The following is a 54,767-nucleotide window of genomic DNA, read 5'->3' as shown; positions in this document are numbered from 1 at the left end:
ATATCCACATACCCCTCGACGGCGAGTTGCCGCAGCACATCGCGCACAGGGGTCCGGGAAATACCGTACTCCTGACTAAGTTTTACTTCATCTAGATCATCGTCAGGCGCGAGCTCTAACGTGAGGATTTGGCGTCTGAGCGTCTCGTGAAGCGCCGTCTTGCCACCATTCATATCGTAACCGTCCAAATACACGGATAATTATTTATGTGCACAAGGCAGGCTATCGGAGACGCCCCTATGGCGCAACTCCACTTCGATTTGTTCTCCACGGGGAAGCGGCGCAGCTCCACTGGGCGCTAGGAATCGTTGTGTTGTGGTGCGCCTACCGACCAACTCACCTTTGTCACCCCGCCCCTTCAGCAACCGCTCGCAAATTGTTTTCGATATTCCGTGGGGGTGATACCGAAGGTGCGGCGAAAGACCTGTGTAAAATGCGAAGCGTTCTCCAATCCGATCTCGAGCGCTATTTCGATCATTGACGCCCTTGTCTGGGTCAATAAAGCTAAAGCCTTTTCCATGCGGATGCGCAGATAGGCATGCGCCGGAGACAGATTTAGCTCCTGATGGAAAAGGCGTTCGAGTTGCCGCCTGGAGAGGCCGACGGACCTCGCTAGCGCCACAATCGTAACGCTGTCGCCGAGTGTCTGCTCCATGAGGATGAGGACAGCCTTTATCCGTGCATCGTTGCAATCCAGGGAGAGCGGCCGCCGTACCTGAACATCGCGGGCGCCACGGGCCTTTTCGATCTGCAGGACCTCCAACGCATTTCGCTCCGCGTCGCTGCCGAGATATTGTCTGACGATCTGTGCGGCAATATCCGCGGCACTGCTCCCGCCCGCGCATGAGCCGCGGCGTCGGTCGAGGTTGAACAAACGGTCGGCGCGAACGTCAAGGTCGGGGAACTGGTCGCGAAACGCCCTGTAATGCAACCAGCTGATGCAGGTTTGATGCCCGGTCATCAGGCCTGCTTCTGCGAGGATGAAAGATCCTGTACACAGTCCAATAAGCGGGACCTGCTCCGCGTCCGCCTTGCGGAGGAATTGAATCGTTTCCTCGTCGACGGCCATTTCGCCCCCGAGCAGCCCTCCAACGACGACGATGTAGTGGAAGCGGCGTGGATCGACAAAGGCAGAGGTCGGCGCCACTTGGACACCGCAGCTGGATGTGACGAAATGCCTATTACTTGCAAGCACGTGCCAGTCGGCTAGCACCCGGCCAGACCGGTCATACTTGTCACTCGCCAAACGGAGGGTGTCCACAAACAGCGCGAAGGCCGAAAGCGTGAACGAACGCGCAAGTATGAACCCCACGGTAAGCTTGTCCGGCGGAGGACGCGGGACTTCACGCTTTATGTCAGGCTTGATCACATCCCCGGTGCTGGTCAAGGAACTGTCCTCTATTTGATCTGGAATCCGTGGGCCAACGGATCGCGATCGTCGACGAAGATCGTATTGTGACCAATGATCTGCGCCCAACCGCCGACACTCGGCCGTATCCCCGCAAAGGGACCGATCATCTCCTCAGCTTCAACCCTGCCTTCGAAGACCGTGCCGATAAGGCTTTCCTGGCGAAACCAATCGCCGACCTTCAATCGACCCTTGCCGTGAAGCTGGGCCATGCGGGCAGAAGTTCCCGTGCCTCCTGGAGAGCGGTCTATAGCCTTGTCGCCGTAGAACACGGCTCCGCGGCCATCGGCTCCGGCGCTTCTCGGGCCGTCGCACCAGATTGCATGGTGCACGCCACGTATTCGGTCGTCATCCGGATGGACCGGATCGCAGACCGGCGCCAGCGCCTCGCGCAGCTGGCGGCTGAGGTCGACGATATCGCCGGCGGACATGTTGTCCAGGCCTGCCCAAGTTTCCTGTGGTTCCACGACGGCATAGTAGTTGCCACCATAGGCGATATCGACAACGAGCGGGCCAAGGCCGGGCACGTCGACGGCAATGTCCACAGTATGGAGATAGCTCGGGACGTTGAACATGCGCACCGATTCGACATGCTCGCCGGGCTTCTCGTAACGAATGTCGACCCTGCCGGCCGGCGTCTCGATCGAAAGCTGGCCGGGCACACGCGGCGTGACGAGCCCTTCCTCGATCGCTGCAGTCACGACGCCGATTGTTCCCGCGCCACACATCGGCAGACACCCGCTCACTTCGATGAAAAGTACGGCGAAGTCGCAATCCTCCCGATGGGCCGGATAGAGGATAGCACCGGACATGATGTCATGTCCGCGCGGCTCGAACATCAAAGCCTGGCGAATCCAGTCGTGATCGCGAACGAACAGGTCGCGTCGATCCGCCATTGGAAGATGCGGCAGGAGGGGACCGCCGCCGGCGACCAACCGGACCGGGTTGCCGCAGGTGTGAGCATCGATGCAGAAGAAACTGTGGCGCATGGTTTTCCTCTCGCGATCAGGTATTGATGGCCGCGGCTCGGGGACGGTGAAGGGCGTTGCGCGAGAGCCGGTCGAGAAGAATGGCGACAGCGACGATTGCCAAGCCGGCCCTTAGACCAAGCCCCATCTCCATGCGGGTCAGTCCGCGCGTCACCTCCGCCCCGAGCCCGCCGGCGCCGACGAGCCCCGCAAGCACCACCATAGCCAGAGACAGCAGGATGCATTGGTTGAGCCCCACCAGAAGGGTCGGCATGGCAGAAGGAATCTCGATCTTTAACAATATCGCGCGCGGCGGGGCCCCGATGGCGTTGCCGAGTTCGACGAGGTCTTTCGGGATCTGGTTGAAGGCAAGTGTCGTCAGCCGCAGCATCGGCGGGATGCCGTAGACGATGGTGGCGATGATCGCCGGCACGCGGCCGAGGCTGAAGATCATCACCGCCGGGATGAGATAGACCCAGGGCGGCACGGTCTGCATGATATCGAGCACGGGCCGAAGCGCTGCTTCAAGCCGCTTGTGACGCGAAGCAAGGACTCCGAGCGGGAAGGCGATCGAGACCGAGATCAACACTGCGACCGTCACCAGGGCAATCGTCTGCATGGACGCCTCCCAGAGCCCGGCAACAAAACAGAACGAAAGTGCGATTGCCGCCATGATGCCGATGCGAAGGCTGACGAAGACCACAGACAGGGCCGCGATGATGACGATCACCGCATAGGCCGGTAAAGTGAGCAGGCTCGCCTCGATGGCATTCAGGATTGTTTCGATGAACCGTGTTACGGCATTGAAGAATGGGTGGAAGTTGGCGTTGAGCCAATCCACGACCGGCGCTAGATAAGCCCCCGGCGAAAATTGAAAGAAATCCGAATTCATGCCGTCCTCCCCTTGCTGTAGGCCGCGGCACTCTGCGTCAGGCGGTCGAGCACCATGGTCAAGATCACAATTGCGATGGCGGCATTGATCGAAGTTGCGATGTCGAGTGTCCTGACAGCGCCATAGATCGTCTCGCCGAGCCCACCGGAACCGACGATTCCGGCGATCACCACCATGCCGAAGGCCATCATCAGGCTCTGATTGATGCCGGCCATGATGCTGGGCATGGCAAAAGGCAGCCGGATCTTTGTGAACATCTGCCAGGCGGTCAGGCCGCTTGCTTGGCCGAGCTCAACAAACTCTCGCGGCGTCATGCGAATGCCTAGTGCCGTCAAGCGGACTGCGGGGGGCATCGCAACGACGACTGTTGCCACTAGGGCGGTTGCCGGTCCGAAGCCCATCAGAGCAATGGCGGGAAGAAGGTAGATATAGGGTGGCAGCGTCTGGATTAGGTCAAGGACGGGCTCAAGGAAACGGTCGAGCGGCCGCAGGAAGCCGGCGGCAATTCCGAGCGGAATGCCAACCGTCAGGGCAAGCACAGTTGCGGTCACGACCAGGGCGAGTGTGCTCATCGTCTCCGTCCACAGACCCATCATGGCGCAGATCGCGAGCGCCACGCCCGCCGCAACTCCGAACCAGACGTTCAGCACACGCCAGCCGAGAAGCGCTGCGATCAGTGCGATCACATAGAACGGCACGAGCTGGAGGAGCCAAAGAGTGCCGTCATAGCTCCCCTCGAGCACACTGCGGAGAAGATCAAACAGACCCTCTGCGTTGTCGCTGATCCAGAAAAGGGCATCATCAATCGCGACATCGAAGGCATCCGGGAATGTTGACATGTCCATGGCATTTCCTCCGACGTTCAGGCAGCGACGCCGCGAAGCAGGCCGCGGGTGGTTACGACGCCGACAACGGCGTCGTTCTCGACAACCGCAATCGCATCGAGCTCCGACTGCATGGTAAGCTCGATCAAGGCGCTAATGTCCGCGTCCGGCGCCGCGCGTGGCAGCGCTCCGACGTCAGCGCCGGGCACGGCGGCGCGGTACTCCGCGACCGGCTGCATAAGGGAATGGGCCTTTACGAGATGAACCCTCGATATCCCGGCGACGAACTCCGCCACGTAGTCGTCGGCGGGTTTCGTAACGATCTCTTCGGCGTCCCCCACCTGCACGATGACGCCGTCCTTCATAATGGCAATGCGGTCGCCGATACGAATGGCTTCCTCCAAGTCGTGCGTGATGAAGACGGCTGACTTGCCGAGCGACTTGGTCAATTGCCGGAACTCGTCCTGAAGCTGACGGCGGATCAGCGGGTCGAGCGCGCTGAACGGCTCATCCATCAAAATGATCTCGGGGTCGGCGGCAATCGCGCGCGCAAGCCCGACGCGCTGCTGCATGCCCCCTGACAGTTCTGCGGGGTAGCGCTCGGTCCAATCCGTAAGGCCTACCTTTTCGAGAGCGGCACGCGCAATTCTGGTACGCTCATCCTTCAGAACACCCCGTACTTCGAGGCCAAAGGCCGCGTTTTCGAGGACAGTGCGGTAAGGAAGGAGCGCCACGCTCTGGAACACCATTCCGATGTTACGCGCGCGCATGTCGCGCAGCCGCGCCGCGTCGAGCGAGGCGATATCCTTGCCCTTGACTACGATCTTGCCAAGGCTCGGTTCTATCAGGCGGTTCAGGAGACGGATGAGCGTCGACTTTCCACTGCCCGACAAGCCCATGACGCAAAATATCTCGCCGCGGCGGACCTGCAGATTGGCGTCGGCAACGCCGACCACACAGTTGAACTCCTGCAGGACTTCTTTTTTCGAAAGACCGCGCTTCTCGACGGCCTCGATGGCGGCAGAGGCGCGGCTGCCGAAAATCTTCCAGACCGACTGGCAGTCGACCAGAACCTCATTCGCATCATTCTGCGCATTGTTCATGATGTTCCCCATGGGCCGGTTCACGATCGGCTCTCCCTTGTTTCGATGTCGGCGGACCGCCCTTCAGCAGGCGATCCGCCGCGTTGACTATTCGTCTTTGATATTTTCCCAGCGCTTGAGGAGATCGGCATGACTCGCGGTCCAGTCCGCTATGGCCTGATCCATCGTCTTGCCGTCGCTGACCGCGCCGTTGATCGCGGTGATCTCGGCTAGCGGCACATAGACGCTTGCGATCACTTCCCTTGCGTGCGGATTCTGCTCGGAAAAACCCTTCTGCCCAATCCAGTAGTAGCTCTGGGGAGGCGGAAAGACGCCTTTCGGATCCTTGAGAAACTTGACGTCGTACTTTTGCATCATCCAGGACGGTTCCCAGATCGTGACGGCGATCCACTCTTGCCGGTCGATCGCCGACTTAAGGGCGGCGGTCATCGCGGCAGTGCTGCCTTCGACGAGTTGCAGGTTGAGGCCGTATTCCTTGACCGCCGTTGCCGCATCGCGCATCAGACCTGAGCCGGGCTCGATGCCGACGATTTTGCCGCCGAACTTGTCGGCATTATCGTTGAGCTGGTCCGTGGAATCGATTGTGACGTATTTCGGAACGGCGATAGCCTGAAACAGACCGTGGGACACGGGAGAAATCTTCTCAAGCCGCCTCTTGTTCTTGTCCCAGTAATCGTGCGCGACGTAGTCGGTCTGCGAGGCGAGGATCTGGACATCGCCCTTAGCGAGCGCTGCATAGGCGATACCCCATTCAGCAAATTCAACGACCTTCACGGTGTAGCCCTTGTCTTCCAGCACCTTCTTGGTGATGCCGGTGATGGGGGTCAGATCCTCCCACGACAGTGTGCCCATCGTGATCGTCTTTTCTTGGGCCTGGGCAGGCAGCATGGTCAGTCCGACCATCGCCACTGCACAAAGCGCCTTCCACAGAGTCTTCATTGTCATTCTCCTCTTTTTTCAGTTCCCATCCGTTTCGAAGACCGGCGGACGCTCAGCCCTCACATTGCGCGGCGACGGATCATCCCTCGCGGCCAGCACGCAATTCCTGCAGACGGATCACCGTGTTGATGCCGAGCCAGGCAAAAGGCTCCGGCGGCAACCGGCATGGCTCAGGGTGATCCATATATTGTTCGAGATGTCGGGACGTGTTCCCGGTCGCCAGTTCGGCCGCCATCATGCCAGCCAATGTGCTCTTCACAGTTCCCAGGCCGTTCTCACAGCAAGCGGAGTAGAGCCCCTCTTCGATCTCGCCGAAAGCGGGTACGTGATTGAGGCTTAGGCATAGACGCCCCGCCCAACTATGTTCGAATGGAATGCCTTCGAGCGCCGGAAAGCGTACCTCAAGCGACGCGCGATGCGCCTTGGCCATTTTCGCGATACGGCGGTCTGTGAGATCCACTGTCGTGTCGTAGGTGTACTTGGTGCGGATCGCGATCCGCGACTGACCGCCGGATGTGATCTTGCGAACGGTCGCACCCATTGCATCGGCTGGAAGCAGAGCCCATCTCTCCCGCCCCGATGCCTTGCGGCCAAATTCGTCGGCCGGAAACGGGGCGGTCATCGAGGCGTAGGCAAAGATATGCATCAGCCGCCCGCGGTAATGGCCGAAGTCATCGATATGGCCGTTGACGCCAAGCAGCACTTTCGGAGCGGTGACTTTCCCGCGAGGGGACGTAGCGGTCCACTCCCCGTTTTCCCGCTCAAGGCAGGTGATGGGAGAGCGCTCGAAGATGTTCACCCTACGAGAGAGCCCCTTCGCGAAACCCCGGATATAGTCTGCGGGCTGGATCAGCACCGCCCCGGGCGTATAGATCCCGCCGAGATAGTAATCCGAACCGGTGATGTCGCGCATCTCGGCTGCATCGAGGAAGACATGCTTCTCGCCGGCGCTTCTCAGTGACTCCGCAAAGCTCCGGTTCAGCTTGAGCCCGCGGGCCGTCGCCGCGGCATTGATCTTCCCTGCCGGGTCGAAGGTCTCCCGCGACATCCCGTATTCTTCCGCCGCCTGCTTGGCAAAGGCAATCGCGCAACGGTTCTGCTGCATTTCCAGGCGAGTGGAGTCAAGCCCGCCACTCGAATACTCACTTGAAGAAAGATTGTGCGGGACATCGATCATGAAGCCGGAATTCCGACCCGAAGTTCCTTTTCCAACCTCACTTGCCTCAACGATGACAATCTTGTCGTGCGGCCGCAGCTCGAGAAGCCGGCGGGCCGCAGAAAGTCCCGCAAACCCCGCACCAATGATCAGCCAATCCGCCGTCAAGTTGGCATCCAGCCTCCGGACCGGGAACGAACGTTCACTGATCGCCTCCCAGCCCGAGACGCCATTTTCCACCGGCAGACGTTTGACCGCCGTCTTGATCATCGGATCGACTCGTCCACCGAGCGTTCCGAGATGTCGATCCAGATCGTCTTTAGTTCGCAATAGTTATCATGGGCGAAGATCGACTTGTCGCGGCCGCCGAAGCCCGATTCCTTGTAGCCGCCGAAGGGCGTCGACGCGTCGCCCTCGCCGAAGCAGTTGACGGTGACGAGGCCTGCCCGAATGTCGCGAGACAGCCGGATCGCGTTCCGCAGGCTGCCCGTGTAGATCGAGGCTGTGAGCCCGTAATTGGTGTCGTTGGCAAGCGCGACGGCTTCGGCGAGATTTTCGAAGGTTGTCACCGAAAGGATCGGGCCGAAGATCTCTTCTTGAAAGAGCCGGCTCGATGGCGTTACGCCCTCGACGACCGTCGGTTCAATGAAGGCGCCCTCGTAAGTTTTTCCGCCGTGCGCGAGCGCAAGCTTCTCGGACTTTACGTCGTCCAGAAACGACTTCACCTTCTCGAAGTGGTTCTTGCTGACGAGGGCGCCAATGCGGTTTTCCGGATCGAGCGGATCGCCAGTCTTCCATTCGCGCATGTAGGCGCCAATCCGCTCCAGCAGTTCGTCCTTAATGCTGGATTGTACAATAAGACGCGAGGTCGCCGAGCAGTTCTCGCCCATGTTCCAGAAGGCGCCGTTGACCACCTGTTCAGCGACGAGATCAAGATCCTCGGCATCCGCCAGCACGACTGCGGGGTTCTTGCCGCCGCACTCAAGAACAACCTTCTTCAGGTTGGAATCGGCCGCATAACGCAGGAAACGACGGCCGGTCGGCGTCGAGCCGGTGAAGGCCACCATATCGACGTCCATGTGCAGGCCGATAGGCTCGCCGACTTCCTTGCCGCTTCCCGGTACGACGTTGAACACGCCCGCCGGAATACCGGCTTCATGAGCAAGTTCGGCAACACGGAGGGTCGTGAGGCTCGTTTCCTGGGCCGGCTTGACAATGACTGAGCAGCCGGCTGCAAGCGCCGGGCCGATCTTCCATGCCAGCATCAAGAGTGGAAAGTTCCATGGCAGCACGCAGCCGACGACGCCGATCGGCTCGCGCACCACCATAGCCAGCGCATTTGCGCCGACATTGTTGGTGTTGTCGTAGAGCTTGTCGATCAGCTCCGCATGCCAGCGGATCGTGTGGATCGTGTCGGGCACATCAACCGTCTGACATTCGCGCACGGGCTTGCCGCTATCGAGGCTTTCCATGACAGCGAGTTCGTGCCGGTTGTCCTCAAGCAGCTTTGCTAGCTTGAGCAGCACTGCCTTGCGCTCGCCGGGGGACTGGAGCCGCCAACGCCCGTCCTCGAAGGCGTTCTTCGCCTTGGCCACGGCAAAATCCACATCGCTGGAATCGCAGGCCGCAATCTCGGTCAGCACCTCGCCGGTCGCGGGATTGGTCGTCTGGAAGGTCTTGCCCGACTTTGCTGGGCGGAAGGCGCCGTCGATGTAGGCATTGGTGGGCAGCTCAAGGCCAGCGGCGATCGCCTTGTATTCGGTGGTCGTCAATGGTTCATGCATAGTTGGCTCCCGACGTGATCTGGGCGACCGTACGCTTCAAGGTGGACACGACAGTCTGGAGGGTTCTTTTTTCTTCGGAATTGAGCGGGCGCAGTGGGGCACGGACTGGACCGGCCTTGAGACCAATGATCTCGCAGCCGTGCTTGATCGACTGGACGAACTTGCCCGTCTCAAGAAAATCCATAAGCGGCAGCATCGCCGTCATGATTGCCCGACCTTTGTCGAAGTTCTTCTCGAGGACACAGGCGTCGTAGAGCGCCACATGCTCGCGCGGCAGGAAGTTAGAGCCTGCGCAAACCCAGCTTTTGGCGCCCCAGGCGAAGAATTCTAGCGCCTGGTCGTCCCAGCCGCAGGACAACGAAATGTGCGGGAACTTTCGCGCCAGCAGGTGGAGATTGGCCATGTCGCCGGAGCTCTCCTTGATGGCAACGACGTTCTTCGACCTTCCCACTCGCGAAAAGTATTCGTCGCCCATCATGACGCCCATACGGGCCGGATAGTTGTAGAGCATGATCGGAAGGTTGGCGGCTCGGTCGACGGTAAGCGCGTGAACGGCGTTCTCGCGCTCTGTCGGAAGCGCGTACGGCGGTGAGGAGACGAGGATAGCGTCGGCGCCAATGTCCTTGGCAGCCTTGGCAAATTCGACCGAGTCTTCGGTTCGCGTCGCACCGGTTCCGATGATAAGCGGCAGTCGAGTGCCGATCACGTCCTTCGCATAGGCTCCCAGATCGAAGCGTTCCTGGGTGCTCTGGGCGTAATACTCACCGGTCGAGCCGCCGACGATGATGCCGTGCACCTTTGCCTCGATGAGCGACTCCAGCACTGCGGCGAAAGCCTTCCTGTCGATTTGCCCGTCAGGGCCGAGCGGCGTTACCGCCGGCGTGTAGATGCCTTCAATTTTCAAGCCGATCTCTCCATTGCTGCTGCGGCGGCGCCAAAACGGGCGTCCGCCTTCAACCCCTCTGGCGCGATGAACATTTCCATGTTTTCGCGCGACAACTCCCAATGCTCTAAAACGAGGCCGACGACGGCCTCCTCGTCCTTTGCTGCGATGGCCGCGATGAAGCTGTCGTGGTGCTCAACAGCCATTTGCAGGCGCCGGCGCATGTCGTCGTTGCGCGGGCGGAAGAACGTGTGTCCGATGCGGGCGTGATCAATCAGCAGTCGCCCAAGGCTCGGCCGCAGATAGAAATTGCCCGACATCTCGCCGATGATCTCGTGGAAGCGGTTGTTCTCGAGGACCATGAATTGCGCGTCGCCGGAGGCGCTTGCGGTGCGGAAACGCTCCTGTGCGTCCTTCAGCTCGGTCAGTTGCCTCGGCTTAAAATTCTGCACCGCCAGCCGCCCGATCGCCGCATAAATCATCGGCGCGCCGAGGAAGAAATGGCGAAGCGTGTGATGATTCATCGAAATGACGCGGGCGCGCCGGTTTTCCTGAATGTCAAGATACCCGTCCCCAGCCAGCCGGCGGAACACATCACGAACCGGCGTTCGTGAAAGGCCGTAACGCTCGCCGATCAGCGTCTCGTCGAGACTCTCATCGGGGTCCAGCTCCATGGTCAGGATCTGGCTCTTCAAATCCTCGTACAGATCGTGCTTCCCGCGTCTCACCGGCCCCTCCTCGGACATCGGCCCTTGATCGCGGATAACTTACATGAGCGACGCCTCAAGTCAACGAAAATGTATTATAGTGTTATACATTCATAATTCAGGTGAGATACATTTTCATGCCAGACGTGGGAAGAAGATGTGAATTGAGGCGTTTTTACAAGAAGATAGCGGAGAGGAAGAGCGAGGACCTGGCGATGAAGAAGAAGTCGGAATCTCACCGCCAGCATAGTAGGCGACCTTGGCTGAACTGCATGGCCAGCCCCGCCGTCCTGCCTTCATAAAAGGCATACGGCGCCTGCCGGGGCGCGACCCCGTCGTCAATTTCGACGAATTCTATGTTCCGGTCGGCCAGTTCGACGGCGAGCCAATTGGCGGCCGTTTCGTCGCCGCGATGACCAGGCCGTCAGCCGCGACCCTTTCCGACTCTCCCGCCAGATGGGAATCAACACGGCTCCATCGCCCTGCCAGCCATCGATGCTGGTCTCTGTAAAAAACACTACGCCCAGTTTCTTCCGCAAGGGCACGTCGGCCGAGGTGCGCTGCAGTTCCTTCGCGACAAGCGCATCCGGCGTGACGAACAGGACCTGATGGCCCTGCTCGGCAAGTTTCCATGCCGTGCCGCAACCTTTCCATCCACCGGTTTCGTCAAGCAGCAGTACTCGCTTGCCAAGTCTTGCTCCACGCGCCATTACGCTTGCGGCCGAAAAGACATTGCCGTTTTCCAGTCCAGGCAAATGGGGCGTTCCGGCAGCGCTTTCTGAAACTCCGTTTCCATGGGCAGCGATCCCGCCTTTAGGATGACCGCGTCTGCGCCGATAGCCGAGGCACTTGCGATACGTGACCGCCGCGATAGTGAGCCTATGGGCGCGGACGCAAACTTGGCGCCGCTCTGCCTAACAACAATTGACGTAATCGAAAGTCAGACTTGGCCTTTGGTCGGATGACCGCAGCGGGAAAATTCTCCGGCCATCGGCTGTCGGCCCACATCGAAGACCAAATTTATGCGAGCGTGGCGACTTGAGGAGGTTCTGGCGGACGGTGCTCCCGTCCTCAGTTGCGCATCACCTGTCGCTCTTCTCGATGCGTCGGTTGCGTACCTCTTCCCAAAAATGTTCGCCGAGCTTCGAAAGCTTCCGCCGCGGCCTCAGGAGGATGACGGTGACCGGTATTCGCCACTCTTCGCCACCGGCTATACCCAGATCGCCGGAGAGCGCCAGATCGTCCGATATTATGCTTTCAGGTGACCAGGCGATCCCCATGCCCTCGGACGCTAGTTTCCTGAGCACGACCGCTAGGTGCGAGGTGAAGACGGTCGTCGCGCGCAGCTTTCCGAAGTTTGGCAGTGCCGCCGAAATAATCCGGCCCATGCCCGAGCGGTCGTCGAAACGCAGCAGCGGGACGGGATCGTCGCTGTCCAGCGAAAGCCGGAACATCGCCTGCCCATCGGCGCCGCGCTTGGCGATCGGAACGAGCACATCGGTTCCGACAGGCTCGAATGAAAACTCGTCCGCATCGAGCCGAATCTCTGTCTCCGGGTGGTAGTGGCAAAGCAGGAACTGCGCGCGCCCGTCGCGCATCATCCGCTCGCACCCCACCATGTTGTCAGCGAGCAGGTGGATCGGGATCTGGATTGCTTCGGACCCGAGCGAGCGGATCCAGTCGGGAAAGAAAGTGAACGACAGCGCGTGGGTCGATGCGATCGTCAGCGTGTTTGTTTCCGACAGGAGGTCGTCGACTTCCCGTCTGGCGCGATCGAGACGGTGTGTCACATCCTTGGCTGCGGACAACATGATCTCGCCGGCGGGCGTCAACCGTATCCGATGGGTCTTGCGGTCGAAGAGTTCGGTGCCGCACCAATCTTCGAGCGCCCGGATTCGCCGACCAAATGCCGGCTGTGTGACGTTGCGCTGAGCCGCGGCGCGGGAGAAGTTTAGCTCCTCCGCAAGGGCTTGCAAATCCTCCAGCCATCTCAGATCCATGCTCCCTCCAGCACTGATCGGTGCAATATCGGCATTAGACAGGTCCAGTCTAGCGTGAAAAAACCAGTGCGGTAAGTCAATTTCGGCATTACTTGAAATTCGTGACTTTGGGAGGAGTTCCGATGAAGTTTCTCGCTACACTCGCAGCATCCATCGCGCTCTGCGCAACGACCGCTTTTGCGCAGGAAGACTATCCGTCGAGAACGATCACCTTGCTGGTGCCGTTCGCGGCCGGCGGGCCGACGGACACGATCGCCCGTCTGACGGCGGACGCGATGTCGAAGTCTCTCGGCCAACAGATCGTGGTCGAAAACGCCGTCGGCGCTGGTGGCACGATCGCCACTCGGCGGGCTTCTGACGCCGAGCCCGACGGCTACACCCTGCTTATTCACCATGTCGGGATTTCGACCGCACCGACGCTTTACCGGAAGCTGCCCTTCGATACGCTCAAGGACCTGCAGACTATCGGCCTGGTCAGCGATGCGGCCATGACGGTGATCGCCCGTACCGATTTCCCGGCGCAAAATTTTCCGGATCTCGTCAAATACGTGAAGGAAAAACAAGCGGACGTCACCTTCGCGAATGCCGGTCTCGGCGCGGCATCTCATCTCTGCGGCACGCTGTTCATGAGCTCGATCGGTGCGCAACTGACGACGGTTTCTTACAAGGGCAACGGGCCGATCATGACCGATCTCATCGGCAAGCAGATCGATATGACCTGTGATCAGGTGACGAACACGCTCGGGCCGATCAAGCAGAACCAGGTCAAGGCTTATGTCATCACCAGCCCGGAGCGTTCGAAGGACCTGCCCGACCTTGTGACGGCGAAGGAAACCGGTTTCCCGCAGTTCGAGCTCAGCGTCTGGCATGGTCTTTATGCACCTACCGGTACTCCGGAAGAAACCGTGACAAAATTGTCCGGTGCGCTGCAAGCGGCAATGGAGGATGCGACGCTGAAGGAACGCTTCGCGCAGCTTGCCACGGCTCCGGCGAGCAAGGACCAAGCGACCCCGGCGGCCCTTCGCACCAAGCTGGAGTCCGAGATCAATCGCTGGGGGCCGATTCTCAAGGCCGCGGGCCAGTTCGCCGACTGAGCGGCTCTCTGCCCTAGGCGCAACCGGCGCCTGGGGCATCCAGGATAGGCAATCGTCATGGACATCAAGAATATAGCCGCATCCGGCGTGCTGCTGGCCGTCGGTTTCGCTTTCGGCGCCTCCGCGCTGACCTCTTTGGAAATCGGAACCGCTTTCAGGATGGGTCCCGGCTACTTTCCACTAATCCTGTCCGGCATCATCGTGGCGCTCGGCCTGCTGATCGGTGTCAGGGCGCTGGCCACAGACGCGCCCTTTCATAAGGATATCGCACCAAGCCGCGCGCTGGCTTTCATCCTCCTCGCCCCGATCCTGTTTGGACTCACGGTCCGCGGCCTCGGCTTCATACCGGCGGTGGCATTGACCGCCCTCACCGCTGCGGCGGCGACCGATTTGCGGCATCCGGTAAGAATGATCGCGATTGCAGTGAGCATCACGCTCTTCTGCACCATTGTCTTCCATTATGGATTGGGTCTGCCGGTGCGTCTGCTCGGGCCCTGGATAGGGGCATAGAAGATGGATCTCCTGAACAATCTTGCGCTTGGTCTAGGCGCGGCGCTCACGCCCTATAACATCCTCTTCTGTTTCACCGGCACGTTGCTCGGCACTCTGGTCGGCGTGCTTCCAGGGATAGGGCCGACGGCGACGATCGCGATGCTGCTCCCGATCACGCTGTCGCTGTCGCCGGAAACATCGCTGATCATGCTGGCGGGCATCTATTACGGTGCGCAGTATGGCGGGTCGACCACCGCGATCCTCATCAACCTTCCAGGCGAGTCATCCTCCGCGGTGACGGCCATCGACGGCTATCAGATGGCGCGCCAGGGACGTGCGGGTGCGGCACTCGCGACCGCCGCGATCAGTTCCTTCATTGCCGGCACGATCGCGACCGTATTTGTTGCCGCTCTGGCGCCACCTTTGACTGCGGTAGCGCTCAAGTTCGGTCCGGCCGAGTATTTCTCGCTGATGGTGCTCGGTCTGATGGCCGCGGTCGTTTTGGCGCATGGATCGGTCCTGAAGACGATCGCGATGATAACCATGGGGCTCGTCTTCGGCCTGGTTGGCACTGACATCAATTCGGGCTCGATGCGCTTCACCATGGACATTCCCGAGCTGGCGGACGGGTTGAACTTCGTCGCCGTGGCCGTTGGCCTTTTCGGCATCGCTGAGATCCTGCGCAATCTCGAGGGCACGACCGAGCGCAGTACCGTCGTCAGGAAAGTCCACGGCCTGATGCCGAACAAAGAGGATCTGAAGGCTTTGCTGGCCCCGGCACTGCGGGGTACTGCCCTCGGATCGGCGCTTGGCATCCTTCCCGGCGGCGGCGCGATCCTGGCATCCTTCGCCTCTTATGCAGTTGAAAAAAAAATCTCCAAGTCCCCGGAGCGGTTCGGCAAAGGCGCGATCGAAGGCGTCGCCGGGCCGGAGGCGGCCAACAATGCCGGTGCGCAGACCTCCTTCATTCCAATGCTGACGCTCGGGGTTCCTGCCAATCCTGTGATGGCCTTGATGATCGGGGCGATGATCATCCAGGGCATTGTTCCTGGCCCCCAGGTCGCGACGTCGGAGCCGGCGCTGTTTTGGGGCGTGATCGTCTCGATGTGGGTCGGAAACCTGCTGCTGGTCATCCTGAACCTGCCGTTGATCGGCGTATGGGTTCGGCTACTCACGGTGCCCTACTCCGTGCTATTTCCGGCGATCCTCGCCTTCGCATCGATCGGCGTCTACAGCGTCAATTCGAACACCTTCGATCTCTATGTGATGGCGGCCTTCGGCCTGTTCGGCTACGCGCTCAGCAAGCTCGATTTCGAGCCCGCGCCTATGCTGCTCGGCTTCGTGCTAGGCCCGCTGCTCGAAGAACATCTTCGCCGCGCGATGGTGATCTCGCATGGCGATCCATCCGTCTTCGTAACCCGCCCGATCAGCGCCACGTTGCTGATCCTGGCAGTCCTTGTAACTGCAATCGCTTTCGTTCCCTCAATCGCCAAGAAGCGCGAAGAGGTCTTTGTAGAGGATGACTGATAAAATGAATGGAGACGCAATGTCCGGACGCAACACCAACCGGGTCCACCGTATTGCAGTCATCGCCGGCGACGGGATCGGCAAGGAAGTCGTGCCGGAAGGCCTGAGGGTGCTCGAGGCCGCATCGAAGAAGTTCGGCTTCGAACTGCAGCTCGACGAATTCGACTTCGCCTCATGCGATTATTACGTCAAGCACAAACGTATGATGCCCGAGGACTGGAAGGACCAGATCGGCGGCCATGACGCGATCTTCTTCGGTGCGGTCGGCTGGCCGGAGATCGTTCCCGACCACATCTCGCTGTGGGGCTCGCTCATCCAATTCCGGCGCGAATTCGACCAGTATGTCAGCCTGCGCCCGGTACGCCTAATGCCGGGCGTCGAAGCGCCTCTCGTCGGACGCAAGCCGGGCGACATCGACTTCTATGTGGTGCGTGAAAATACCGAAGGCGAGTATTCGTCGATCGGCGGCCGGATTTTCCCAGGAACTGAGCGCGAGACGGTTCTGCAGGAAACGGTGATGACACGTACCGGTGTCGACCGCATACTGAAGTTCGCCTTCGACCTGGCACAATCGCGGCCGCGCAAGCGCCTGACCTCGGCAACCAAATCGAATGGAATCTCGATCTCGATGCCCTATTGGGACGAGCGCGTGGTGGAGATGGCGACCCGCTATCCCGATATTACCTGGGACAAGTACCACATTGATATTCTCTGCGCCCATTTCGTACTGAACCCGGACCGTTTCGATGTGGTCGTGGCCTCAAACCTGTTCGGCGATATCCTGTCTGATCTCGGCCCTGCCTGCACAGGCACGATCGGCATTGCGCCTTCAGGCAATATCAATCCGGAGCGCAAGTTTCCGTCGCTATTCGAGCCTGTGCATGGTTCGGCGCCGGATATTGCCGGCCAGGGCGTTGCCAATCCGGTCGGCCAGATCTGGTCGGCGGCGATGATGCTGGAACACCTCGGAGAGACGGAGGCGAGCTTGAGCGTAATGCAGGCGATCGAGCATGCTTTGGCCGATCCGGCTATAAGAACAAGGGATCTCGGCGGACGTGCAAACACGATCGAGGCAGGACGCGCGATCGCCGAGGCGTTGGCGTGACATGGGGCGGAGCGACGTCTACTGGTCAGCCCTCCATGGCCATATCCTCCTCCTCGACTGAGAAAGAGATCAGATCGCTGCTCGCCGGCATGTTTCGAGCGGCGGTGGCAAGCGCCAACCCTGCGAAGGTTGTCGACTTCCTCTCCGACAAACCGAAGGGGCGGTGCATTGTCATTGGGGCCGGGAAGGCATCGGCCGCCATGGCGGCAGCGGTCGATGCCGCCTGGCCCGATGTCGATCTGTCGGGCGTGGTCGTGACGCGATACGGCCATGCCGTGCCGGCCGGACGCATCGACATCGTCGAAGCGTCCCATCCCGTCCCGGACGCAATGAGTGTGGAGGCTGGAGGCCGCGTCCTGTCGGCCGTTCAAAACCTCGAACCGGACGATCTCGTCGTCGCTTTGATATCAGGCGGTGGCTCGTCGCTGCTCGTGGCGCCGGCCTCAAACCTCACACTTGAGGGCAAGCGGGAGATAAACCAGCGCCTGCTGGCCAGTGGCGCCTCCATCTCCGAGATGAATACCGTGCGCAAGCACCTTTCGATGGTCAAGGGCGGCAAGCTTGCCCGTGCCGCTCATCCGGCCAGAGTGGTGACATTTGTCGTCTCGGATGTTCCAGGAGATGATCCTGCCGTCATCGCCTCCGGCCCTACAATCTCCGACCACACCACCCGTGCCGATGCACGAAAGATCCTCGCACGGTATTCCATCGACCTTGATCCGCGGGTCCGCGCCATCCTGAGCGGCGACGACATATTGACCGAAAACGGGGCTGTCTCAAGCGAGGTGCATATTATCGCGACTCCGGCGATGGCATTAGATGCCGCTGCGGAAATCGCTCGGCGGGCGGGCTTGGCCCCGCTTCTTCTTGGCGACGCGATCGAGGGGGAAGCGCGAGAGATGGGAAAGATAATGTCTGGAATTGCAGCGTCCGTTCGAGGCAAAGGCGTTCCCGTCCAACCGCCTGCCGTTCTTCTGTCTGGCGGCGAGGGCACCGTGACCTTGCACGCGAAATCTGATGGAAGGGGTGGGCGAAACACCGAATTCTCGTTGGCACTGGCAGCCGCTCTGAAAGGTATGCCGAATATCTATGCGATCGCGGCGGACACCGACGGCATTGATGGTGTGGAAGATGCTGCGGGCGCGGTCGTCACACCTTCCACGCTCTCCCGGGGTACGGGCGCTGGGCTTGATGCTCATGACGCGCTCGCAAGACACGACAGTTATACCTATTTCAAGACCATTGGAGACCTGGTCATCACCGGGCCGACATTGACCAACGTGAACGACTTCCGGGCGATCGTCATCGTTTGAGAGCAGACGCTGATCAAATTGGTTGCTGCGCCGCGTCGCTCCAGGCGGTGTTAGTCGGAATGTCCCATTAGCTCCCAGCAGTGGGCGAGCTTTTTCGCCCTGAATGGATCAGAACCGCTGATCCGGATTATCCGCCATGTAGATGCTCAACAACTCATCAACAATCCTCGCTAGCGGACGATCGATGCAGACGGTGATCGCGTTCTCGTCGGAGGCCGGCAATTCCAGCGCAGCGAACTGGCTGTCGATGAGGCTCGCCGGCATGAAGTGCCCTGCGCGCGCGTCCATGCGCGCGGCGATCAGATCCTTCGTGCCGGAGAGATGGACGAAGGTGACGGAGTCGGCAGCCTCGGCGCGGATATGGTCGCGGTAACGGCGTTTGAGGGCCGAGCAGCCGACAATAAGGACCCGGTCCGCAGCGGCGAGCTTTTGGGCGACAAGCGCGAGCCAGGGCCAGCGGTCCTCGTCCGTCAGCGGCTCGCCGCGGCTCATCTTGGCGATGTTTGCCGGCGGGTGCAGGTCGTCGCCGTCGATATAGGACGCACCGATACCGGCGGCGAGCGCATCGCCGACCGCGGATTTGCCGCAACCGGCGACGCCCATCAGGACGATGCGACGCGGCGGAGGGGGAGAGGCCGCATTAGAGCGAGGCTGTGATGCCGCCATCGACATAGAGCACGTGTCCGTTCACGAAGGAGGAAGCGTCAGAGGAGAGGAAGATGCAGGCGCCGACCAACTCTTCTACCTTGCCCCAGCGGCCGGCGGGCGTGCGTTTTTTGAGCCAGTCGGAAAAGCTCGGGTCGGCGACGAGCGCGGCATTCAGTGGCGTATCGAAATAACCGGGTGCAATTGCGTTGCATTGCAGGCCGTGCCTCGCCCAATCGGTTGCCATGCCCTTGGTGAGATTGCCGACGGCGCCCTTGGTGGCGGTGTAAGGGGCGATGCCGGGTCGGGCGAGCGCGGTCTGGACGCTGGCGATGTTGATGATCTTGCCGGCGCCACGCCGGATCATGTGGCGGGCGACCGCCTGACCGACATTGAAGACGGTGGAGATGTTGGTCTTCAGGATCCGCTCGAAAGCGTCGGCGGGAAAATCCTCGAGCGGCGTGCGGTGCTGCATGCCGGCATTGTTGACGAGAATGTCGATCGCGCCGACCTCCGCCTCGAAGATATCGACGGCCTTGCGCACCGCTTCATGGTCCGTGGCGTCGAAGGCGAGCGTGTGCTTCGTCCCAAGACTTGCCGCCGCAGCCTTCAGCTTCGCCTCATCGCGACCGTTGAGAATGATCTTCGCGCCGGCCGCGGCGAGCCCCCTGGCCAGCGCGTAGCCGATGCCCTGCGAGGAGCCGGTGACGAGGGCGCGCTTACCGGTCAGGTCGAAGAGTTGGGTGCTCATGGCTTCTCCTCAGGAAAATGCGATCTGCGTCTTCATGGACTGGCCCTTGTCCGAGGCGATCTCGAAAGCTTCCAGGGCATCGGCGAGTGGCAGCGTATGGGTGATCAGCGGCTTAACATCGATGAGGCCGCTCTGCATCAGCTTCACCGCGATCGCGAATTCCTCGTGGAAGCGGAAGGAGCCGCGCAGGTCGAGCTCCTTAGCGGTAATCGCCATCATCGGCAGGCTCATCTCGCCGCCGAGGCCGAGTTGGACAATGATGCCGCGCGGGCGCAGCGCTTGGATCCCCGAAACGAGGGCGGGCTGTGCGCCTGAGCATTCGTACAGGACGTCGAAATACCCTCTATTAGCGCTGAAGGGAGCAAGGCCATCGCGGTCTTCCGAAAGGTTGATCGCGCGGTCAGCGCCAACCTTGCGGGCGAAACCGAGCGCTCGCTCGGAAAGGTCAGCCGCAACGATTTCGGCCGCACCCGCCCGGCGAGCGGCAAGGATAGACAGAGTGCCGATCGGCCCGCAGCCTGTCACGAGGACGCGCTTGCCGAGCATCTCGCCGGCGCGGCGCGTGGCGTGCAGCGTCACCGAGAGCGGTTCGGCCATCGCCGCTTCGCCTGCCGAAAGACCGTCCGCCTTCACGCACTGGCCGGCTGTCGCGATCAGACGCTCGCGGAACGCGCCCTGGATGTGTGGGAACGGCATGGCCGAGCCATAGAAGCGCATGTTAAAGCAATGATTGGCCAAGCCCTTCAGGCAGTATTCGCACGACTCGCAGGGGCGCGAGGGCGAGACGGCGACCAGGTCGCCGATGGCGAGGTCGGAAACGCCCTCGCCTAACGCTGCGACGTGACCGGCGACCTCATGACCGAGGATCATCGGCTCCTTCAGGCGCACCGTGCCGAAGCCGCCGTGGTTGTAGTAATGCAAGTCCGAGCCGCAGATGCCGCCGGCGGCAAGGCGGATCTCCACCTGGCCGGGTCCGGGCTTCTCATGCTCCCGTTCTTCGATGCGCAGGTCTTTAGCCGCGTGGATGACGATGGCTTTCATCTGAACCTCACAGAACCGGCGTCGGCAGCGGCCGGCCTTCAAAATGGGCCGACAGGTTATCGAAAACCAACTGGCCCATGGCCTTACGGGTCTCGACCGTGCCGGAAGCCATGTGCGGCTGGAGAAGCACATTGTCGAGCGCGAGGAAGCGCGGATTGAGGTTCGGCTCGCCCTCGAAGACGTCGAGCGCGGCGGAGCCGAGTATCCTCGTCTCCAGAGCGTCGAGAAGGGCATCCTCATCGATGTTGGAGGCGCGGGAAATGTTGATCAGCATGCCGTCCGGTCCGAGCGCCTCGATGACCTTTCTGCCGACGATGTGGCGGGTCTCGGCGGAGGCGGCGAGCGTGACGAAGAGGAAGTCGGATCGGGCGGCAAGCTCGACCGGATCGGCGACGTGAAGCCAGTCCTTGGCGTAATCCTTCCGACCGGTGTCGCTGTAGGCGATCTCCATGTCGAAGCCCGCGAGGCGCTTGGCGACTTCATAACCGATGCGGCCGAGCCCCAGGATGCCAGCGCGCTTGCCATGTACACGGGTCTTCAGCGGATAAAGCCCCTTCCTCGCCCAGTCGCCTCTCTTCACCCAGCTCTCGCCGCCGACAACGCCGCGCGCCTGCGCCAGCATCATGGCGAGCCCGAGATCGGCAACGTCCTTCGTTAACACGTCCGGCGTGTTTGTGACGCGGATGCCGCGCTCGCGGGCGGCAGCTAAGTCCACCGCGTCGAAGCCGACGCCATAGACGGAGATGATTTCCAGCTTCGGCAGCATCTCGATCATCGCCCGGTTCGCACCAAGCTCGCCGCGCGTGGCGATACCACGGATGTTTGCGCCGTGCTCGGCCAGGAACACCGGCTTATCCTCCGCCTCGAAATAGCGATGCATCGTGAAAGACGCGTTCAGCCGTTCCTCATCCCACGTGGGGTATGGACCAACCTGCAAAAGTTCTACCTTGCTCATGATATCCCCTCAGGTCACGCCTCGACAATGAGACCCTTTGCTCTCAGCACGGATTCGAGCTGGCTGACTTCGATTACCGATTTGCCGGCCTTGTAAGCCGCGATGTATCCAGCTTCAGCCTGTTCGCGCGCCTGTGACAGACGCGCGACCTCCGCGGCCTCGTCTCGGCGGATGACGACCAGGCCGTCGGCATCGCCGACGATGATGTCGCCGGGATGGATGAGCTCACCCCCGACGACCACCGGGTCATTGGTCGCGGTCAGGGTCTCCTTCACCGTGCCCTTGATGCAGACGCTGAGCGAGAAGACCGGAAACCCGAGTTGGCGCAGTTGCAGAGTGTCACGCACGCCGCTGTCGGTCACAAGCCCGCCGATACCCTTGGCAAGGCAGGCATTGGCAAGTACGTCGCCAAAGGAACCGGCCTCCTCGTACTCACCGGCCGAGACGACGATGATGTCGCCGGGCTCTGCATAGTTGATGGCGAGCTGCAGCATAATATTGTCACGCGGCGCGCAGCGCACGGTGAAAGCTGGACCGCACAGTTTCATTCGGTAGTCTACCGGTTTGATGCGAGAGGAGAGCGCTCCGCGGCGGCCCTGTGCCTCATGAATGGTCGCGGGTGAAAATTCAGCAAGCGCCCCGATCTCGGCAGCACTCGGACGAATAGGCATTCTCTTGATATGCGTCATGATCTTTCCCACGGATGATCGTCGCGGCGGACGCCACGCCCGCCGCTCGCTGTTCAATTCACTTGAATGTGGACTGAGAGCCCCACCTCAGGGGATAGGGTCGAACTTCAATTCCGAGAGCGGCGCGACCTTGTCTGTGCGGGTCATTTTGTACTCGGTGCCCGGGCCCAGCCACTTGTCCCAGATTCGGTTGAGCTCGCCGCTGTCGTCGAGCTTGCGCAGCACCTCGTTGATCTTGGCCGTGAGCGCCGGCTGATCCTTCGCCATGCCAATACCGATCGGCTGGAAGAGCATGGGCTCGGGGATCATCCGCATTTCCTTGCCGCGCGTCTTAGACTCGTTGACCAACTTGGTGGTCGTCATAGTGTTGGCAACCATGCCACGCGCTTTACCCTGCTGAGCAGCGAGGTAGGCGGAAGCCGTATCCTGGAAGGTCAGAGGCTCGGATTTATTTAGCTTGATCGACATTTCCGAGGTCGAGCCCTTGGTGGAGGCAATGCGCTGACCGACATAATCCGACTTCGACTTGCCGGGGTCGTCTGCCGGTACGATCAGCATTTCCTTCGCAAGGTAGTAAGGATCGCTGAACTGGATCTGCTCGGCGCGGCTTTGAGTATACGCCAGGTTGGCCACCGTGATATCGACGCGCCCGAGCTTTACCTCCGGCACGCGCGCTTCTACCGAAACAGGTTTGATCTCGGCCTTTACGCCCAGCTCCTTTGCGATCGCGCCGCACAGATCGACATCGAAACCGACCATTTCGCGTGTCTGCGGGTCAGGAGAAGCAAACGGCGGCACGTCGGCAAAGGTGGCACAACGCAGCGTTTTGTTGGCGATGATATCGTCAAGCTGGTCGGCCTTGACGGGACCGACAAGGGCAGCCGCCGCGACGGTCGCTGCTAGAATAAGGTGCTGGTACTTCATTGGCTGTTCTCCTTCGTGATTGGTATTAATGGCGCAGGTCGGCGAGGAACCTCTGTGCGCGGGGATGTTTCGGCTTGTTGAAGAATTCTTCCGGCGTCGCCGTCTCGATGATCTGGCCTTGATCGATGAACCAAATGCGATCCGCAACGTCGCGGGCAAAGCCCATTTCATGCGTCACGCACATCATGGTCATGCCTTCGGCCGCAAGGGACTTCATCACGCTCAACACCTCACCGACCATTTCCGGATCAAGCGCACTGGTCGGCTCATCGAAGAGCATGACGGGCGGCTCCATGGCGAGCGCACGGGCGATGGCCACGCGCTGCTGCTGGCCACCGGAGAGCTGCGCCGGATAGGCGTTGGCCTTTTCGCGCAAGCCCACTCGATCAAGCAGCTTCAGCGCCTTCTCTGCCGCTTCGGTCGCCGGTACGCCCTTCACACGAATGGGGGACATGGCGACATTGTTGACCGCCGAGAGATGCGGGAAGAGGTTGAAACTCTGAAAGACGAAGCCTATGCGGCTGCGCAGCCGGTTGAGATCGCGGCCACTCATCGCCGCGTGGATGTCCTGCCCCTCGAAGAAGATTGAACCGCTGTTGATCTCCTCCAGCCGGTTGACGGTACGGATAAGCGTCGATTTGCCGGAGCCGGAGGGGCCGCAGATTACGACCACCTCGCCCCGCGAGACTGTGGCATCGATGCCCTTCAGCACGTCGAATTCGCCATAGCTCTTGCGGACATCGGCAAGCCGGATCGCCTGATCCTTCGCGGGTGCGTATACTGAAGCGGTCATGGCTGCTCCGTGGCGTTTGGGGTCAGGGAAACCGGAAGCTGACGCTTCCGGGCGCCGAGGCCGGCGCGTCGGCGTGTGATGCGTCGCTCGACGACATTTGTGACCGCGGTGAGCGACCAGCAGATAACGTAGTAGGTGAGCGCCAGAATCAGGAAGACCTGGAAGGGCTGCGTGAGCAGCTGATTGTTGACTTGGCTTGCCGCAAAGGTGAGGTCCGGCACGTTGATCACGTAGCCGAGAGTCGTGTCCTTGATCGTCGCCACGAAGGTCGACAGCATGCTCGGGATCATGTTGTAGAGTGCTTGCGGCAGGATGACGTAACGCATTGCTCCGAACCAGCTGTGGCCGAGGGCGCGCGCCGCATCCATCTGCCCTTGCCCCAGCGCGACGATGCCGGCGCGGATGATCTCGCTAAGGAACGCGCCTTGGTAAACGACCAGCGTCGTCAGCATCGTCAGGAAACTCGGGACGTCCGCGCCCGTCAAAAGCGGCACGAGGAAGTAGCTCCAAAGTACCAGCATGAGCAGCGGCACGCCTCGCGTCACGTAGACCAGAAGCGTCACCGGCCAACGCAGCACCCGATATTTCGACAGGCGCGCGAAGGCGAGCAGAATCGCGAACGGGAAGGCGATGACAATGCTGAGCGCGGAGAGGATCAGCGTGTTGGCAAGGCCGCCGAGAGGGCCGTTTGGATATTGACCGATGAGGAGCAGCAGCCAGTACTGGTCGATGATGGCGATCAGGTCATGGATCATCGGCTGACCCCATTCACCGGATCGGCACGCCAGGTGAGATAGGCGCCTGCGGCCATAATGATCAGAGAGAAAAAGAGGTAGAGGACCGTGCCGATCAAATAGATCTCGAAGGTGCGGAAGCTGAGATTCTCGATTTCCTTGACAGCATGGCTGAGTTCCGGGGCGCCGATCACTATGGCAAGGCTCGAATTCTTGAAGAGGGAGACGCTATGGTTGACGAGGGCCGGGAGCGCATTGCGCACGCCCTGGGGGATCAGCACGAAGCGCATAGCTGAAATATAGCCGTGGCCAAGGGCACGCGCCGCCTCCATCTGGCCCGGATTAATCGAGCGGAGGCCCGAGCGCAGGTCCTCGCTGAAATATGCCGCCTGACAAAGCCCGAGGCCGATGACGGCGAAGATCATTTCCGCCGAGTGAGCTGAAAGCCAATCCGAGACGCCCAAGGGCAGTAATGTGTAGATGCCGAAATACCAAAGCATGAGCTGCACCAGGGTCGGCACGTTGCGGTGATAGGACACGTAGGCCGCCGCCACCGAATTGCCGATGCGGCCGGGAGCGAACCGAATGGCGAGCAGCAGCACCGCAAGACTCATTGCCAAGAGCCACGAGCAAATGGCGATGATGAACGTCATCTCGATGCCATGCGCCAGCATGGCCATGTATTCAGGATTGCCAAGGATGGCGGCGAGGTCGAAGCCCTTCACCGCTGCGGTTCCTTCGCCTGCGGCCTCGCCGTCTGAAGGCCGCCCATGACTTGCAGCGTCGGAGTGATCTCCATATGACCGATGTTTACGGCGACGGGTGCGGCGATCGCAAAGGCGATGGCGTCGGCGATGTCGGACGCCTGCGGCAGCTCGAAGCCGTCGATGAAGCGCTCACGGACGGAGGGGTCGTCGCCGTGCACATGATTAAAGATGTCGGTGGCGACCCGTCCCGGGCAAATTTCCGTTACCCGTACGCGCTTGCCGAACGTGTCAATACGCAGCTGATTGGAGAGCATGCTGACGCCGGCCTTGGTAGCGTGGTAGGTGGAGTTGCCGCCGAAATTGTAGTTGCCAGCGATCGAGGAAATATTGATGACATGACCGCGGTCGCGCGCCGCCATGCCTGGCACAACAAGCCGGCAGAGGTGGAGGACGGCGCGCAGGTTGACATCGACGAGGAGGTCGATGTCGCCTTCCTCCGCCTCCAGGAATTTCTTCGGACGATCGGCGCCGGCATTGTTGATCAGAATATCGAATTCGACCTCCCCGGCGAGCTTCGCAAGCGCGGCGCGGTCCGTCACGTCAATGGTATGGGGAATGCAGCCTGTGCGCACGGCCAATTCCTTGAGCGCACCCGCGCTGCGGGCGACTGCATGCACTTCGAGGTCCTCGCGCCGAAGCCGTTCGACGAGGGCAGCGCCGATTCCCGAGGAGGCACCAGTCACGAGCGCGGTTCTATAATCGGAAAATGCCATTGGAGCTCCCCTGCTATGAATAGAGAGAGTAGCGAAGCATTCCGGCCCTGACTAAGACCGTTTGCATCTGGATGGATAAGGAAGGCTTATGGGCTTGCCGCCGCCCCGTCGGGCTGTAACATGCGAAGCGGAACAGGGCAGACTCGTATATGGACATCAGGCGTCTCAGATCATTCATCGTCATTGTAGACACCGGCAGCATCACTCGCGCAGCGGACGTGCTGCATATCGCTCAGCCCGCGCTTAGCCAGCAGCTCGCAGCGTTGGAGGATCATTTCCGGCAAAAGCTCCTGATCCGCAGTCAGCAGGGCGTCTCCATGACGGAAGCGGGCAAGGCGGTCTACCGTCATGCTCAGATCATTTTGCGCCAGATGGACCAGGCACAGGCCGACGTGAAGGCGGCCGGCTCTACGCTCGTCGGGCGCGTCTCCGTTGGCCTCGTGCCTTTTTCCAGTGCGGCGACGCTTTCCGTCGACCTGCTCACTGAAACGCGCAAGCGCCATCCGGGCATTCTGTTGCACCTCACCGAAAGCGTCGGCCAAACCTATAGCCAGATGATCATGAATGGCCGGCTGGAAATGGCACTGATCCACGGCACGGGTCCTATCAAAGGCGTGCGCTTCGAACCCGTCTTCGTGGAGGAATTCCATCTGGTTGCCCATCGCGATTTCGGCATCGAGCCGGGCGAGACACCCCTGCCGGTGAGCGCCCTCAACGACGTTCCCCTGCTCTTGCCGCCACCTTACAATTTCGTCCGACGCGCCATCGATCTCGCCTTCACCCGCGCCCGCCTCTCGCTGAACGTCGTGGCGGAATTGGAGATCGTCCGGACGCTCGGCCGGACCGTGAGCCGTGGTGTCGGCGCGACCATCATGCCGCGTGCCATCGCCGAGCGGATTGTCGCTGAATCCTCGGAACCGCTCATCGCGCGGGTAGTCGCTCCGAGGATTGAGGAGACACTCTCGCTTTGCCTATCCGATCAGAGCGAACTATCCGAGCCAGCGTTGGCGGTGCGGTCGATCCTCATGGAACTGACAGCCCGCCTCAAGGGGCCAGGCTAGCGAAGCCCGGCGCAGAACTCAGCGATGCGTCCGAAGGCCTCGTCAAGCTGCTCCATGCCTGTCGCATAGGAGATGCGAAAGAAGGGGCTCATGCCATAGGCGGCTCCCTGTACGGTCGTCACGTGATGCTCATCGAGCAGCGCTAGCACGAAATCCGTATCGGTCTCGATCCTGCGCCCGCCCTTACTCGTACGCCCGACGAGTTCGGCGATATTGGGGAAAACGTAGAAGGCCCCCTCGGGCTTATGGCAACGGATGCCCTCGATCTCGCCAAGCCGAGCAACCACGAAATCGCGCCGCTCCCGGTAGATTGCCGCCCGTTCTTTCAGAAGGTCCTGCGGCCCGTCGAGCACGGCGACGACGGCAGCTTGGGTGATAGTGGAGGTGCCGCCGCTATTCTGGCCGTTGACATTGCTGATCGCCTTAATGAGATCCTTCGGCCCTCCGCAGAAGCCGAGGCGCCAGCCGGTCATCGCATAGGCCTTGGACGCACCGTTGACCGTCAGCACGCGATCTTTCAGCCGCGGCTCGACCTCAGCGATGGTGCAGAATTCGAAGCCGTCATAGATAAGATGCTCGTACATGTCGTCGGTCATGATCCAGACATTCGGGTGCTTCAGCATTACCTCGGCAATCGCTCTCATCTCCGCGCGCGAGCAGGCCGCGCCCGTCGGATTGTTCGGGAAATTCAGGAACAGCCACTTGGTGCGCGGGGTGATGGCAGCATCGAGGTCTTCAGCACGCAGCTTGAAGCCGTTCTGCTGCGGGCAGTCGACCGCTACCGGCACGCCGCCGGCGAATTTCACGATATCCGCATAGCTGATCCAGGACGGCGACGGGATGACCACCTCGTCGCCCGGATTGCAGGTGGCCATAACGGCGTTGAAGATGATCTGCTTGCCACCGCCGGCGACGACGATCTCGGAGGGATCGTAGTCAAGATTGTTGTCGCGCTTGAACTTGCGGGAAATAGCCTGGCGCAGGGCCGGGGTGCCGTCCAGCGGCGGATATTTGGTGTCGCCGGCGACGGCCGCCGCATGAGCTGCCTCGATGGCATTGGCAGGCGTTGCGAAGTCGGGCTCGCCCGAAGATAGGCTAATTACCTTGACGCCTCTAGCAGCGAGGTCGCGGGCGCGCTGAGTCATGGCGGCGGAGGCGGAGACGGAAACGTTCTTCAGGCGGTCGGCAATAGAGGGCATGATCATGGCTTTCGATAAAGCGGATGGGACGGCGACGAGACGAAGTTCATCGCAGCAGCTTGGAGACGGGCGTGACGGCACCACCGGCGGCTTCGATTTCGCTGCGGACGGTACGGGCGAGAGCGAGCGAACCAGGCGTATCGCTGTGCACGAGGATGGAGCGCGCCCGCATGGGGATGATGGCCCCGTCAATTGCCGTCACGGTTCCATCGAGAAGAAACTGCCGCACGCGAGCCCGCACCGATATGTCGTCCTTGATGAGAGCTCCCGGTTGACCGCGCGGCACGAGGGCGCCCTGGGCATCGTAGGCTCGGTCGGCGAGGAAGAGCGTCAGCGTCTTAAGGCCGCCATTGAGCGCAGCGTGCTCGATATTGCTGTCAGCCGTGCCGAAGACAATCAGGCCGGAATCGACAGTGCGAATCGCGTCCATCATCGCGCTCGCCAGCGCGGGGTCGCGATTGACCATGTTGCCCATCGCCGCATGGAAGCTGACATGGGAGACGGTGACGCCCTCTGCCCTGGCAATCGCCATCAGCGCGCCGAGTTGGTACAGCATTTGCTGGCGCAGTTCGTCGGGACCGAAGGGCAGCTCACGGCGGCCGAAACCCTGCCGGTCCGGCAGTCCCGGATGGGCGCCGACATCGACACCCCTCGCCCGCGCAAGGCGGACCATGCGCGCCATAATATCGGGATCACCGGCATGGAAGCCGCACGCAATATTGGCGGAGGTGACGACATCCATCATCGCCTCATCGTCGCAGAGACTGTAGGGCCCGAAGCCCTCGCCCATATCGGAATTCAGGTCCACCTGCATGAAATCCTCCTATGCCATGGCGGCAAGAGCCGCGGCGACCAGCCGTGCGGTCTGCCGGATGTCGTAGAGATAGGTGGCGAGCGCCTTCTCTAGTGCCTTCGCCTCCCCATGCGTTGCCGGCGTGAAGCGCAGCATCGAGCCGATGGGCGCCTGGCCCAGCCGCCAGAGATCGGCCTCGATAACGCCGCCGATCTTCGGATAGCCGCCCGCAGTGTTGGCGTCGCTCATCTGGACGATGGGCTCTCCAGCCGGTGGCACCTGGATGACGCCCGGCACAACGCCGTGCGAGCGCATCTCGACAGTTTCCGTTGGATGGATCGGATCGCCGGTGAGCCGGTAGCCGGTGCGGTCGCTACGTGCGGAAATTTTCCACGGCTGGTTCCAAAAGCGCTCCGCATCGGCCCCGAAGAGATCGTGTTCGCCGGCAGGCAAGGCGCGGATGACGAGCGCGCCGCCCTCGGCGACGGGAAAGACGTCCTTCAGCCCCACCGCGGGCGGCACTACGCTGAAGCCGCCCTTCGGTAAGAGCGGCGCAGCCGTGCCCGTCGCTATCCGGTCACCCGCTGCTAGCACCCGACCTTCGAGACCACCAAAGCTGCCGCGTAGCGACGTGCTGCGCGAGCCCATGACCGGGGCGACGTCGACGCCGCCAGCCAGGCTGACATAGGCCCGCGCCTCCTTAAGCGGTGGACGGAGTTCCAGCACCTGCCCCGGCTCGGCCTCGGCCACCGACCAGGGCGGCAGTTCGAGGCCATCGAGCTTCGCCCGGCAATCTGCACCGGTAACGGCGAAAACTGCGCGGAAGGCAAAGCGCAGGCGAAACGGAAAGGTCTGCACCTCGATCCCGGCCGCCTCGGCAGGATTGCAGGCCAAGATATTGCCGATCTGAAGCGCAAGCGGGTCCATCGCCCCGCACCCCGTCACCCCGACATGTCGGTAACCCGGACGGCCGAGATCCTGGATTGTATTCAGTGGTCCGGTTTCTACGATTTCAATCACAGTTCGATCCTTTCGGGTCGGAAGCGGACTGTATCGCCGGGGGCCATTATCGCCGGGGTGGCGGCCATGGGATCGAACATCTGCAGCTCGGCAAAACCTATGGAGTTCCACCCATTCGGTCCGGTCAGCACCGCAACGCCGGTTTGCATGCCACCGATGGTTACGCAACCGCGCGCCATGTGGAGCGAGGGCACGGGTTTGCGCGGCATGTGGATGCGCGGATCAAGCCCGTGAAGATAGCCGAAGCCAGGCGCACTGCCGAGCGCAAAGACGCGGTATGTGCCTTCGTAATGGATGCGCACCACCTCGCGGTCGCTGAGACCGGAACGGTCGCACAGCGCCGGCAAATCGATCGCGTGTTCGCCGCCATAGGTGACGGCGATCTCGATATCTCGGCCGGCAAGATCGACGCCCCGCGCCTGCCTCCATTCCTCCTGGAGTGCCTGGACGAGGGCGTCCGGCGTGTCCGGCGTTTCCTTCAGGATCACCAAGAGGTTCGTCATTCCCGGCACGATCTCGGCGACATCCTTCCGTGCCTTTAGAGCAAGCGAGAGCGCCCAGATGCGCCGCTGGTTGGGCAGGTCAAAGGCGCCGGGCGCCTCGATGAGGAAGGCGCGCGTACCGATAAAGGAAATCTTCGCCAGCCCCTCCGTATCGGGAACGATGGCGGAAGGTGCAGGAAAGGGTTCCGCCTGCAGACGATTCATCGAGCAGCCTCCGTCGTCAAAATGGTATCGCCGTAGCCGACGAGATCCCCGGCTCGAACATGGATTTCGGCGACGATTGCTGTCTCGCTCGCGCGCACGGGAAGGAGCACGGGCCCGATCTCAACAAAGCCGACGAGTGCGCCCGCCTCCAGTCTCCCTCCCTTCCCAGAGAGCGGCACTGCATCGGCGGATGGGTGCCTGTCTCGGAAGCGGCCGGGGAGCGGCGCCTTCACGGCATGGCGCTCGGCCGGCGGCACGCCTGGCGCGACAGGCTTCTCGCCCGACACGGCGGGACTCGGGGCCGCATCCAGCACAATTTTCAGCGCCCGCCCGTCCGCGGTAGCGATTTCCAGCTCGCGCGCGCCGGAGGCTTCCAGCCACTCGGAGAGCATCGAGATGAGTGCGGGATCGGAGAAATCGTCGATAACGCCTGCGCCCCTCGCACGGTCACGCTTCAACACGAGGTTCCTCCCTCAGTCGCTTTTCGAGGTGATGGATATCGACGCAGCCGCGAACGAAATCGGGATCGGCGAAGATCCGCGCATGTAGCGGAAGGTTGGTAGAGATTCCCTCGATCCGCGTTTGCGACAGTGCGATCTGCATCCGACGGATCGCCTCATGGCGGTTCGGCGCGTGGACGATCAGCTTGGCGATCAAGGAATCGTAGAAGGGCGAGACGTGATACCCGGCCGAGATGTGGCTATCGACGCGAATACCCGGGCCGTTCGGGAAATGCACTGCCGTGATACGCCCCGGTGCAGCGACGAAGGTCGTGGGATCTTCCGCATTTATACGGCATTCAAAAGCATGGCCGCGCGCTTCGCCGCTGAAGCGCCCTATCTCGAGCACCGCCCCTTGCGCCGCACGCAACTGCTCGTGCACCAGATCGACACCGGTCGTCAGTTCAGTGACGGGATGCTCGACCTGCAGCCGGGTGTTCATCTCGATGAAATAGAATTCACCGTTTTCGTAGAGGAATTCGAACGTGCCGACGCCGCGGTAGCCGATCTGCCGGCAAGCCTCCACGCAGCGCATACCGATGCGCTCGGCTAGTTCCGGTGCGATATTCGGCGCAGGCGCCTCCTCCACTACCTTCTGGTGCCGCCGCTGGACTGAGCAATCTCGATGGCCGACCCAGACGGTATTGCCGTGATTGTCGCAAAGCACCTGAAACTCCACATGACGGGGGTGTTCCAGGAATTTCTCCAGGTAAAGCGCGGGATTGCCGAAGGCACGACGCGCTTCCTCGCGCGTGATGGCCACCGCATCGGCAATTTCGGCGCTCTCGCGCACGATGCGCATACCGCGGCCGCCCCCACCCCCGGCCGCCTTGACGATCACCGGATAGCCGATCCCATCCGCAAGCGTCCGCACCGTCTCTAGTTCATCGGGCAGCGGCTCGCCCGGCCCCGGCACGCAGGGTACGCCCGCCGCAATCATTGCGCGCTTGGCGGCGATTTTGTCGCCCATGGTACGCATCGCCGATGCCGGCGGGCCCACGAAAACCAACCCGGCCTGTTCCGCCGCCTCTGCGAAATCCGCGTTTTCCGACAGGAAGCCGTAGCCCGGATGTACAGCCTCGGCTCCCGTCACGCGCGCGGCGAGCAGAATAGCCGCCTGATTGAGGTAGCTGCGCCCAGGCGCCGACGGCCCGACGACGAGCGGACCGCCCGCCTCCGGTCCTGGCTGTCCATCCCTGTCGGCCTCGGAGGCAATGCGGACCGGTCTCAGCCCGAGTTCCAGGCAGGCGCGCTCGATGCGCACGGCTATCTCGCCGCGATTGGCTATGAGGACGGAGGTGAAGGGCCTAGTCATCAGCAGATTTCTACGAGCGGATCGCCAAAACCGACCTCCTGCCCGTCCTCAAAGAAGATGCGCTTTACGGTTCCCCCGATAGGGGCATTAATCGTCGTGAAGACCTTCATGGCCTCGATGATGCAGAGCGCCTGACCGGGTTCGACCCGGTCGCCGAGGGCAATGAGCGGCGCGGCACCGGGGCTTTGGGCTTGGTGAAGGACACCCATAGTAGCGGCACGTACGATCCGCACATCCGGCTCCTGAACCTCGTCGTTCAACTCGGGCGGAGCGAAGACCTGCGATTCTTCCGCGTGAGGCTCACTCCCGGCAACCGCCACTGGAGAGGACTTGCGAATGACGACCGTGGTGCCCGCGTCGCTGACCGTCAGTTCCGAAACACGCGAACGTCCTACGAAGTCAAGAAGCGTTTTGATCTTTTGCAGATCCATGGATTTCCCCGAGCCAGGAGAGAACCGGTACTTGGCTTTAGTGGCCGTGCTAGCGGTCGATTGGGGAACCTTACACAGCATCGCGTTTGATGGGGGCAGACAAACTTTGAATATCCGATCTTCAGCAAACTCAAACTGGATCCGTCGTCGCGCATAGATGCGCCGCGAGCTAGCGCTCTCCGGCAGGACGGTGCGTGAGCAAGCGGGCCAGGGTCATGCTTTGTGCCCGATCATGCGATCTCGTTAGCGCAAAAGCTGACTTCCCACGGTACCCTGCAGCGAGAGCTTATTTAGCTGAAAGCTGTTCTCGTCACATTGCCGTCCTTGGGCGAAGCCCTCGCCGCGATAAACAGCTACGTGTCGGTAGCCGTATGGACGAGGATGTCTGAAATGGACCTCCGTCCTCCGGCGACCTCGAAGCGCATTCCCTCAGCTCTAATCCTCGCTCCGGCCGAATTTCGCGACGGCAAAGTCGAGGAAAGACCGCAGCTTTGGTGTGGCCCGCCGATCCGGGGCATTGAGGATTTGGAGCGGCCGGCTAGGGATCGCGTAGGCAGGCAGCAGTGGCACCAGGTTCCCGGCCCTCAACACATCTTCGACGAGCGCCCGCGGCTGCATCAGGATGCCGAGCCCCGCGCAGCTGAGTGTCAGGAGCGCCTGGCCGCTGTTGGCAACCAGACGAAACTTGACTTCGACTTGCTCTTCACCGTCCGGGCCGCAGAACCGCCAACGGTCTCTCGTGGCACCGTAGGCGAAGCCAAGACAATCGAGATCATGAAGATCTTCCGACCGCTGTGGCGCCCCTCGCTGTGCGAGATATGGCGGGGCGGCGCAAAGGCGAACTCCATAGGTCGGAGGTGGCGCGCGATCAGGCTGTCCCCCAGCGGCCGGGTACGGAACACCGCGTCGTATCCCTCGTCGACGAGATCGACCAGGCGGTCGGCGAAAGTCAGCAGGATCTCCACGTTGGGAACAAGGGCGAGATAGTCCGGCAGGACGCGGGCGAGCTCATGAGCGCCGAGCGTCACCGGAGCGCTTATGCGCAAGCGGCCTCGTGCCACTGCTCGGCTTTCTTCCGCCAGGGATTCTGTGGCGTCGATCTCGGTTGGGATGGGGCAGTAGGCTGGTTTGAAGGGATGGAAGGAGTCTTCCTGCGGCTTGGCGGTGTTACCAGTGAGGTACTGCTGTGTGATGCGCAGCCGCTGGTTGAGTACCGCGTCGCAGTTACGCGGGAGGTGCGCTTCAATGTGCGGCTCTGCGCCTTCGCTCGTATTTGGGGCTTTTTTGCCGCGCGCTTGCTCACCCCACCGAGCGCGGGCGAAAGGGAAGGACCAGCGTCGGGTTGGCTGCGTCAAGCCCAACACCTCGCGGGCCGTCAACTCGAGAACTGGCCGCAGTTCGAGGCACACCTGGACCGATGGACGCGCGAGATTGCCGACAAGAGGGAGCATGGAACGACCGGTGTGCCGCCGGCGGGAACCTATTGCCGCTAAGGCCGGTTGCGGCAAAGCCATGACTGTGGTGCAATCTGTTTCCGAACCTCACCGATGTGTAGTCGGAAACCGTGTGGTTCATCGAAGTCTTGTATTTCGCAAAGGCTGGCGAAGCACACTACCGAGTCTCTCTTCCACGGGCAGTTCGTTCTGGCTTTCGAAAATGGAGGCCACTTCTGTGAGCTTGTCAGCGCTTGCTGGACATCCTTTGGAATGGGCAACATGTAATGCCAGGTGCTCCGCTGTCGCGAGCAGCTTCCCGGCAACTTCAAACAGGCGGTGAAACAGGTGTAGGCGCTTGTCATCGTAGCCGAGGATCTCCGTCTCGGTCCGAAGTGAGGCACCGAGATGTGTCTCGGCCAAATGCCTCAGATGTGTCTCCAACGTGTAATATGATCCGGCGGCACAATCGACGTCAATGCCAAGCTGTGCGTATAGAGCATCGGAACTGTCGCTGAAGATGTGGAGGTATCTGTGCTCCGTCATGTGTCCATTGTAGTCGAGCCACTCGGGCAGGACGGAACCCTCCCATAGTCTCAGGGGCGCTTGGGTCATGAGCTCTCACTTCCATTGGATGTGCGCGAGGGTGTGAAGCCGGCTTGATCTTACGACTGACGCTCGGGAACTTCGACTTTCAGACCGTCAATTGCCTCCGACAGCTTGATTTGGCACGACAACCGCGAATTCTCTCGCACGTCGTATGCGAAATCGAGCATGTCCTTTTCGATGTCGTTGGGAGGCCCCACACGCCCCTTCCATTCCTCGTCCACGTAGACATGGCAGGTCGCGCATGCACACGCGCCACCACATTCCGCCTCGATGCCCGGGACAGAATTCCGTACGGCATTCTCCATCAGTGTCGTTCCTGGGGCCGCATCTATTTCAAAAGGCCTTCCGTCTGACGCGGAGATAGTCAACTTCACCATTGTAAACTCTTCTATAACAACGACTTGAGATCGACGGTCGTATCGGCAACCACGGCCGACGGCGGCGACTTGCCCGCCTCGATCATCCGCTTTGCGGCCATGTAGACTCGCGGGTCGTTCATGGCGTCGACAGCCAGAAGTTCGTCACCACGGTAATACCAATAGGAGATCGCGTTGCCCGCTCCATGCCGCGTCGCCACGTTGTCGTATCCCGTGGAGAGCCCCGCGATCTGCAGTTTGACATCAAACTGGTCTGACCAGAACCATGGCTTCGCCACGTATCCGGAGGACTCCCCGAGCATTGCCTTCGCTGCTGCCTCCCCCTGGTCGATGGCGTTGCCAACGCTCTCCAGACGGATGCGGCCTTCCTTCCATGGAAACGAAGCACAGTCGCCCGCCGCGAAAATGTGCGGGTCCGAGGTTCGGCAATCCGCATCAACGACAATGCCATTGTCGACATCCACGCCTGCCTCTCGGGCAAGCTCAACGTTGGGGTGCACGCCGATTCCGACAATGACGAAATCGACCGGACGCACCGAGCCGTCGGAGAGTTCGGCGGCATGGACATGGCTGCCTTCGCCGGCAAGGCGTCTGATCCCCACTCCCTCGAGCATAGTGACACCGTGGAACGCATGCAACTCTCTAAAGAACTGCGAGGTCTCAGGGCTGGCAACGCGTTGCAGGATTCGGTCGGAAGCCTCGATGAGAGTGACCTCGAGCCCAAGTTTGGACGAGACGGCAGCCGCTTCTAAGCCGATGTAGCCGCCGCCGATGATGAGCACACGCTGCGCCTGTCGGAAACAGTGTGTCATCGAGGTAATGTCAGCGAGGTTCCGGACGTAGAAAACGCCCCGCAGTTCTCCACCGATCTCAGGGGGCAAAAGCCTGGGACGGGCACCTGTCGCCAGGAGCAGGCGATCGTACGTGACTTCCGATCCGTCCGCGATCATTACCTTGTGCGCCGACCGGTCTATGGCCTCGACGGTCGACGACAGTCTCAACTCGATGCCCTTTTCGTCATAGAAGCTCGGGGGCCTGAAGTAGAGCCTCTCCTCGGTCGTCTCGCCGAGGAGGAAGCCTTTCGAGAGCGGTGGCCTTTGGTAGGGCGGATGGTTTTCGTCGCCGATCAAGGTGATCGACCCCATATGCCCGAGCGCGCGGAGTTTGGCGCATGCGGAGAATCCCGCCTGACCTGCCCCGATCACCACAATCCGGGAGGTCTGATCAACCCGACCGTCTTCCATGTTGCCGTCCTTGCGATGTTCAGTTGGCCCGCAGCGGAGCCATTGCTTTCTGGATGCTGGCGATAAGAGCGTCGCGCTGCGCTGAGAGATCGGCTGGCGATTGCCCGTTGGCTTCCTGCTTGACGCCGGAGACGAGGGTTTCCGCCAACGTGGGGTCTAAGTGCAGCACGCCAAGGTCATCCCACCAGCGATTAAAGCTGTCGGTATAGCGTTCGCAGAAGGCGGCCAGGCCTCCCTCGCCGGCACCGAGGTGGAATAGCATCGTCGGCCCCATGGCAGCCCAGCGCAGACCTGGACCGGCCCACATAGCCTTGTCGACGTCCTCGACGGAGGCCACGCCGGTTTTTACGAGATGTATGGCCTCGCGCCAGACGGCAGCCTGCAGGCGATTGGCGACGTGGCCCGGGACCTCGCGGTTGACGCGGATCGTCACCTTGCCGACCGCGGCGTAGAAACGCTCCGCGGCTTCTACAACGCCATCGGCGGTCTGTTCATTGCCCATGACTTCGACAAGCGGAATCAGGTGCGGCGGATTGAAAGGATGGCCGAGGACGAAGCGCGAAGGATCACGCCAACCGCCCTGCATTTCCGAAAGCGTCAAGCCCGAGGCCGACGTCGCGAGGACTGCGTCGGCGGCGAGATGTTTTTCGATTTCGCCGTAAAGAGCATGCTTGATAGCGAGCCGTTCCGGAACGTTTTCCTGCACGAAGGTCGCGCCTTCGACGGCTTCGACGGCGGATTCGCAGAACCGAACTCGATCATGACTGCCGCCCTTGACCAGGCCGATCTGTTCAAGCGTCGGCCAAGCACGGTCGATATATTCGCGCACGCTCTTTTCCGTGTTCGGAGAGATGTCGTGTACGGCGACGTCCCGGCCCGAGGCGAGGAACAAGGCCGTCCAGCTGGCACCGATGACCCCAGCGCCGAGCACAGCAGTATTCTTGAATTCAGTCATCAGAGTAACCCAGGTTGGAGTGGAGAGGCGGCTGTCAGCCCACCGTCGATGGTCAACAATTGGCCGGTTACGAAGGAAGCCTGATCGGAGACAAGCCAAGCGACGGCGTTTGCGATGTCGGAGGGCGTTCCGAACCTGCGAGCGGGATGGCGGGCGATAGCGGCCGATTTCGCTTTCTCGGGGTTTTCCGCCAAAGCGAAGCCGCTTTCGGCCATGGCAGTCATGATCCAACCCGGACAAACAGCATTGCAGCGGACAGCCGGGCCGTGATCGACGGCGATCGAGCGCGTGAGACTGTGAACGAACCCCTTCGAGGCGTTGTAGATCGCCATGGATGGATCGGCCACGTGTCCGGAAATCGAGCCGAGGTTGACGATAGACCCGCCGGATTTCTCCATGATCGGCAACACGGCGCGGGACATATTGAAGACGCCCCGGCAGTTGATGTCCATAACGTTCGACCAGTCTTCGTCGGTTGTGTCGAGCACAGTCTTTTCGACCTGCACCCCGGCATTGTTTACCAGGATGGATACGAGCCCGTACTTGCTGGCAGTTTCGACGACCCGGTTTGCGTCGGCGCTCCACGAGACATCGGCCCGCACCCAAACGACGTCATCGTCCAAGCCTTCCGGTCTCGCGCTGCGACCACACGCCACCACCGAGATACCGTCCTCCCGCAGTCGACGGACGATGGCCGCGCCAATTCCGCGCCCGCCGCCAGTAACAATCGCAACCTTCTGCAAATTGTTATCCATGGGACACCATCACGTGACGGATCGAGGTATAGGCGTCGAGCGCGTGGATCGACATGTCCGATCCCGTTCCCGATCCTTTCATGGCTGCCCAAGGCATCTCGGGGGTCGCCACGCCGTGGGTATTGACCCAGGTGAAGCCGTATCGAAGACGGCTGGACACATCCATCGCCCGGCCCACGTCCCGGGTCCAAACAGACGACGCAAGTCCATATCGTCCGGCGTTGGCGACGGTAACCGCCTCCTCCGCGTCTGAGAAACGGGAGATCGTCACCACCGGCCCGAATATTTCGGAGCAGGCAACCTCGGCATTGTGATCAACGTTTGCGATTACGGTCGGCTGATAGAAGAAGCCCTTCCCCTCGCCTCGTTTGCCGCCTGTCACGATCTCGCAACTGGCGCGGGCCCGCTCGACGAAGCCTTCGACCCGTTCCAACTGCGTGGCAGAGACGACCGGCCCCATCTGCGTGCCTTCGGCCTTCTGGGCTCCAATCTTGATCTCGGAGACTTCCGTCGCGGCCGCTGCCACCAGCTTGTCGTAAATGCCGTCCTGGACGAAGAACCTGCATGGCTGGGCGCAGTCCTGGCCCGCGTTGAAGAAGCTGCCATATCGGATGACTTGGACAACGGCATCGATGTCAGCGTCGTCAAAGACGATTACGGGTGCTTTGCCTCCGAGTTCGAGATGCACATGCCTGATCTGCTGCGAGGCTGCCTTCATCGCCGCCATGCCGGTGGCAGGCGAACCTGTAACGGCGATCGCTTCGACCTGCGGCGCATTGATCAGTCTGTCGCCGTTTGTCGCCCCACGGCCGTGGACGATGTTCAAAACGCCCTTTGGAAGGACGTCGGCGAGGAGCTCGCCCAGCTTGAGCGTCGAGAGAGGCGTGATCTCCGAGGGCTTCAGGACGGTGGTGCACCCGGCGGCGACCGCGGCGGCGAGTTTCCACGACAGCATCATCAACGGGTAGTTCCAGGGCGTGATAGCCGCCACCGGACCGACGGCTTCGCGGCGGATTATGCTCGTGTGCCCGGCGACGTACTCGCCCGCTACGGGCCCCGACATCGTGCGGGTAGCCCCTGCGAAGAAGCGGAAGGTGTCGATCGTCAGCGGCATCTCATCGTCGTGTGCCGACGGCCAGGGCTTGCCGACGTCAAGACTTTCGAGTTCAGCCAACTCGGTGCTGTTCGACTCGATGACGTCTGCGATCTTCAGCAGAAGGTCTGTGCGTTCCTTAGGCGTGGTCCGCGAAAACTTGTCGAAGGCCTTGGCTGCGGCGTCGACAGCCGCGTCGACCTGCTCGGGGCTGGCCTCGTTGATGCTCGCGATTTCTCCGGCCGTGGCCGGATCGAGGATCAATAGTGCTTCACCACTGCCTCGAACGAGTTCGCCATTGATGAGGAGTTCGGTTTGCATGGTCAGAACGCCACCTGATCGCCGCCTTTGAGACCCAGCCGTTGACGCGCCTCATCGGGCGTCGCAACCGTTCTTCCGAGGTTCTCCACGATGGACCTGATCTTGCGGACCTGTTCGGCGCTTGATTTCGCCTTCTGACCAGGACCGATGTAGAGACTGTCCTCCATGCCGACCCGCAGGTTTCCCCCAAGGAGGGCAGCCTGCGTCGTGAACGGAATCTGATGCCTGCCGGCTGCTAGTACCGACCACTCGTAGTCGTCGCCGAAGAGCTTGCTGGCGATCGTGTGCATGTGAACGAGGTTGTCGAGATCGGCTCCGACACCGCCGAGAATGCCGAAGACCATCTGGACAAAGAACGGAGGCTTGAGCCAACCCTGATCGATGATCCAGGCGAGATTGTAGAGGTGGCCGAGATCGTAGCATTCGAACTCGAACCTGGTGCCGTGGCCCTCGCCCAGTTCCTTGATCGTGTATTCGATGTCGGCGAACGTGTTCCGGAAGATGAAGTCCCTGGTGGATTCCAGGAAGGTGGGCTCCCACGAATGCTTCCAGTCCTTGTACTTCTGCATCATTGGGAAGATGCCGAAGTTCATCGAACCGACGTTCAGCGACGCCATTTCAGGGCTCGTCCGCGTTGCGGCCCGCAGACGTTCTTCGCGAGTCATGCCCAAGCCGCCGCCGGTAGAAACGTTGAGCACCGCGTTGGTGGCCTGCTTGATACGCGGTAGGAACTCCATGAAAAGGTCTGGACTGGGATCGGGCTTTCCGTTTTCGGGGTTGCGCGCGTGGAGGTGGATGATGGCCGCGCCCGCTTCCGCGGCCTCGATGCTCGCCTGGGCGATCTCCGATGGGGTTATTGGAAGATAGTCGGACATGGTAGGCGTGTGGATACCGCCCGTCGGCGCGCAGGTGATGATTACTGACTTGGACATGTTTAAAGCCTCATTTGCTGAACTTGCGCCGACAGACCACCGTCAAGCACCCACAGTTGTCCGCTGGCGTACCTGGCTTCGTCGCTCGCCAGCCAGTTCACCAGGTTTGCGATATCTTCCGGCGTGCCGTAGTTCCGGATCGGATGAACGTTGCGAACCGCATCCTTGAGGGTGTCGATCGTGCCACCCCTCCCCCCCGAGCCGGCCCCAGCGAAAAAGCTCTGGAGCATTGGCGTGTCGATGTAACCGGGGCAAATCGCATTGACGCGAATCCCCTCGGGACCGTGATCGCACGCCATTGCCCGTGTCAGCGCATGAACCGCGCCTTTCGTCGCGCAATAGGCGGCTAGACCCGGGTCCGCGATGAAACCGTCATAGCTGCCAAAGTTGATAATGGACGCGGTAACGCCGTCCTTGGTGGCCTTCCTGAGAAGAGGCAGCGCGTGTTTCGAAGCCAGGAATGTCCCAGTCACGTTGACAGCGAAGCTCCGGTTCCACTCCTCCAACGTCGTATGCTCGATCGTCTTTTCAATCTCGATACCAGCGGCATTGACGAGTACGTCGAGCTTGCCAACTCCTTCCATGACGGTGGCCATGACCGAGACCGCGTTCTCTTCCGAGGTGACGTCGAGCTTTATGTATTTAGCGCCGTCATCAGCGACCGAAGTCATGCTGCCGGCGTCCGAAAGGTCGGCCGCATAAACGACTGCCCCTTCCTTGATGAATCTGTCGCAGATCGCGCGGCCGATGCCGCCGCGCCCCCCAGTGACGAGCGCCACCTTTCCTTCTAGTTTTCCTGTCATCGACGGCTTCTTTTCTGTTGGCGTAGAGGACACGGTGGGTAGCGAGTATTTCAGGTCACCCTCCCACCAATAGGTTTCCGGACCTTCCCGAATGGCCGAACTCTCTGCCGGCCATCCGGGAAGGGAAGCCCCTGCGCTTACGGAGCGCTCTTTGCGTACGCTTCGAGAACGAGCCCATGGAAGTGGTGGACGGCATGCTCAGACTGGCCGGAGCCGTCGGGGTCGTTGACGATGCGACCCTGAGTGAATGCCGGGGTGTTCATCCCCTTTTGGACACTTTCCACGATCTTGATGTCTTCGACCTGCAGAACCTCGTCGAGGTATTTGATAGTCTGAAGCTCCATCTCGTTCGGGTTGGTGTCCTCAAGGAAGAAATCGTAGGTCTCCAACGTGCGATCCGGTCCGGCCGGAATGATGTTCAAAATGATCATCGAAGAACGGCCCGGATACCGCATGATGCAGGTGTTCGGCCAAAGCCACCAAACCGCGTGTGTGGTCACGGTAGCGTTCGAGACGTCGTATGCGCTGTTGGCGTTCTTGCCAGCATCGGCCATATGGCTGGAGTAGATGCCGTGCGTGGTCACCTTGTAGGTGTCCATATCGACTAGGGTGCAGAAGTCCTTGTGCGCCGTCGGGCAGTGATAGCACTCAAGGAAGTTATCGACGACGTTCTTCCAGTTCGACTTGATATCATAGGTCAGACGCTTGGCGAACGTCAGCTTTTCGATGTCGGGAGCCCAGTGCCTGATCTCCGTCTCGAGGTCGCCCGTCTGCGCGCGCAGCGATGCAGCGCTGGGGTCGAGATTGACGTAGATGAAGCCGCAAAACTCCTCCACCTGAACCTGGTCGAGACAGATTTCTTTGGTATTGAACTCTTCGAGCGTCTCAGTATGCGGCGCACGCACGAGTTGCCCATCCAGCTTGTAGGTCCAGGCGTGGTAGGGACACATGATCCGGGTCGTGTTCCCCTCGCCGGTGAGCAACTCATGAGCACGGTGTTTGCAGACATTGTAGAATGCGCGCAGGACGCCCTCGCGGTCGCGGACTACGGCGATCGGCTGGCCGGCGATATCAACGGTGACGTAAGACCCGGGCGTGCGGACCTTTTCGACGTGACAGACCCACTGCCACGTCTTCGCGATGATTTCCTTAAGATCGATGGCGTGCCAGCGCGGATCAACGTAGGCGTCCTTGTGCAGCGACAGGGAGCGGGACGCGTTCGGCGAGTAGCCCTTCTGGATGGCTGCGAATTCTTCCTTTGATGGCAGAACGGTCATGGCTGCTCCTCTCAGTTCCCGGCCGCTTGGTGCGGAACGTCTGTTTTGATGCCCAAGCTTCGCCCCGAGGTCCTTCACCGTCTGTGCGCGAAACGCCATGAATTTGATATTTTTCGCCGTTAGTAATCGGCGGAACACAGTCTCGCTTTTGCTTGCGAGGGAGTAAGAACACAGAGAAGCCAACGAGATCTCGTCTCCAATACCTGTCTGGGTCGCAGACATGTGGACCGCCCGTTGATCAGCCAAAAAATGATTGGGGAATCTATACTGCAGCCGGTTGTTTTCTGTGCATCGGCCACGCGCGGAACTCAAACGGTATCCGGCCGTCGATTCGGTCCGTACGCGGAGATAACCCGAATCTCTCCCGATACGCCCTGCTGAAATGCACTTGGCTGGCGAATCCCGAAGCGATGGCAATTTCCGACATGGGCATGTCCGTCTGGGTCACGAGCCCACGAGCGCGGTCCAATCGGATGTCCCGGTAATAGATTGCGGGCGATTTGCTTACGTATTTCAGGAAAAGACGGTTGAGCTGCCGATGGGAAATGCGGACTCGATGAGCGATGTCAGGTATGGCGAGCGCGTCTTCGAGGTGCTGCTCCATAACCACAATTGCTTGCCTGATCGAGGCTGGAACGTGGCTTCCCAGGGGCTCGACGTTGGCAGGGTTTTGTGGGGTTCCCGCTGGCCTCAACAGGGGATGGAAAATGTATCGAGCTGCGGCGTTGGCCAGCGCGTCACCGGAGATAGCCTGGATGACGTGAAGCGCGATGTCAGCCGACGCGATCCCGCCCGAACATGTGAACTGTTTTTCGTCGCGGACAAAGATGTCTTCCGAAACATCGATGTCCTCATGCAGCTCCTTGAGGGCGTCGATGTGCTCGTAATGCACGGTCGCGCGCTTGCCGCTGAGAAGGCCGGCATCGGCGAGAATGAAGGCCCCTGTGTCGAGGCCGCCCATGATGCTCCCTGCCCGTGCCCACTTTCGTAATGTGGCCAGCAGTTGCGGTGTGGCAGCTGCTTCCGGTGTCCAACTCGCAGACATGACGACGATGTCGAACTGATCATTCTGAATGTCGCTCAAACGCTGGGTTTCGACGGCGAAGCCGCTACTTGCCATGCAAGGACCGCCCTTCACGGACACCAGGTGCCATCGAAAGCGGGTATCCCCCTCAAGATAATTCGCCGCGCGAAACGGATCGATGAAGGCTGCCGTGGCCGCAACATTAAAGTTCGGCGTGACGAGAACGAGTATCTGAACGGTAGAGTTGTATTTCTCTGACATGGCCGAAAATGTAAAACCAGTGTCGTGAAATGTTAAAACACGCCCGGGCTTTATGCAACAATTTTGAAAGGGAACAAATACAAATTGGGAGATCGATAATGAACAAGGTTTCAAAACTTGTCTCGACGTGCGCTGTCCTGACGCTGCTTTCCGGGGGCGCATATTCCGCCGAACTGGGCGCTGTCGACCAACCGATCAAGCTCGCCATCAACGAATGGACAGGCCAGCAGATTACGACCCGCATCGCCGGCCAAATGCTGCAAGCTGCCGGATACAAGGTCGAATACGTGACCGCCGGCTATCAAAACATGTGGCAGGCTGTTTCCGAAGGTCAGATCGACGCCGCTCTCGAAGTGTGGGGCTCGAATGTGACGGAGCAGTACAAGCAGCTTAACAACGAAGGTAAGGTCGAGGACCTCGGTGAGCTGGGGCTGGTGGCGCGTGAAGGCTTCGCCTACCCGGCTCATGTTGCAGAGCTGTGTCCTGGCCTCCCCAAGTGGGAAGCTCTGAAGGATTGCGCTAGCGTCTTTGCTACTGCCGAGACGCTTCCTGAGGGTCGCCTTGTCGACTACCCGGGTGAATGGGGCACCCCCGGAGCAGACCGTATTAAGGCCCTCGGCCTGTCTTTTAAGGCAATCCCCGCAGGTTCCGAAGGAGCGCTCGCCGCCGAGTTCAAGGCTTCTGTCGAGCGCAAGACGCCGCTGGTTGCTGTATTCTGGCAGCCGCACTGGGCGATCGCGGCATACGACCTCAGGTTTGTGGAGCTTCCCGAAGGCAAACAAGAATGTTTTGATGATCCCGCTTATGGCCCGAACAAGGGCTCGACTGGTGACTGCGACTTTATTCCGACGCGTGTATTCAAGGCCGCATGGCCGGGTCTCAAGGACAAATGGCCTGCCGCATATGAAATCCTCAAGGGTCTGAAGCTGTCGACAGAGGAGCAGCAACCTCTAATGGGTGCCGTTGACGTTGACGGAAAATCGGCCGAAGACGTCACGAAAACCTGGATCGAAGCGAATTCGGCGGCTTGGAAGCCCGTCGTCGAGGTGGCGACCAAGTGAGGTCAGGCTCGATGTTGCAACAACTCCCGCCTCCAGCGATTTCATGCAAAGGTGTTTGGCAGGTCTACGGTGCAAACGCAGAGCAAGGACTTAAACAAGCTCTGTCGGATGCCGGCGGAAACGCCGACGAGGCGGCTCAACTGCTTCGCCATCGCGGGCTGGTTCCAGCGATGCAGAACGTATCTTTCGAGGTCCTCGAAGGCGAAGTCTTCGTGATCATGGGACTTTCGGGTTCGGGGAAATCCACCCTCATCAGGACTATCTCCCGCCTCGTACAAGGCACGGCTGGATCGATTCTGATCAGCGGAGAGGACATCCTCACTGCGAGCAAGCAGCGGCTGATCGAGCTGCGCCGGAACAAGCTGGGCATGGTTTTCCAGCATTTTGGACTTTTTCCCCACATGACCGTCTGCGAGAACGTCGGTTTTCCGCTGAAGATGCAGGGTTCACACAAGACATCGCGTCGGAAACGTGCCCTCGAAGTGCTGGACCTCGTAGGGCTTTCCGGCCGAGAGGACGCCTATCCCCGTGAGTTGTCCGGCGGACAACGGCAGCGCGTCGGAATCGCCCGCGCGTTGGCGGTCAATCCTGACCTCTGGTTCCTCGACGAGCCTTATTCCGCCCTCGATCCGCTGATCCGTCGCCAACTCCAGGATGAATTCTTGAGGATCCAGACGGGCCTGAAGAAGACCTCCGTATTCATCACGCATGATATCACGGAGGCCCTTAAACTAGCCGACCGGATCGCGATCCTGCGCGACGGCAAGATCGTCCAGATCGGAACCCCGGACGAGATCATCCTCAATCCAGTCGATGACTATGTGCGCGAGTTCAGTCGGGATGTCCCCAAAGGCAGGTATTCACATGTCAGCTCGATGATGAGCCTGCCAGATCGCCTCCCCAATATGCCGGACGATCCCAAGATCGGCGCGGATATGACGGTCGATGATGCCTTAACCTCGTGTATGGCTCTCTATCAGCCTGTCCCCGTCTGGGGAGCCGACGGGAAGATGGCCGGGATAGTTCACCCGAGCCAATTAGCGAGTGCGCTCCAATCCGAGCGACCCTCGTGAAACCGACTGCAATTTGACCGGTCCGCGCCAGCGGGACCGTCCTGAACCATAAATCGGGAATCGGAGAAATCTCCATGATACGCCCCACCCCAGCGGTTTGGGCTGCGCTGACTGCCATCCTTGTCGGAGCTGCCTGCATCATGTTGTCGCCCTATCTGCAATGGGTCAGTTCCTGGCCGGCAGCGGCGACACTTCCCGTGACGTCATGGATCGGAACTGCCCTGACGGCCGCCTTCGAATTGCTCAAGCCTCTGGCACGCGTGATTTCGGCACTGCTCTCGTATCCGATGATGTTTGCAAACGTGGTGCTCGTGAACTCGCCGTACTCCCTCAGTATCGGCATTCTTACGGCACTTGCTTGGTACCTCGGCGGCACCCGTCTGACCCTTCTGGTCGTTGCCGGTCTGGGCTTCGTCCTCTTCAGCGGCTACTGGATCGCCAGCATGAACACGTTGGCGCTCGTGTTCGTCTCGGTGCCCTTCGCCCTCCTCGTCGGATTCGCCTTTGGCTTGCTAGCGAACGAATTCAAATCGATAAGCCGCGTCGTCGAAACCACGCTCGACGTCATGCAAACGGTTCCGACGTTCGCATATCTCACACCGCTCCTGCTCCTCTTTGGTTTCGGTCCGGTCGTCGGCCTCATAGCCTCGATTATCTACGCCGCCCCGCCGATGGCCCGAAACGTTATGCTTGGTCTTCAACGGGTCGAGCCGGAGATCAAGGAAGCGGCGATCATGAACGGGGCGACCCGGGTCCAGCAGCTCTTTCTCATCGAAATCCCGTCTGCCGCCAGGCAGATTATGGTCGGCGTCAACCAGACCATCATGGCCGCTCTGTCCATGGTCATCATCGCAGCCGTGATCGGCGGGTTCAATGACATCGGTTGGGAGGTCCTACTGACCATGCGCAAGGCGGCTTTCGGGCAGAGCTTGGTGGCAGGTCTCGTTATCGTCATTTTCGCGATTCTGGCGGATCGTATGAGCGGCGCGTTGGCGCAATCGGAAGTGCGGCACTCGTGGAGAATAGCGCTTGCGGTGGTCCTGGCTTCGGTTGCCCTGGCGGCGGTGGAGCGCAGTCTCCTGCCGGGGCCCGGCTCCTATGCGGCCTTCAGAGGCCTTGCCGTCGCGGCCGACAGCTATCTCAACGCTTTCACGGCCGCCAACGGAATCGTGTTGGATTCGTTCAAGAACGGCGCGATGTTTTTTGTCCTGCTGCCTTTGAAGATCGGCCTCGACCAGGCAGTGCTCCCGTTCACCTGGGGCTTCATGTGGACGAAATGGATGAGTGCCGCCGTCTATGCAGTCTTCGGCGTTATCGCAGTTGTAATGGCACTTCGTGGCCGGGCGGGTCTCGGCCTGTCACTTCTGATCGCATCAGGCATCATAATTGTCGGAATCGCGAACCTACCATGGCCGTTCATGCTGGTTTCTCTCGGCGCGCTGGGCTGGGTTGCCGGCGGGCCAAAACTCGCTGCGTTCGCCGTGAGCATGATATTGGCGATCCTGTTGATGGGATTGTGGGAGCCCGCGCTCCTGTCATTGTACCTGTGCACGGCGGCGGTATCGGTGTGCGTCGTGCTTGGCGGTCTGATCGGGCTTGTGTCATCCGTCAGTCCGGCGACCTGGAGCGTTGTTCGGCCGGTCTGCGACTTCTTCCAGACCATTCCACTCTTTGTCTTCCTTATTCCCGTCTTGATGTTCTTCCAGATCGGTGAGTTCTCCGCGTTCCTGGCGATATGCGCCTACGCGATCGTGCCCATGGTTCGCTACACCTATCACGGCCTGACATCGACCCCGGAAGAACTCCTAGAGGCGGCAGTCGCATCCGGCGCGAGCGACTGGCAGGTGATGCGGGAGGTACGTATTCCCTATTCGCTGCCCAGCATTCTCCTCGGGCTGAACCAAACGGTCTTGTATGCATTTTCGATGCTTGTGATCGCTGCATTGATCGGGACGACCGACCTCGGCCAGCAGATTTATCTCGCCCTAGGCCAGGGCGATGTCGGCCTCGGCGTGGCGGCGGGAGCGGCGATGGCAATTCTGGCTCTAGTTGCTGACCGTTTGGTTCAAGCCTTTGCCGTGAAGCAACGACAGGCGCTTGGGCTATAGAGATTGATTTGAAACCAGGTATCTTCGACTTGGAGGCACCGATGAGGACGGCATCGGACACGAAGAAGCTGTTCCTCTTCTACCTAGCGCCGGAATTCACCCTGCTCGCCTTTACCTCTGCTCTCGAAACCTTGAGGTTGGCGAACCAGGTGAGCGGAGATGAGGTTTACGAGTGGCGGATCGTTACGAGCGACGGCAAGGCTGTCCGGGCGAGCTGCGGCCTCTTGATAACACCTGACCTGTCTCTGGCCGAAGCGCGAAATCTGAAGGCTGGTGGCGTGAAGCTCGCCATGGCAATCGTCTGCGCAGGCCGGAATGTCCAGAAACACCTCGACAAGTCCCTCGACAAATGGCTCCGCGAATGCCGCTCGCAACGAATTCCATTGGGAGCCATCTGCACCGGACCCCATTTACTCGCGAATGCCGGGCTTCTTGTAGATAAGCGCTGCACGATCCATTGGGAGAACTACCCGTCTTTCGCGGAGGAGTTCTCCGATGCCCAGGCACTACCGCAGTTGTACGAGGTCGACGATGGCATCTACACGTGCGCCGGCGGCACATCTTCCCTCGACATGATGCTGCACATCGTCTCCGAGCACCATGGCCCTGATGTCGCGCGGAGAATCTGCCAACAGGCAATCGTCGGGGTTGTCAGGCATAGGTCGGAGCGCCAACGTTTACCATTTTCACTCTCACAAGACGTCAAGCATCGGGCGCTCCGAGCTGCGATTGAGCTGATGTCGGAGAATATGACGCAGACACTTCCGCTGCCGGTCTTGGCAAAAAAGGTGGGAATTTCACGGCGGCAGATGGAACGTCAATTCCAATCCAATACCGGCTGTAGCCCAAAACGATTTTACGTGAAGTTGCGTGTCGAAAGAGCCAAGGCGCTGTTGGAGCAAACTGCTATGCCTGTCGTCGAAGTCGCCATTGCTTGCGGTTTTACATCGAGCTCGCATTTCTCCAAGGTTTACCGCACCAGCGAGGGCGAGACGCCCATACAAACCAGAAAGCCCAAGCGCGCAAAGGACCTCATGGCCTCCAGCCGGGCGATGTCGGCGTAGACAAGGCAGCCCAGTACAATGGTCGTCCGACGAAAACTCGACGACAATCAATGGACCAGATGGAAGACCACCCGCGTTGGCGACCCGATAGCCGGCGACTTCTGGCAGGCTTTCTGGACTATTACGAGGTCAAAGGATGGCCTGGCCCGAGAAGTTTACGGCACTGGCGCGAAGCTTGGCGGGTTACCCGACCAACGAAGATATCGCTAGGTTGGAAGTCTCTACGGATGCACGAGATACAAAGCTAAAATGAGTATGATTATTGCTCGACAGATGCGCTTGGACCCGTAGCGATGTAACCAGTAAGCGTACGGAGTAGGCAGAACCCAAGAAGCCTTTCCTTCTGAAGCACGACGGCCGCCCCTTACGGGTAGTGAGAATTTGCCAATTGTGCGCGGCCCGCTACGATCAAATCGGCGCACCCCGCCACTACCGGCTTGTCGGATCCTCCATGCGGTTTCAACCGGGAGAGCACATTTTTGCCGGAGCTTACTTGCGAGTGGAACAAGCATGCCGCGGCCCCTTCACGTTCGGGTCGCGAAACCGATGCCGACATTGAGAAGGTCGAAACCGCTTGCTCGCAGCTGTTGGATGAGATCGATCGCCTCTTAGAAGGTTGGATTGTGGCGGCCGTCAAACTCGAGCACACCGAAGTGCGCCGCCAATGGAAAGCATTTAGGCCACACCTGACGTACGGCTTCGACGGTTTTGGTGATGGCGGCCGTGTGGTGGGCGATCATGCCGCAGACAAAGGCGACGTCCGGGTCCTTCGCCATCATGCCCTGCATCATGGCTGGTGCCGTTTCCCGCATGTCTTCCATCATCGCCTTCTGCTAATCGGCCATCTCGCCTGTCGGCATGCCGCTGCCGGCCGTTTGCATGTCTCCACTCGCCGAGGCCTCGGATTTGCATGCGTCCGGCATTGCCATCTGAGCCGAGGCAGATTCCATGGTCGCGACAACAATGGTCGGGACGGCCGCCGCTGCGACCGCAAGCTTGAGCACGGTGTTCATTGAGTTCTCCTATTTGGTTGGAAGGCTGTTTGGTTCAGGAGAGCGGGAGCTTTGGCGGCGAATAGATCGCCCGCACGAGCAAGAACGGTTTGGCTTCTCCCAGAACCGGTGTCGGGGAACCGAGGGGGCGACTTAGCCGCGAGCGTCCACCAGGACTGGACAGCACTGCACCGTCGTGCAGGAGCTCGCGGAACGGGCGCCATCGGGAGAAACCTGGCCCGGCTCCGAAACAGACGGACAATGGCGATCGGTATGCAAGGCGGCAGCCGCCGCAGCGCTATGCAGGTTCACGACCACGAAGCATAGCACCGCAATTCCAATCACCCGGGAGACTGCCCTGAAAGCACGCATGGGGCGCAATTCCTTCCGCCCTCAGACCAGCCTTCCAGATGAAAGTTCCCGCTCCCACTACGCGCCGGACACGGATTCCCGGCGCAAGTAGATCGATAGGCACGAGGCCCCAGACTCTAGAGGCGGCGCGTGCCCGCGCCGACGTGCGACTGCCCAAGGCTGGGTTCGGTTGCAGAGGCACAACCCCAGTACCGCTTTTGATGAAACGAACGACCGGGCCGCCGGTTGCTTCGGCACTTCCCAAGTTCATACGCTGCAACTTTCTACGAAGCGGAACGTCGTCATGAAAGAGCAAGACAAGCACTCAAGGCAACACCCGGACACAACAACTCCCCATTACCTCATGTTCGCCGTCAACATGGCGCTCAGCCTGGTCGTCATGTACTTCGTGATGTTTTCGATGATCGACGGCTGGTCCGAATTTCGGAACAACCTCAACATGTTCTACATGGCACTGACGATGGTTGCTCCGATGGGAATCATCATGCTGGCGACGATGGGTGGGATGTATAGGAACAGGCGACTGAACATGGCCATTCATCTCGGCCTGGCCGTCCTCTTTGTTCTGGCGTTTGCGGGAATGCGCACGCAGGCGCTGATCGACGACGACCAGTTCATCGCCTCGATGATCCCGCACCATTCAGGAGCAATTCTGATGTGCCGCGAAGCGAACCGGACGAGGAACTCACCCACCTGTGCAATCAAATCTCTGAAGGGCAGCGTCAGGAAATCGAGCTGATGAAGGCGATCAGAGCGAGACTGAACAGCTCCGGCTAAATGCATGCTGTTCCCTGTCGCCATCCCGCTAAACCTCTTCCTCGACAGCGTTCCGAAGGGTCCCTGCGGCGAGACAAATAGCGACCGGAGGACGCCTCCTTCCGAGTTCGGTCACTTTCTCGCTTGACCTTCCCATCGTTAGAACCATTACACCTTTAACCAGCATCGGATCGACGGTAGGGCCGGTGCCATATAATGGACGCGAATCGCGTGTTCATACGGGCTGACAATTGACAACTTCGGAACCGATGGTAGTCCTCGGGCATGGGTATGTTTCGAATCACATTGCAAAAGATGCTGGTTCTGCTCCGCTTGGCGATTGTCATATCGCTGACGGTGTCCTCATTGCCGACCGCCTCCGCCGCCATGCACGGCGCTTGGTCCGGTCCTGAAATTGCCCAGTCCGACGACCATCATCACGATGTGGTGGGCGGCGGACATACGTACGCCGATCAGAAATCCTCCCAGGACGACTCTCAGAAGCTTGTGAAGACCGACTGCTGCAAGGGATTCTGCGTCAGCATGGCGATTATCGCTGAAACTAATCCCGTCGGCGGACTTCGCGTCGCCTCCATCCGCGAGTTCGTTGACGACGCCCGGACCACGGGCGAGCTGCCGCTGCTGCACCGACCCCCGAACATCTGAATAGGACCGCACCCGTTCTTCTCACGGGTCTAACGAGCGTTCGCGAGCCGGTTTGCCCTCGTGCGCCGCTGCAACTTCCTATTCGGATAATACCATGAAACAATTGTTCCTCGTGGCCGCCCTGCTGCTTTTCGCGAGCGGATGCGCCTCCACATTGCCTCCCGATGTCATTGCGACGGGCGACCTCGCCGCCTCCCAGGCTCAGGTCCGCCCCGTCAGATATACGAGCCCGGTTTCGGGATACGCCCACCGCGTCCCGGTCGATCCCCAGCCGTGGCGCAACCAGAACGACGCTCAGACTCCGGAAGAAGACGCGTCATGATGAGGGCAATTGTAAAACTGGCTGCGGCCCTCGCCCTACCGCTTGTGCTCGGCGGCTGCGTGTCCGCGAGCGAATACGCAGCGAAGAACGCTGGCTTTTCCTCGGTCGAGGCCAAGACGGCCGAGGCTGTGGGAAAGCAGACGGTCTGGATACAGAACCAGCAGCACGCACGTGTCGTTTCCGACCGGGTGAAGACGCTGATGGCGAAGAAAGCGATCGATGTCGAGACGGCGGTTCAGGTGGCGCTTCTGAACAACAAGGGGCTGCAGGCCGCCTATGCTGACTTGGGGGATTCTGCCGCCGATGCCTGGCAATCGACGATGCTCGTCAATCCGACGGTCTCGGTCGGGCTTACGGGCATCGGCACGCCGGGGCTCGAAGCATTCAAGTCGGTCGAAGGCATGATCGCCAATAACATTCTCGCGCTTGCCACCCGAGACCGGAACATTGCCATCGCCGATACCGGATTCCGAAGGGCGCAGTTGAATGCGGCCCTTCGCACGCTGCAGCTTGCCTCGGACACACGGCGCGCCTGGATCAATGCGGTGGCTGCCTGGGAAACGGTGGCTCAACTCAACCAGGCGCAGGCGGCGGCAGACGCCGCCTCCGAACTTGCCCAGGAGCTTGGCAAGAGCGGCGCGCTCACGAAAGAAGGTCAGGCCCGCGAGCATGTTTTCTATGCCGAACTGGCGGGACAGACAGCAAAGGCGCGGCTCGAGGCGAGGCTCGCCAAGGAAGAACTGACCCGGCTGATGGGCCTCTGGGGTTCGGGCATCGACTATCAGGTTCCGAACCGTCTGCCGCAGTTGCCGAGGGGAATAATGAAGCGTGACCTGATCGAGGCGGAGGCATTGCATCGCCGCGTCGATCTGCAGATGGCGAAGCTCGACCTCGAAGCGACCGCGAAATCCTACAAGCTGACGGAAGCCACCCGCTACGTCACGGACCTCGAACTCCTTACGGGCTTCGAGGCGGAGCGGGAACTCGAGGACGGCGACATCAAGAGCGAAACGACCGGACAGGCGGAACTCGAATTCGTCATTCCGATCTTCGACAGCGGTAGAGCCCGCATGCGCAAGGCGGAACTTGCCTATATGCGGGCGGCGAACCTCCTCGCGGAAAAGGCGGTCAACGTCCGCTCGGAAGCGCGCTCGGCCTATCAGGCGTACCGCGCCACCTACGATATTGCCCGGCACTACCGCAACAGCGTCGTGCCCCTGCGCACCAAGATCGAGGAGGAATCCCTCCTCACCTACAACGCGATGATCACCAACACCTTTGAACTGCTGGCCGACAGCCGCGAGAAGGTCAATTCGATCCTGCTTGCCGTCAACGCCAAGCGCGACTTCTGGCTGGCCGAGGCCAACCTCGCCCCCGCCGTCTATGGCGGCGGCGCGGGTGCGGCCGCCGGCGGAACGGAAGTCGCGGCTGCCGCCGAGAGCGGCGGTGGCGGCCACTGAGAAAGGAACAGACCATGTTCAACAGAAGACAGCTACTCGGCGCGAGCGCCGCACTGGTATCCACCGCCGCCTGGGCGAAAACGTCGAATATGGGCCTTCCCGAAGCCGCCGTGATGGAGACGGCGGAGACGCAGCCGCCACTAAAGCCCACCTCGGGTCCCGACTACAATCCCGTGGTTACGCTCAACGGCTGGACCGCACCATATCGCTTGAACAACGGCGTCAAGGAGTTCCATTTGGTCGCCGAGTCGGTCGAGCGCGAGATGGCGGATGGCATGACCGCCTATCTCTGGGGCTATAACGGCCAGTCGCCGGGTCCGACGATCGAGGCGGTCGAAGGCGATCGGGTGCGCATCTTCGTCACCAACAAGCTGCCGGAGCACACGACCATCCATTGGCACGGCATGATCCTGCCATCCGGCATGGACGGCGTCGGCGGGCTGTCGCAACCGCACATCCCGCCCGGCAAGACTTTCGTCTACGAGTTCGATCTCGTGAAGTCGGGCACCTTCATGTACCACCCGCATTCCGACGAGATGGTGCAGATGGCGATGGGGATGATGGGCTTCTTCGTGA

Annotated in this window: 57 protein-coding genes and 3 pseudogenes (1 of these 60 running past the window's edge); 16 read left to right on the top strand and 44 right to left on the bottom strand. The window is 60.7% G+C overall.

Features of this window, described 5'->3' with window-relative positions:
* The 13 genes from BHD07_RS09430 to BHD07_RS09370 all read right to left on the bottom strand — a co-directional run.
* On the bottom strand, positions 1 to 173 hold the start of the coding sequence (locus BHD07_RS09430; RefSeq protein WP_338279458.1) for a GntR family transcriptional regulator. The gene continues 568 nt to the left of window position 1, outside the view; the window shows 173 of its 741 coding nt (coding positions 1-173); the start codon lies at positions 171 to 173; its stop codon lies beyond the left edge, outside the window.
* Positions 174 to 358: 185 nt separating this feature from the next.
* Entirely contained in the window at positions 359 to 1,366 is a 1,008-nt protein-coding gene (locus BHD07_RS09425) for a GlxA family transcriptional regulator (protein ID WP_445190489.1), read from the bottom strand.
* Between the two features lie 32 nt (positions 1,367 to 1,398).
* Positions 1,399 to 2,397, bottom strand: a complete 999-nt coding sequence (locus tag BHD07_RS09420) for a 4-hydroxyproline epimerase (RefSeq protein WP_338279456.1) — start codon at positions 2,395 to 2,397, stop codon at positions 1,399 to 1,401.
* Positions 2,398 to 2,413: 16 nt separating this feature from the next.
* Complete coding sequence (locus BHD07_RS09415) at positions 2,414 to 3,268, bottom strand: ABC transporter permease (RefSeq protein WP_338279454.1); 855 nt, start codon at positions 3,266 to 3,268, stop codon at positions 2,414 to 2,416.
* On the bottom strand, positions 3,265 to 4,113 hold the full coding sequence (locus tag BHD07_RS09410) for an ABC transporter permease (RefSeq protein ID WP_338279451.1): 849 nt from the start codon (positions 4,111 to 4,113) through the stop codon (positions 3,265 to 3,267). Before BHD07_RS09410 ends, BHD07_RS09415 begins: the two co-directional genes overlap by 4 nt.
* A 17-nt stretch (positions 4,114 to 4,130) precedes the next feature.
* On the bottom strand, positions 4,131 to 5,195 hold the full coding sequence (locus BHD07_RS09405) for a quaternary amine ABC transporter ATP-binding protein (protein WP_338279449.1): 1,065 nt from the start codon (positions 5,193 to 5,195) through the stop codon (positions 4,131 to 4,133).
* An 87-nt stretch (positions 5,196 to 5,282) separates the two neighbouring features.
* Complete coding sequence (locus BHD07_RS09400; protein WP_338279447.1) at positions 5,283 to 6,134, bottom strand: glycine betaine ABC transporter substrate-binding protein; 852 nt, start codon at positions 6,132 to 6,134, stop codon at positions 5,283 to 5,285.
* A 79-nt stretch (positions 6,135 to 6,213) separates the two neighbouring features.
* On the bottom strand, positions 6,214 to 7,560 hold the full coding sequence (locus BHD07_RS09395; RefSeq protein ID WP_338279445.1) for an NAD(P)/FAD-dependent oxidoreductase: 1,347 nt from the start codon (positions 7,558 to 7,560) through the stop codon (positions 6,214 to 6,216).
* A complete protein-coding gene (locus BHD07_RS09390) occupies positions 7,557 to 9,074 on the bottom strand; it encodes an aldehyde dehydrogenase (RefSeq protein WP_338279443.1) in 1,518 nt (505 codons plus the stop codon). The genes BHD07_RS09395 and BHD07_RS09390 overlap by 4 nt, the downstream gene beginning before the upstream one ends.
* Complete coding sequence (locus BHD07_RS09385; protein ID WP_338279441.1) at positions 9,067 to 9,978, bottom strand: dihydrodipicolinate synthase family protein; 912 nt, start codon at positions 9,976 to 9,978, stop codon at positions 9,067 to 9,069. The genes BHD07_RS09390 and BHD07_RS09385 overlap by 8 nt, the downstream gene beginning before the upstream one ends.
* On the bottom strand, positions 9,975 to 10,703 hold the full coding sequence (locus BHD07_RS09380) for a GntR family transcriptional regulator (protein ID WP_338279439.1): 729 nt from the start codon (positions 10,701 to 10,703) through the stop codon (positions 9,975 to 9,977). Before BHD07_RS09380 ends, BHD07_RS09385 begins: the two co-directional genes overlap by 4 nt.
* A gap of 299 nt (positions 10,704 to 11,002) precedes the next feature.
* A complete protein-coding gene (locus tag BHD07_RS09375; RefSeq protein WP_338279437.1) occupies positions 11,003 to 11,419 on the bottom strand; it encodes a hypothetical protein in 417 nt (138 codons plus the stop codon).
* Between the two features lie 327 nt (positions 11,420 to 11,746).
* Entirely contained in the window at positions 11,747 to 12,664 is a 918-nt protein-coding gene (locus tag BHD07_RS09370; protein ID WP_338279434.1) for a LysR family transcriptional regulator, read from the bottom strand.
* A 122-nt stretch (positions 12,665 to 12,786) separates the two neighbouring features.
* Here BHD07_RS09370 and BHD07_RS09365 point away from each other — a divergent pair, with 122 nt between their 5' ends.
* The 5 genes from BHD07_RS09365 to BHD07_RS09345 are packed head-to-tail and all read left to right on the top strand — an operon-like array spanning position 12,787 to position 18,195.
* Positions 12,787 to 13,758: a tripartite tricarboxylate transporter substrate-binding protein gene (locus BHD07_RS09365; RefSeq protein WP_338279432.1), complete on the top strand. Its 972-nt coding sequence runs from the start codon at positions 12,787 to 12,789 to the stop codon at positions 13,756 to 13,758.
* 57 nt (positions 13,759 to 13,815) lie between these two features.
* A complete protein-coding gene (locus BHD07_RS09360; protein WP_338279431.1) occupies positions 13,816 to 14,268 on the top strand; it encodes a tripartite tricarboxylate transporter TctB family protein in 453 nt (150 codons plus the stop codon).
* A gap of 3 nt (positions 14,269 to 14,271) precedes the next feature.
* Positions 14,272 to 15,777, top strand: coding sequence for a tripartite tricarboxylate transporter permease (locus BHD07_RS09355; protein ID WP_338279429.1), 1,506 nt, complete (start codon positions 14,272 to 14,274; stop codon positions 15,775 to 15,777).
* Between the two features lie 19 nt (positions 15,778 to 15,796).
* A complete protein-coding gene (locus BHD07_RS09350; protein ID WP_338279427.1) occupies positions 15,797 to 16,882 on the top strand; it encodes a tartrate dehydrogenase in 1,086 nt (361 codons plus the stop codon).
* Positions 16,883 to 16,917: 35 nt separating this feature from the next.
* Positions 16,918 to 18,195 carry a glycerate kinase type-2 family protein gene (locus BHD07_RS09345; RefSeq protein ID WP_338279425.1) on the top strand — a complete coding sequence of 426 codons (1,278 nt, stop codon included), beginning with the start codon at positions 16,918 to 16,920 and terminating at the stop codon, positions 18,193 to 18,195.
* A 108-nt stretch (positions 18,196 to 18,303) separates the two neighbouring features.
* Here the strand turns inward: BHD07_RS09345 and BHD07_RS09340 are convergent, their stop codons facing one another.
* The 10 genes from BHD07_RS09340 to BHD07_RS09295 form a co-directional block, all read right to left on the bottom strand.
* The gene (locus tag BHD07_RS09340; protein WP_338279423.1) at positions 18,304 to 18,798 is read right to left on the bottom strand and encodes a gluconokinase; all 495 of its coding nucleotides are present in this window, start codon (positions 18,796 to 18,798) and stop codon (positions 18,304 to 18,306) included.
* 37 nt (positions 18,799 to 18,835) lie between these two features.
* On the bottom strand, positions 18,836 to 19,591 hold the full coding sequence (locus BHD07_RS09335) for an SDR family oxidoreductase (protein WP_338279422.1): 756 nt from the start codon (positions 19,589 to 19,591) through the stop codon (positions 18,836 to 18,838).
* A gap of 9 nt (positions 19,592 to 19,600) precedes the next feature.
* On the bottom strand, positions 19,601 to 20,632 hold the full coding sequence (locus tag BHD07_RS09330; RefSeq protein ID WP_338279419.1) for an L-idonate 5-dehydrogenase: 1,032 nt from the start codon (positions 20,630 to 20,632) through the stop codon (positions 19,601 to 19,603).
* Positions 20,633 to 20,639: 7 nt separating this feature from the next.
* Complete coding sequence (locus BHD07_RS09325; RefSeq protein ID WP_338279417.1) at positions 20,640 to 21,587, bottom strand: 2-hydroxyacid dehydrogenase; 948 nt, start codon at positions 21,585 to 21,587, stop codon at positions 20,640 to 20,642.
* Positions 21,588 to 21,601: 14 nt separating this feature from the next.
* The gene (locus tag BHD07_RS09320) at positions 21,602 to 22,276 is read right to left on the bottom strand and encodes a 4-carboxy-4-hydroxy-2-oxoadipate aldolase/oxaloacetate decarboxylase (protein WP_338279415.1); all 675 of its coding nucleotides are present in this window, start codon (positions 22,274 to 22,276) and stop codon (positions 21,602 to 21,604) included.
* Between the two features lie 87 nt (positions 22,277 to 22,363).
* Positions 22,364 to 23,200 (bottom strand): ABC transporter substrate-binding protein, encoded by an 837-nt coding sequence (locus BHD07_RS09315; protein ID WP_338279413.1) that lies wholly within the window; start codon positions 23,198 to 23,200, stop codon positions 22,364 to 22,366.
* A 25-nt stretch (positions 23,201 to 23,225) separates the two neighbouring features.
* Positions 23,226 to 23,993 (bottom strand): amino acid ABC transporter ATP-binding protein, encoded by a 768-nt coding sequence (locus BHD07_RS09310; RefSeq protein ID WP_338279411.1) that lies wholly within the window; start codon positions 23,991 to 23,993, stop codon positions 23,226 to 23,228.
* Entirely contained in the window at positions 23,990 to 24,748 is a 759-nt protein-coding gene (locus BHD07_RS09305) for an amino acid ABC transporter permease (RefSeq protein WP_338279409.1), read from the bottom strand. Before BHD07_RS09305 ends, BHD07_RS09310 begins: the two co-directional genes overlap by 4 nt.
* A complete protein-coding gene (locus BHD07_RS09300) occupies positions 24,745 to 25,452 on the bottom strand; it encodes an amino acid ABC transporter permease (RefSeq protein WP_338279407.1) in 708 nt (235 codons plus the stop codon). Before BHD07_RS09300 ends, BHD07_RS09305 begins: the two co-directional genes overlap by 4 nt.
* A complete protein-coding gene (locus BHD07_RS09295) occupies positions 25,449 to 26,207 on the bottom strand; it encodes an SDR family oxidoreductase (protein ID WP_338279405.1) in 759 nt (252 codons plus the stop codon). Before BHD07_RS09295 ends, BHD07_RS09300 begins: the two co-directional genes overlap by 4 nt.
* Before the next feature lie 149 nt (positions 26,208 to 26,356).
* Between BHD07_RS09295 and nac the strand changes: the two genes are divergently transcribed.
* On the top strand, positions 26,357 to 27,268 hold the full coding sequence (gene nac / locus BHD07_RS09290; protein WP_338279403.1) for a nitrogen assimilation transcriptional regulator NAC: 912 nt from the start codon (positions 26,357 to 26,359) through the stop codon (positions 27,266 to 27,268).
* Here nac and BHD07_RS09285 read toward each other — a convergent pair.
* The 9 genes and pseudogenes from BHD07_RS09285 to BHD07_RS31845 form a co-directional block, all read right to left on the bottom strand.
* The gene (locus tag BHD07_RS09285; protein ID WP_338280896.1) at positions 27,265 to 28,467 is read right to left on the bottom strand and encodes a pyridoxal phosphate-dependent aminotransferase; all 1,203 of its coding nucleotides are present in this window, start codon (positions 28,465 to 28,467) and stop codon (positions 27,265 to 27,267) included. The two genes, nac and BHD07_RS09285, sit on opposite strands and share 4 nt — an antisense overlap.
* A 46-nt stretch (positions 28,468 to 28,513) precedes the next feature.
* The gene (locus tag BHD07_RS09280) at positions 28,514 to 29,281 is read right to left on the bottom strand and encodes a LamB/YcsF family protein (protein ID WP_338279401.1); all 768 of its coding nucleotides are present in this window, start codon (positions 29,279 to 29,281) and stop codon (positions 28,514 to 28,516) included.
* 9 nt (positions 29,282 to 29,290) lie between these two features.
* A complete protein-coding gene (locus BHD07_RS09275; RefSeq protein WP_338279399.1) occupies positions 29,291 to 30,280 on the bottom strand; it encodes a 5-oxoprolinase subunit C family protein in 990 nt (329 codons plus the stop codon).
* A complete protein-coding gene (gene pxpB, locus BHD07_RS09270; protein WP_338279397.1) occupies positions 30,277 to 30,987 on the bottom strand; it encodes a 5-oxoprolinase subunit PxpB in 711 nt (236 codons plus the stop codon). The genes BHD07_RS09275 and pxpB overlap by 4 nt, the downstream gene beginning before the upstream one ends.
* Positions 30,984 to 31,448 (bottom strand): acetyl-CoA carboxylase biotin carboxyl carrier protein, encoded by a 465-nt coding sequence (locus tag BHD07_RS09265; protein WP_338279395.1) that lies wholly within the window; start codon positions 31,446 to 31,448, stop codon positions 30,984 to 30,986. Before BHD07_RS09265 ends, pxpB begins: the two co-directional genes overlap by 4 nt.
* Positions 31,435 to 32,802: an acetyl-CoA carboxylase biotin carboxylase subunit gene (locus BHD07_RS09260; protein WP_338279393.1), complete on the bottom strand. Its 1,368-nt coding sequence runs from the start codon at positions 32,800 to 32,802 to the stop codon at positions 31,435 to 31,437. Before BHD07_RS09260 ends, BHD07_RS09265 begins: the two co-directional genes overlap by 14 nt.
* Positions 32,802 to 33,233, bottom strand: coding sequence for an acetyl-CoA carboxylase biotin carboxyl carrier protein (locus BHD07_RS09255; RefSeq protein ID WP_338279391.1), 432 nt, complete (start codon positions 33,231 to 33,233; stop codon positions 32,802 to 32,804). Before BHD07_RS09255 ends, BHD07_RS09260 begins: the two co-directional genes overlap by 1 nt.
* A 435-nt stretch (positions 33,234 to 33,668) precedes the next feature.
* The gene (locus BHD07_RS31850) at positions 33,669 to 34,145 is read right to left on the bottom strand and encodes a LysR substrate-binding domain-containing protein (RefSeq protein ID WP_445190488.1); all 477 of its coding nucleotides are present in this window, start codon (positions 34,143 to 34,145) and stop codon (positions 33,669 to 33,671) included.
* Positions 34,088 to 34,294, bottom strand: a pseudogene (locus BHD07_RS31845) (LysR substrate-binding domain-containing protein); the annotation flags it as partial. The pseudogene BHD07_RS31845 and the gene BHD07_RS31850, both read right to left, overlap by 58 nt.
* Positions 34,295 to 34,357: 63 nt before the next feature.
* On the opposite strand from BHD07_RS31845, the pseudogene BHD07_RS09245 reads away from it, so the two are divergent.
* A pseudogene (locus BHD07_RS09245) lies at positions 34,358 to 34,708 on the top strand (IS21 family transposase); the annotation flags it as partial.
* Between the two features lie 96 nt (positions 34,709 to 34,804).
* Here the strand turns inward: BHD07_RS09245 and BHD07_RS09240 are convergent.
* The 10 genes from BHD07_RS09240 to BHD07_RS09195 form a co-directional block, all read right to left on the bottom strand.
* On the bottom strand, positions 34,805 to 35,281 hold the full coding sequence (locus BHD07_RS09240; RefSeq protein WP_338279387.1) for a thioesterase family protein: 477 nt from the start codon (positions 35,279 to 35,281) through the stop codon (positions 34,805 to 34,807).
* Between the two features lie 50 nt (positions 35,282 to 35,331).
* The gene (locus tag BHD07_RS09235; RefSeq protein ID WP_338279385.1) at positions 35,332 to 35,652 is read right to left on the bottom strand and encodes a 2Fe-2S iron-sulfur cluster-binding protein; all 321 of its coding nucleotides are present in this window, start codon (positions 35,650 to 35,652) and stop codon (positions 35,332 to 35,334) included.
* An 11-nt stretch (positions 35,653 to 35,663) separates the two neighbouring features.
* Complete coding sequence (locus BHD07_RS09230) at positions 35,664 to 36,896, bottom strand: NAD(P)/FAD-dependent oxidoreductase (protein WP_338279383.1); 1,233 nt, start codon at positions 36,894 to 36,896, stop codon at positions 35,664 to 35,666.
* Between the two features lie 19 nt (positions 36,897 to 36,915).
* Positions 36,916 to 37,851: a 3-hydroxyacyl-CoA dehydrogenase NAD-binding domain-containing protein gene (locus BHD07_RS09225; protein ID WP_338279381.1), complete on the bottom strand. Its 936-nt coding sequence runs from the start codon at positions 37,849 to 37,851 to the stop codon at positions 36,916 to 36,918.
* Complete coding sequence (locus BHD07_RS09220; RefSeq protein WP_338279379.1) at positions 37,851 to 38,606, bottom strand: SDR family NAD(P)-dependent oxidoreductase; 756 nt, start codon at positions 38,604 to 38,606, stop codon at positions 37,851 to 37,853. Before BHD07_RS09220 ends, BHD07_RS09225 begins: the two co-directional genes overlap by 1 nt.
* Positions 38,599 to 40,020, bottom strand: coding sequence for an aminobutyraldehyde dehydrogenase (locus tag BHD07_RS09215; RefSeq protein WP_338279377.1), 1,422 nt, complete (start codon positions 40,018 to 40,020; stop codon positions 38,599 to 38,601). Before BHD07_RS09215 ends, BHD07_RS09220 begins: the two co-directional genes overlap by 8 nt.
* Positions 40,021 to 40,022: 2 nt before the next feature.
* Positions 40,023 to 40,952: a 3-keto-5-aminohexanoate cleavage protein gene (locus tag BHD07_RS09210; RefSeq protein ID WP_338279375.1), complete on the bottom strand. Its 930-nt coding sequence runs from the start codon at positions 40,950 to 40,952 to the stop codon at positions 40,023 to 40,025.
* A gap of 2 nt (positions 40,953 to 40,954) precedes the next feature.
* The gene (locus BHD07_RS09205; RefSeq protein WP_338279373.1) at positions 40,955 to 41,755 is read right to left on the bottom strand and encodes an SDR family NAD(P)-dependent oxidoreductase; all 801 of its coding nucleotides are present in this window, start codon (positions 41,753 to 41,755) and stop codon (positions 40,955 to 40,957) included.
* A gap of 137 nt (positions 41,756 to 41,892) precedes the next feature.
* Positions 41,893 to 43,254 (bottom strand): aromatic ring-hydroxylating oxygenase subunit alpha, encoded by a 1,362-nt coding sequence (locus tag BHD07_RS09200; protein WP_338279371.1) that lies wholly within the window; start codon positions 43,252 to 43,254, stop codon positions 41,893 to 41,895.
* A gap of 40 nt (positions 43,255 to 43,294) precedes the next feature.
* The gene (locus BHD07_RS09195) at positions 43,295 to 44,317 is read right to left on the bottom strand and encodes a GlxA family transcriptional regulator (RefSeq protein ID WP_338279369.1); all 1,023 of its coding nucleotides are present in this window, start codon (positions 44,315 to 44,317) and stop codon (positions 43,295 to 43,297) included.
* Between the two features lie 98 nt (positions 44,318 to 44,415).
* On the opposite strand from BHD07_RS09195, the gene BHD07_RS09190 reads away from it, so the two are divergent.
* The 4 genes from BHD07_RS09190 (at position 44,416) to BHD07_RS09175 (ending at position 49,623) form a co-directional block, all read left to right on the top strand.
* Positions 44,416 to 45,378 carry an ABC transporter substrate-binding protein gene (locus BHD07_RS09190; protein WP_338279367.1) on the top strand — a complete coding sequence of 321 codons (963 nt, stop codon included), beginning with the start codon at positions 44,416 to 44,418 and terminating at the stop codon, positions 45,376 to 45,378.
* Between the two features lie 11 nt (positions 45,379 to 45,389).
* Positions 45,390 to 46,451 carry a quaternary amine ABC transporter ATP-binding protein gene (locus BHD07_RS09185; RefSeq protein WP_338279365.1) on the top strand — a complete coding sequence of 354 codons (1,062 nt, stop codon included), beginning with the start codon at positions 45,390 to 45,392 and terminating at the stop codon, positions 46,449 to 46,451.
* 74 nt (positions 46,452 to 46,525) lie between these two features.
* A complete protein-coding gene (locus BHD07_RS09180) occupies positions 46,526 to 48,559 on the top strand; it encodes an ABC transporter permease (protein ID WP_338279363.1) in 2,034 nt (677 codons plus the stop codon).
* 41 nt (positions 48,560 to 48,600) lie between these two features.
* Positions 48,601 to 49,623, top strand: a complete 1,023-nt coding sequence (locus BHD07_RS09175) for a GlxA family transcriptional regulator (RefSeq protein ID WP_338279361.1) — start codon at positions 48,601 to 48,603, stop codon at positions 49,621 to 49,623.
* Between the two features lie 608 nt (positions 49,624 to 50,231).
* Here BHD07_RS09175 and BHD07_RS09170 read toward each other — a convergent pair.
* Positions 50,232 to 50,447: a hypothetical protein gene (locus BHD07_RS09170; protein WP_338279358.1), complete on the bottom strand. Its 216-nt coding sequence runs from the start codon at positions 50,445 to 50,447 to the stop codon at positions 50,232 to 50,234.
* 9 nt (positions 50,448 to 50,456) lie between these two features.
* On the bottom strand, positions 50,457 to 50,636 hold the full coding sequence (locus BHD07_RS09165) for a hypothetical protein (protein ID WP_338279356.1): 180 nt from the start codon (positions 50,634 to 50,636) through the stop codon (positions 50,457 to 50,459).
* Positions 50,637 to 51,270: 634 nt separating this feature from the next.
* Between BHD07_RS09165 and BHD07_RS09160 the strand changes: the two are divergent.
* The 5 genes and pseudogenes from BHD07_RS09160 to BHD07_RS09140 all read left to right on the top strand — a co-directional run.
* Positions 51,271 to 51,764 (top strand): annotated as a pseudogene (locus BHD07_RS09160) (DUF305 domain-containing protein).
* A 264-nt stretch (positions 51,765 to 52,028) separates the two neighbouring features.
* Entirely contained in the window at positions 52,029 to 52,409 is a 381-nt protein-coding gene (locus BHD07_RS09155; RefSeq protein WP_338279355.1) for a hypothetical protein, read from the top strand.
* Positions 52,410 to 52,503: 94 nt separating this feature from the next.
* A complete protein-coding gene (locus tag BHD07_RS09150; RefSeq protein WP_338279353.1) occupies positions 52,504 to 52,731 on the top strand; it encodes a hypothetical protein in 228 nt (75 codons plus the stop codon).
* Complete coding sequence (locus BHD07_RS09145) at positions 52,728 to 54,191, top strand: TolC family protein (RefSeq protein WP_338279351.1); 1,464 nt, start codon at positions 52,728 to 52,730, stop codon at positions 54,189 to 54,191. Before BHD07_RS09150 ends, BHD07_RS09145 begins: the two co-directional genes overlap by 4 nt.
* Before the next feature lie 14 nt (positions 54,192 to 54,205).
* On the top strand, positions 54,206 to 54,767 hold a 562-nt coding region (locus tag BHD07_RS09140; protein ID WP_338279349.1), incomplete at its 3' end, for a multicopper oxidase domain-containing protein.

Source organism: Sinorhizobium sp. KGO-5, from assembly GCF_036245905.1.
GTDB lineage: Bacteria > Pseudomonadota > Alphaproteobacteria > Rhizobiales > Rhizobiaceae > Sinorhizobium > Sinorhizobium meliloti_A.
This window is presented reverse-complemented; position numbering and strand designations above follow the sequence as displayed.

What these genes read in the sequence shown, in the direction of transcription:
- BHD07_RS09420 (WP_338279456.1), bottom strand. Translation starts at nt 2,397, where the DNA reads ATGCGCCACAGTTTCTTCTGCATCGATGCTCACACCTGCGGCAACCCG.
- BHD07_RS09415 (WP_338279454.1), bottom strand. Translation starts at nt 3,268, where the DNA reads ATGAATTCGGATTTCTTTCAATTTTCGCCGGGGGCTTATCTAGCGCCG.
- BHD07_RS09410 (WP_338279451.1), bottom strand. Translation starts at nt 4,113, where the DNA reads ATGGACATGTCAACATTCCCGGATGCCTTCGATGTCGCGATTGATGAT.
- BHD07_RS09405 (WP_338279449.1), bottom strand. Translation starts at nt 5,195, where the DNA reads ATGAACAATGCGCAGAATGATGCGAATGAGGTTCTGGTCGACTGCCAG.
- BHD07_RS09400 (WP_338279447.1), bottom strand. Translation starts at nt 6,134, where the DNA reads ATGAAGACTCTGTGGAAGGCGCTTTGTGCAGTGGCGATGGTCGGACTG.
- BHD07_RS09395 (WP_338279445.1), bottom strand. Translation starts at nt 7,560, where the DNA reads ATGATCAAGACGGCGGTCAAACGTCTGCCGGTGGAAAATGGCGTCTCG.
- BHD07_RS09390 (WP_338279443.1), bottom strand. Translation starts at nt 9,074, where the DNA reads ATGCATGAACCATTGACGACCACCGAATACAAGGCGATCGCCGCTGGC.
- BHD07_RS09380 (WP_338279439.1), bottom strand. Translation starts at nt 10,703, where the DNA reads ATGTCCGAGGAGGGGCCGGTGAGACGCGGGAAGCACGATCTGTACGAG.
- BHD07_RS09370 (WP_338279434.1), bottom strand. Translation starts at nt 12,664, where the DNA reads ATGGATCTGAGATGGCTGGAGGATTTGCAAGCCCTTGCGGAGGAGCTA.
- BHD07_RS09365 (WP_338279432.1), top strand. Translation starts at nt 12,787, where the DNA reads ATGAAGTTTCTCGCTACACTCGCAGCATCCATCGCGCTCTGCGCAACG.
- BHD07_RS09360 (WP_338279431.1), top strand. Translation starts at nt 13,816, where the DNA reads ATGGACATCAAGAATATAGCCGCATCCGGCGTGCTGCTGGCCGTCGGT.
- BHD07_RS09355 (WP_338279429.1), top strand. Translation starts at nt 14,272, where the DNA reads ATGGATCTCCTGAACAATCTTGCGCTTGGTCTAGGCGCGGCGCTCACG.
- BHD07_RS09350 (WP_338279427.1), top strand. Translation starts at nt 15,797, where the DNA reads ATGTCCGGACGCAACACCAACCGGGTCCACCGTATTGCAGTCATCGCC.
- BHD07_RS09345 (WP_338279425.1), top strand. Translation starts at nt 16,918, where the DNA reads ATGGCCATATCCTCCTCCTCGACTGAGAAAGAGATCAGATCGCTGCTC.
- BHD07_RS09340 (WP_338279423.1), bottom strand. Translation starts at nt 18,798, where the DNA reads ATGGGCGTCGCCGGTTGCGGCAAATCCGCGGTCGGCGATGCGCTCGCC.
- BHD07_RS09335 (WP_338279422.1), bottom strand. Translation starts at nt 19,591, where the DNA reads ATGAGCACCCAACTCTTCGACCTGACCGGTAAGCGCGCCCTCGTCACC.
- BHD07_RS09330 (WP_338279419.1), bottom strand. Translation starts at nt 20,632, where the DNA reads ATGAAAGCCATCGTCATCCACGCGGCTAAAGACCTGCGCATCGAAGAA.
- BHD07_RS09325 (WP_338279417.1), bottom strand. Translation starts at nt 21,587, where the DNA reads ATGAGCAAGGTAGAACTTTTGCAGGTTGGTCCATACCCCACGTGGGAT.
- BHD07_RS09320 (WP_338279415.1), bottom strand. Translation starts at nt 22,276, where the DNA reads ATGACGCATATCAAGAGAATGCCTATTCGTCCGAGTGCTGCCGAGATC.
- BHD07_RS09315 (WP_338279413.1), bottom strand. Translation starts at nt 23,200, where the DNA reads ATGAAGTACCAGCACCTTATTCTAGCAGCGACCGTCGCGGCGGCTGCC.
- BHD07_RS09310 (WP_338279411.1), bottom strand. Translation starts at nt 23,993, where the DNA reads ATGACCGCTTCAGTATACGCACCCGCGAAGGATCAGGCGATCCGGCTT.
- BHD07_RS09305 (WP_338279409.1), bottom strand. Translation starts at nt 24,748, where the DNA reads ATGATCCATGACCTGATCGCCATCATCGACCAGTACTGGCTGCTGCTC.
- BHD07_RS09295 (WP_338279405.1), bottom strand. Translation starts at nt 26,207, where the DNA reads ATGGCATTTTCCGATTATAGAACCGCGCTCGTGACTGGTGCCTCCTCG.
- nac (WP_338279403.1), top strand. Translation starts at nt 26,357, where the DNA reads ATGGACATCAGGCGTCTCAGATCATTCATCGTCATTGTAGACACCGGC.
- BHD07_RS09285 (WP_338280896.1), bottom strand. Translation starts at nt 28,467, where the DNA reads ATGCCCTCTATTGCCGACCGCCTGAAGAACGTTTCCGTCTCCGCCTCC.
- BHD07_RS09280 (WP_338279401.1), bottom strand. Translation starts at nt 29,281, where the DNA reads ATGCAGGTGGACCTGAATTCCGATATGGGCGAGGGCTTCGGGCCCTAC.
- pxpB (WP_338279397.1), bottom strand. Translation starts at nt 30,987, where the DNA reads ATGAATCGTCTGCAGGCGGAACCCTTTCCTGCACCTTCCGCCATCGTT.
- BHD07_RS09260 (WP_338279393.1), bottom strand. Translation starts at nt 32,802, where the DNA reads ATGACTAGGCCCTTCACCTCCGTCCTCATAGCCAATCGCGGCGAGATA.
- BHD07_RS09255 (WP_338279391.1), bottom strand. Translation starts at nt 33,233, where the DNA reads ATGGATCTGCAAAAGATCAAAACGCTTCTTGACTTCGTAGGACGTTCG.
- BHD07_RS09240 (WP_338279387.1), bottom strand. Translation starts at nt 35,281, where the DNA reads ATGACCCAAGCGCCCCTGAGACTATGGGAGGGTTCCGTCCTGCCCGAG.
- BHD07_RS09235 (WP_338279385.1), bottom strand. Translation starts at nt 35,652, where the DNA reads ATGGTGAAGTTGACTATCTCCGCGTCAGACGGAAGGCCTTTTGAAATA.
- BHD07_RS09230 (WP_338279383.1), bottom strand. Translation starts at nt 36,896, where the DNA reads ATGGAAGACGGTCGGGTTGATCAGACCTCCCGGATTGTGGTGATCGGG.
- BHD07_RS09225 (WP_338279381.1), bottom strand. Translation starts at nt 37,851, where the DNA reads ATGACTGAATTCAAGAATACTGCTGTGCTCGGCGCTGGGGTCATCGGT.
- BHD07_RS09220 (WP_338279379.1), bottom strand. Translation starts at nt 38,606, where the DNA reads ATGGATAACAATTTGCAGAAGGTTGCGATTGTTACTGGCGGCGGGCGC.
- BHD07_RS09215 (WP_338279377.1), bottom strand. Translation starts at nt 40,020, where the DNA reads ATGCAAACCGAACTCCTCATCAATGGCGAACTCGTTCGAGGCAGTGGT.
- BHD07_RS09210 (WP_338279375.1), bottom strand. Translation starts at nt 40,952, where the DNA reads ATGTCCAAGTCAGTAATCATCACCTGCGCGCCGACGGGCGGTATCCAC.
- BHD07_RS09205 (WP_338279373.1), bottom strand. Translation starts at nt 41,755, where the DNA reads ATGACAGGAAAACTAGAAGGAAAGGTGGCGCTCGTCACTGGGGGGCGC.
- BHD07_RS09200 (WP_338279371.1), bottom strand. Translation starts at nt 43,254, where the DNA reads ATGTCTGCGACCCAGACAGGTATTGGAGACGAGATCTCGTTGGCTTCT.
- BHD07_RS09195 (WP_338279369.1), bottom strand. Translation starts at nt 44,317, where the DNA reads ATGTCAGAGAAATACAACTCTACCGTTCAGATACTCGTTCTCGTCACG.
- BHD07_RS09190 (WP_338279367.1), top strand. Translation starts at nt 44,416, where the DNA reads ATGAACAAGGTTTCAAAACTTGTCTCGACGTGCGCTGTCCTGACGCTG.
- BHD07_RS09185 (WP_338279365.1), top strand. Translation starts at nt 45,390, where the DNA reads ATGTTGCAACAACTCCCGCCTCCAGCGATTTCATGCAAAGGTGTTTGG.
- BHD07_RS09180 (WP_338279363.1), top strand. Translation starts at nt 46,526, where the DNA reads ATGATACGCCCCACCCCAGCGGTTTGGGCTGCGCTGACTGCCATCCTT.
- BHD07_RS09175 (WP_338279361.1), top strand. Translation starts at nt 48,601, where the DNA reads ATGAGGACGGCATCGGACACGAAGAAGCTGTTCCTCTTCTACCTAGCG.
- BHD07_RS09170 (WP_338279358.1), bottom strand. Translation starts at nt 50,447, where the DNA reads ATGATGGAAGACATGCGGGAAACGGCACCAGCCATGATGCAGGGCATG.
- BHD07_RS09165 (WP_338279356.1), bottom strand. Translation starts at nt 50,636, where the DNA reads ATGAACACCGTGCTCAAGCTTGCGGTCGCAGCGGCGGCCGTCCCGACC.
- BHD07_RS09155 (WP_338279355.1), top strand. Translation starts at nt 52,029, where the DNA reads ATGGGTATGTTTCGAATCACATTGCAAAAGATGCTGGTTCTGCTCCGC.
- BHD07_RS09150 (WP_338279353.1), top strand. Translation starts at nt 52,504, where the DNA reads ATGAAACAATTGTTCCTCGTGGCCGCCCTGCTGCTTTTCGCGAGCGGA.
- BHD07_RS09145 (WP_338279351.1), top strand. Translation starts at nt 52,728, where the DNA reads ATGATGAGGGCAATTGTAAAACTGGCTGCGGCCCTCGCCCTACCGCTT.